Genomic DNA, 57671 nt, shown 5'->3' with positions numbered 1-57671 from the left:
GCTATCAGCGAGCCGGTCAGTACGGCGGCCTTGATCTCGTCCGTCAGTACCGCGTCGCCCTCGAAGGCCAGTTCGCCGATGAGCAGCGAGACGGTGAAGCCGATGCCGGCGAGCGAGGCGACGGCGAAGACGTCCGGCCAGGCGAGGTCCTCGCTGAGCGAGGCCCGGGTGAAGCGGGCGGTCAGCCAGGTGCCGCCGAAGATGCCGATCGTCTTGCCGACGACGAGACCGAGGACCACGCCCAGCGTCTCCGGCTTGGTGAAGACGTCCCCCAGGAGGCCGCCGGAGACCGAGACGCCCGCGCTGAACAGGGCGAACAGCGGCACGGCGAGGCCCGCGGACAGGGGGCGCACGAGGTGCTCGATGTGCTCGCCGGGGGAGTGCGCCTCACCCTTGTGGGTGGTGCAGCGCAGCATCAGGCCCATGGCGACGCCCGCGATGGTGGCGTGCACGCCGCTGTTGTACATCAGCGCCCAGATCACCAGCGCCAGCGGGACGTAGATGTACCAGCCGCGCACGCCCTTGCGCAGCAGCAGCCAGAAGACGCCGAGGCCGACGACGGCGCCGCCGAACGCGGCGAAGTTGATCGAGTCGGTGAAGAAGATCGCGATGATCATGATCGCGAACAGGTCGTCCACGACGGCGAGCGTCAGCAGGAAGGCACGCAGGGCGCTCGGCAGCGACGTACCGATGACCGCGAGCACGGCGAGCGCGAAGGCGATGTCCGTGGCGGTGGGCACCGCCCAGCCCGCCAGGGAGCCACCGCCGAGGCCGGCGGTGAGGCTGTAGACCAGCGCCGGTACGGCCATGCCGCACAGCGCGGCGACCACCGGCAGGACGGCCGCCTTGGGGTCGCGCAAATCGCCGGCGACCAGCTCACGCTTGAGCTCGATACCGGCGACGAAGAAGAAGATCGCGAGCAGCCCGTCGGCGGCCCAGTGCGCGACGGAGAGGTCGAGGCCGAGGGTGGCGGGGCCTATGTGAAAGTGCGAGACGGTCTCGTAGCTGTCCCGCAGCATGGGTATGTTTGCCCAGATCAGCGCGATGACCGCGGCGATGAGGAGCAGGACGCCGCCGACTGTCTCGGTGCGCAGCGCATCCGCTACGAAGGTCCGCTCGGGCAGGGACAGGCGGGCGAAAGCCTTGCGGGCGGGGCGGGGCGCGGTCACGGGAAGACCTCCGGTCGGTGGGCAGCACAAATGACATGCCGACCAGACTTCCCGGCGCACCTCTGAGCATTGTCGCGTTGTTGACGCGGTCCTTAGCTTACCTAAGATGAGGCGGGAAGGTCGGGGATCTTCACGTTACGTGCAAAAGGGGCACCCGGCGCGCCTGTCGCGTCCTGTGCCGGGTACCCCTTTTGGGCCGGGCTCAGTCCTCGCTGGGCGCCGCCGGGAGCTTCGCCTGGATGAGCTGCATCACCGTGCTGTCGGTCAGCGTGGTGACGTCACCCAGCTCACGGTTCTCGGCGACATCGCGCAGCAGTCGGCGCATGATCTTGCCGGAGCGGGTCTTCGGCAGCTCCGCCACCGGCAGGATCCGCTTGGGCTTGGCGATCGGGCCGAGCGTGGCGCCGACGTGGTTGCGCAGGTCGGCGACCAGGTTCTCGGTCTCGGCGGCCGTACCGCGCAGGATCACGAAGGCGACGATCGCCTGCCCGGTCGTCTCGTCCGCCGCGCCCACCACGGCCGCCTCGGCGACGGAGGGGTGGGAGACGAGGGCGGACTCGACCTCGGTGGTGGAGATGTTGTGACCGGAGACGAGCATGACGTCGTCGACGCGGCCGAGCAGCCAGATGTCGCCGTCGTCGTCCTTCTTGGCGCCGTCGCCGGCGAAGTACTTGCCCTCGAAGCGCGACCAGTACGTGTCGATGAACCGCTGGTCGTCGCCCCAGATCGTGCGCAGCATCGACGGCCACGGCTCGGTGAGGACCAGGTAGCCACCGCCGCCGTTCGGCACCTCGTTCGCCTCGTCGTCGACGACCGTCGCGGAGATGCCGGGCAGCGGCGTCTGCGCCGAGCCGGGCTTGGTCTCGGTGACGCCGGGCAGCGGCGAGATCATCATCGCGCCGGTCTCGGTCTGCCACCAGGTGTCCACGATGGGGGTGCGGTCGGCGCCGATGTTCTTCCGGTACCAGATCCAGGCCTCGGGGTTGATCGGCTCACCGACCGAGCCCAGGATCCGCAGGCTGGAGAGGTCGAACTTCGCGGGGATGTCGTCGCCCCACTTCATGAACGTACGGATCGCGGTGGGCGCGGTGTAGAGGATCGTGATCTTGTACTTCTGCACGATCTCCCAGAAGCGGCCCTGGTGCGGGGTGTCCGGGGTGCCCTCGTACATCACCTGGGTGGCACCGTTGGCGAGCGGCCCGTAGACGATGTACGAGTGCCCGGTGACCCAGCCGACGTCGGCCGTGCACCAGTACACGTCCGTCTCCGGCTTGAGGTCGAAGACGGCGTGGTGGGTGTACGAGGCCTGGGTGAGGTAGCCGCCGGAGGTGTGCAGGATGCCCTTCGGCTTACCCGTCGTACCGGAGGTGTAGAGGATGAACAGCGGGTGCTCCGCCTCGAACGCCTCCGGCGTGTGCTCGGCGGACTGCCGGTCGACGAGGTCGTGCCACCACACGTCCCGGCCCTCGGTCCACGCGACGTCCTGGCCGGTGCGGCGGACCACGAGCACATGCTCGACGTTGCCCGCCTTCTCCACCGCCTCGTCCACGGCCGGCTTCAGCGCGGACGGCTTGCCGCGCCGGTAGCCGCCGTCGGAGGTGATGACGATGCGTGCGTCGGCGTCCTGGATACGGGTCGCCAGCGCGTCCGCCGAGAAGCCGCCGAAGACGACCGAGTGCGCGGCGCCGATGCGGGCGCAGGCCAGCATCGCGACCGCGGTCTCCGGGATCATCGGCATGTAGACGGCGACCCGGTCGCCCTTCTGCACTCCCAGCTCCAGGAGGGCGTTGGCGGCCTTGGAGACCTCGTCCTTGAGCTCGGCGTAGGTGATGGCGCGGCTGTCGCCGGGCTCGCCCTCGAAGTGGATGGCCACGCGGTCGCCGTGCCCGGCCTCGACATGCCGGTCCACGCAGTTGTACGCGACATTGAGCTCGCCGTCCTTGAACCACTTGGCGAACGGCGGGTTCGACCAGTCCAGCGTCTCGGTCGGCTCCTTGGCCCAGGTCAGCCGGCGGGCCTGCGCGGCCCAGAAGCCGAGCCTGTCAGCCTTGGCCTGTTCATACGCCTCCGCCGTGACATTGGCATTGGCGGCCAGGTCGGCGGGGGGCGCGAACCTGCGCTCTTCTTTGAGCAGGTTGGCCAGGCTCTCGTTGCTCACGACATCTCCCTCTCGAAGGGTGTCCGTTGTGTCCCAGGCCACAGCTCATCAGACCGTGTGGCCCGATGACAAGGGTCGACGGGATATTGGTTTAGACCTGTCGGGGCGTGGTCACGGCATGCTCCTGGCTTGGCCAGGACGGCTCCGGATGTGTGGCCCTGTCCTGGCCAGGGCCACACTGGACCGCTTCCGACGCCTGGTCATTCCTTCCCACGGACGGCGTCGGAGGCCGGTTCAGTCTTGTTACGCCCCTCACATCGCCGGGCGGCTTTTCGGGGGGTGAGGGGTGGGCGCCCGGGCCAGGGGGAGTGGGTGTCCCCAGTGCCGCGTCACGGGCGGGCGTATCGGACGCCGCTCACGCGGACAGGTCCACCGCACGGACGGTGTCGAACACCTGCTCCCCGTCCGTCTCGGTGAGCAGATACGACTGTGCCTCCCCGACGTGGAAGTACATCCCATGCAGCTCCAACGCGCCCTCGCGCAGCGCCCGGGACACCGACTCGTGGGCGCGCAGGTGCTCCAGTTGCTGCACGACGTTGGTCAGGCACAGCTGTTCGACCACGTCGGCGGGCGGCCGCCCGGCCAGCCGGGGCCAGGGCCGGTCGTTGTCGGCCATGCGCTCCAGGCTGGGCAGCGCGTGCCGCAGCCACCGTCTGAGCGGCGTCCCCGCGCTGCCCGGCTCGGAGTTGAGCAGCGCCTGCATAGCTCCGCACCCGGAGTGGCCGCACACCGTGATGGACCGCACCTCCAGCACGTCCACCGCGTACTCGATGGCCGCCGCCACCGAGTCGTCGCCGCTCTCCTCACCGGGCCGTGGCACGAGGTTGCCGACGTTGCGCACCACGAACAGGTCGCCCGGACCACTGGAGGTGATCATCGAGGTGACCAGGCGCGAGTCGGCGCACGTGAGGAACAGCTGGACGGGGCGCTGTCCCTCGCGGGCCAGGCGTGCGAGTTCACCTCGGACCAGGGGGGCGGTGTTGCGCTGGAAGGCGCTGATGCCTCGGGCCAGTTGGTGGCTGGCGGGGGTGTTGGTGGCCGTGTTGGTGGGGGTGTTTTTGGCGGTGGAGGGCTCCGCGGGGGTGTGGGGGATGTTGGGGGTGTTGGGGTTGGGGGAGTGGTTGGGGTGGTGGGGGTCGCGGGGGGTATCGGAGCCGCTGAGGCGGTGGGAGTCGCGGGGGCTGTCGAAGCCGTGGGAGCCAGCGTTGGTGCCGTCGGCGTTGTATGAGTGGTCGGAGTGGGGGAAGCCGTTGGCGCTGATGGCGTTGCCCGAGTGGCTGGGGCTGTGGGGGTTGCCGGGGTTACCTGGATTACCGGGGGTTCCGGAGCCGTGGCTGCTGTTGGGGCTGCCAGAGCCGTCGGGGATGCCGGAGCCGTCGAAGATGCCGGAGCCGTCGGGGATGCCGGAGTCGGTGGAGCCGTAGGAGCCGACAGACCCGTACAAGCCCTGCGAGCTTGCCGAACTCTCCGAGCGCGGGGAGCGCGTCGAGCTTGCCGAGCCTTCAGCGTCCGGCGTGCCCTTCGCGCCCGTCGAACCGTTCGTGCCCAGCGTGCCTTTCGAGCCTGCCGAACCTTCCGTGCCCGTCGTGCCCTGCGAGCTTGCCGAACCTTCCGTGCCCGTCGTGCCCTGCGAGCCCGCCGACCCCACACCGGTCGCCGCGCCCTCAGATCCCACCACCCCCTTCACACCCGCCGAATCCGTCGAGCCCTCCGACCCACCGGAACCGTCCAAGCCTCCGTGCCACTCCGCACCCCCAGTCGTCACAAGCAGCGGCTGCTGCACCTCGCACTGGTGGTTGCGCCACGGCGTCCACGGGCTGCAGCGGCAACCGGCGGACGTGTCCTGTTCGTCGGCCCCGGTCTCCCCCTGACGGTCGGGGAAGTGCGTCGGCTCGGCGATGCGGACCCCGGCGCGGCGGCCGGTCAGCTCGACGGTGCCGCCCGTCGCGGTGTGTGTGTTCTGCCAGTCCTGCAGGGTCTCGTACGCCGCGTGGTCCATGAACGAGCCGTCCAACTCGACGATCACGTCGGCCCCTTGGGGTACGAGGTGCAGGGCACGGCTGAGCCGTGGCACCGCGAGGAACGTCAACTGTCCTCTTACCTGTACGTGATGGACTCCTTGCGTCACTTCATGGGTGATGCGGGTGCGGGTGAGACGGTGCAGGGCTACGCCGACGGCCACGGCGATCCCCAGCGCCACGCCCTCCAGGACGCCGAGGAGCACCACGCCGAGGGTGGTGACCACGTACACCAGCACCTCGCGGTGGCGGGTCACCGTGCGGATGTGGTTCAGGGACACCATCTGGATGCCGACGGCCATCACCAGGGCGGCGAGCGAGGCGAGCGGGATGAGCTCCAGGATCGGGACCATCAGCAGCGTGGCGATCACTACGAAAACGCCGTGCAGCATCGTGGAGTTCCGGCTCACGGCACCAGCTGCCACATTCGCGGAACTGCGCACGGCCACCCCCGCGACCGGCAGCCCGCCGAGTCCGCCGGAGACGATGTTGGCGGCGCCCTGACCGAGCAGTTCGCGGTCCAGGTCGGAGCGGGGGACGCGGGCGGTGCGGCCGGGCCGGGAGGCGGCCAGTTTGTCGACGGCGACCGCGCCGAGCAGCGACTGCACGCTGCACACCAGCGTGGTGCTGAGCACGGCGGCGACGAGGCCGAGCACCGGGCCCTCGGGCAGTCCTGCCAGGGCGTGGCTGCTCCAGTTGGGCAGCTCGACCTTGGGCAGGGTGAGTCCGGCCAGCGAGGCGGCCGCGGTCGCCCCGGCGACGGCGACGAGCGCGGCCGGCGCCTTGCGCAGCAGACGGCCCGCCCGGCCGGGCAGCCGTGGCCAGGCCAATAGCAGAGCGAGCGTGAGCATGCTCGTCGCGACGGCGGCCGGATGCAGGGCGGCGAGCTGGGCGGGCAGCGCGCGCAGATTGTCCAGGACCACGCTCTGCGGGGTGCCGCCGAGCACGATGTGCAGCTGTGCGACGGCGATGGTGACGCCGATGCCGGCCAGCATGCCGTGCACGATCGCGGGGCTGACGGCGAGCGCGGAGCGGGCCACGCGCAGACAGCCCAGCCCGAGCTGGGCGAGTCCGGCGAGGACGGTGATGGCGCATGTCGTACGCCATCCGTAGCGGTGGATGAGGTCGGCGGTGACGACCGTGAGGCCGGCCGCGGGGCCGCTCACCTGGAGCGGGGAGCCGCCGAGCCGCCCGGCGATCAGGCCGCCCACCGCCGCGGCGACGAGCCCGGCCTGGAGCGGCGCGCCGGTGGCGAGGGCGATGCCCAGGGACAGCGGCAGCGCGATCAGGAAGACAGAGATGGAGGCCGACACGTCGGCGCCGGCGATACGGAACCGGCGGCGCCGGGCCGGCGGCGGGCTGTGGGGTGGGTGGACCCGCTTCGGCCGATGCGGGTCGGGGGCTGTGGTGGGGATGCAGGCTGACATGTTTTCCCGTCTCCTCCGGGGCAGCGCGGTCGCGGAACAGGTGGTCCCCCGCTCGGGGCGGGGTCGGGTCGCGGCCGTGGGTCACGGCGTAACAGTGGCGGGATCAGCAACATTCAGTAAACGAATCGTAATGCAGAGTAAAGGTAGGGCATGGATTTTCCCGGCAAATGGGTTAAACAATCACCTCGCTGAGTGAAGTGGACATTTCATCGGCTTGTCGTACTAATCCCTTCTCTGTTCCGTGCGACGTTGGCGGCGCTGCCGACTGGTCGACTGGAGAAGGAAGGTGGGCGCAATGGCCGCCACCCGGAGGATCGCCGCGGGCGCCATGGGCGCTGCGGTCTGTGCCGTATCACTCGCCGGCTGTGGGGCCGGCTCCGGCAGTTCGGAGGGAGGGGTCTCCGGCCCGCAGGGTGCGCCGGCGCCGCCCAAGAGCGTGGTCCGGCTGATCGGGGACGGCTCCACCGCGTTCACCGGTGCGCAGCCCCACCTGGCCCGCCCGGAGCGGCTGAAGCCCGGTCAGAGGCCGCCGCAGTTCGTGGTGTTCTCCTGGGACGGTGCGGGCGAGGACAGTCAGCGGCTGTTCTCCCATTTCCGCGAGGTGGCCAAGGCCAACAACGCCACCATGACGTACTTCCTCAGCGGCGTGTACCTGCTGCCGGAGGACAAGCGCGGCCTGTACAAGCCGCCGCAGCACTCACCGGGCCGCTCCGACATCGGCTTCAACGACCGGCAGGGCATCGCCGACACCGTGAAGCAGTTGCGGCTGGCGTGGCTGGAGGGCAACGAGATCGGCACCCATTTCAACGGTCACTTCTGCGGCAGCGACGGTGGTGTCGGCGAGTGGTCGGTGGAGGAGTGGAAGGACGAGATCGCCCAGGCCAAGCAGTTCGTGAAGTCCTGGAAGACCAACAGCGGCCTGACGAACGCCGCCCCGCTGCCCTTCGACTACGACCGGGAACTCATCGGCGGCCGCACTCCCTGCCTGGAGGGCCAGGCCAACTTCCGCAAGGCCGCCCGCGAACTGGGCTTCCGCTATGACACCAGCGGCGTCAACAACCAGGTATGGCCCGGCAAGAAGGAGGGCCTGTGGGATCTGTCCATGCAGTTGGTGCCGTTCCCCGGGCACAAGTACGAGCAGCTGACCATGGACTACAACTTCATGGTCAACCAGTCGGGCACCACCACCCAGGGCGACCCCAGCATGTACGAGTTCTGGGGCAACCAGATGCGCGACGGCCTGCTCCAGGGCTTCCAGCGGGCGTACGACGGCAACCGCGCGCCCCTGATCATCGGCAACCACTTCGAGTCCTGGAACGGCGGCACCTACATGCGCGCCGTCGAGGATGTCATCGAGCAGGTGTGCACCAAGCCCGAGGTGCGCTGTGTGTCCTTCCGCCAGCTCGTCGACTGGCTGGACGCCCAAAACCCGAAGACCCTCGCGAAGCTGCGCACGCTGAAGGTCGGCGAGGCCCCGAAGCAGGGCTGGGAGTCCTTCCTGTCGGCCCGCCCCGCCCCGGCCCCGAAGGGTGCGCCCGGGGTGCCGGCGGACCGACGGTAGGCGTCAGGCGAGTTCGACCACGCCCTCGCCGAGCACGAAGTCGGGGTCGACCTGGGCGGCCAGGTCGGCCCCGTGCCGTTCGTTGGCCCAGGACTGGGCGTTCTTCAGGTGGAAGTGCACCATCTGGCGGGTGTAGCGCTCCCAGTCGCGTCGTTCGTACGTCGCGTCGGCGGTCGTGTGCAGCGTGTCCAGGGCGCGGCGGTTGGCGTCCTCCAGCTGGTCGAACCGGGGCGGCCGGCCCTTCTCCATGGCACGCACCCAGTCGGAGTGCCCGACCGTCACGAGCAGGTCGTCCCCGACTTCGGCGCGGAGGAAGTCGAGGTCGTCCTGGCCCTGCACCTTGTTGCCGACGACCTTCAGCTCGACGCCGAAGTCGCGGGCGTACTCCTTGTACTGGCGATAGACGGAGACCCCCTTCCGGGTCGGCTCGGCGACGAGGAACGTGATGTCGAAGCGGGTGAACATGCCCGAGGCGAAGGAGTCCGAGCCCGCTGTCATGTCCACCACGACGTACTCGTCGGGCCCGTCCATCAGGTGGTTCAGGCACAGCTCCACCGCTCCGGTCTTGGAGTGGTAGCAGGCGACCCCGAGGTCGGCATCGGTGAAGGGGCCGGTGACCATCAAACGGACGGCCCCGCCGTCGAGTTCCACCGGTCGGGCGCAGGCGTCGTAGACCGGGTTGTCCTCGCGCACCCGCAGCAGCCGCGAGCCCTCGCCGGGCGGCGTCGTCTTGATCATCGACTCGGCGGAGCCGATGCGCGGGTTCGTGCCGCGCAGGTAGTCCTTGATCAGCGCGAGCCGGTCGCCCATCGCGGGCAGCCCGGCGGCCACCGCCTCGTCGAGGCCGAGCGCGGCCCCGAGGTGCTGGTTGATGTCGGCGTCGATCGCGATGACCGGGGCGCCGACGGCCGCCAGGTGGCGGATGAACAGAGAGGACAGGGTGGTCTTTCCGCTGCCGCCCTTGCCAACGAAAGCAATTTTCATGTTCATCAAGCGTAGTGGTGCGTCGGGCGTGGGTCTCGGCGGGGCGTGAAGAAGACCACTCCTTCGTGGGGTTTCCGCTGGGGGTGCGTAGTGTCGTACTCATGAGTACGACAGGCGCGACCGCCGATCCGCTCGCCGCCCTGGGCTCGCTGCCCGGTGTGGCCGAGTCCGTGGAGTCCGTGCGCAAGGCTGTGGACCGGGTCTATGGGCACCGGGTCATGCGCCGGCGCAGTAACGAGATCACGTCCGAGGCGGCGCTGCGCGGGGCCCGCGGTTCCGCCGCGCTGTCCGGTGCGGACTGGGCCCTCGAAGAGGTGCGCCGGCGCACCGACTTCAGCGGCGACGACGAGGCCCGGGTGATGGGCGCGGCACTCCGGCTGTCCGCCGAGGCGGGTCAGCTGCTGTCCATCTGGCGGCAGTCCCCGCTGCGGGTGCTGGCCCGGATGCACCTGGTGGCGGCCGCGGACAAGGCCGACCAGGTCGGGCGGCCCCGCCAGCAGGGCGAGCCGGTCGACGAGCCGCTGATCGGACAGCCGCTGCCCGGCGCGGCTGAGGTGGCCGGGCGGCTGGAGGGGCTGTCCGAGTTGATCATCGCGGGGAGTGCGGCGCCCGCGCTGGTGACGGCCGCCGTCGTGCACGGCGAGCTGCTCGCGCTGCGTCCCTTCGTCTCGCACAACGGTTTGATCGCACGCACGGCCGAGCGAATCGTTCTGGTCGGCAGCGGCCTCGACCCGAAGTCGGTCTGCCCGGCCGAGGTGGGACACGCGGAACTGGGTCGCGCGGCCTATCTGGCGGCGTTCGAGGGGTACCTCTCCGGCACGGCCGAGGGCATGGCCGCGTGGATCGCGCACTGCGGCCGGGCTGTCGAGCTGGGTGCACGCGAGTCGACGGCGGTGTGCGAGGCGCTCCAGCGCGGGGCGGCGTAGAAGGTCCCGAAAAAGGGTTGCGGCGGTACGAGTTCTCGTACCGCCGCTGGCATGTCCACCCGGTTACCAAGCGTCCTCGATATGTCGCCCATCAGGTCGGGATCTTTGCCCGTGACCTGGTGCGGCTGGCCCGTAATCGACGGGTCGACGTCGCGTGGGTGCCCGGTGTTCATGCGCGGTCCGTGGGGCCAAATGCGTTCAAAAGGTGATCCTTTCGGATGTCCTTGGTCTCGCGGGCCGTTGTCTTCTTTGTACTCCAGGTGAGGGGCAAGCGGAAGTGGTCGCCTCGCTTCTTTACTTTCAAGTTCAAAGGTGTATTAAACGGGCTTCTGGCATTACGGCGTTGCTCGGGCGTGGTGAAGTGGCAGGTCACGCGGTGGCCGTCCGGCGGCGGCTGGCGTACCAGACGAGGCCGGCGGTGGCCGCCGCGGCACCTATGGCGGCCGCCGCGACCAGAGCTGGACGCGGCGGTACGGAGAAGGCGGGCAGTCGCTGCTTGAGTCTGACCGGGCGGTGGAAATCGAGAATCGGCCACCCGCGCGCGAGTGCCTCACGGCGCAGTGCGCGGTCGGGATTCACCGCGTGCGGATTTCCAACCGACTCCAGCATCGGAAGGTCCGTCACCGAGTCGCTGTAGGCGTAGCAGCGTGAAAGGTCGTAGCCCTCGGACTGGGCCAGCTCCCGGATCGCCTCCGCCTTCGTGGGGCCATAGGCGTAGTACTCCACCTCGCCCGTGTAGCAGCCGTCGTCGCCCACGACCATCCGGGTGGCGACCACGCGGTCGGCGCCGAGCAGCTCGCCGATCGGCTCGACCACCTCGGCGCCCGACGTGGACACGATCACCACATCGCGTCCAGCGGTGTGGTGCTCCTCGATCAGGGAGGCGGCCTCGTCATAGATGATGGGGTCGATGATGTCGTGCAGTGTCTCGGCGACGATCTCCTTGACCTGCTGGACGTTCCAGCCCCGCACGAGCCTGGACAGGTACGCGCGCGTGCGTTCCATCTGATCGTGGTCCATGCCGCCCAGGAGGAAGACGAACTGGGCATATGCGGTACGCAAGGCGGCCCGGCGGTTGATCAGGCCGCCCTGATAGAACGACTTGCTGAAGGTGAGCGTGCTCGACTTCGCAATGACCGTCTTGTCCAGGTCAAAGAAGGCCGCTGTGCGGGGCAACGAGTGGTTTTCCACGACCCTGAGCATAGGGGCAGCCCATTCGGCGTAAGGTGGGGCGCGTGGGTTTGCCTGAGAGGGCTCTCGGGTACACCATGGAAGTCACGGATCGTTCGCGACCGTGCTAACCCGGTCCGACTCCTCCCCCCCCGAGTCGGCCGTGGGGACGACCCCCGCTCTCCCCCCCGGCGGGGGTCGTCGCATGTCCGGGTGGGTTTCTCCCTTCTCCGCGCGGCCACGGCGCCGCATCGAGGCGGCTGCGGCCGCCTCTTTCGCATGCCCGCGATCCGTCACTGTGCGTAGTCGTCGGACTGCTCTGCGGAAGTCGCACAGGAGATGGTGCAGGGGTCACCGGTATGGGTGAAGGCGATATTCACAACCACCGAGTTGTCCACAGTTATCGACCAAGATCCACACGATTTTCGGGATCGCTGCACCGTGATTCCTGCGCGGCCCGCTCGCGGCGAGTTCCTGGCCGGTTCCGATTGTCGGGCGCGCATGGCCGGAATCCGTCGGCCGCTCATATGGAGGCCGGTTGCCGGTTCTTCACATGGATGCGAATCGCGGGGCCGCAGGGGCTGCGTGAGCGCAGCGGACAAGCAGCGAAGGGGGAAGCAAACCGTGGCCGGAACCGTCACACACGATCCGCGGTCCGCCGCCGGAGGGCGGCAGAGCCGACCGCTGATCGTCACCGAGGACGCCGAACTGCTCGACGACCTGCTGCGCCTGTGCGCGGCGGCCGGAGCCACACCGGAGGTCCACCCCACCGTGCCGGACCGCAGCGGAGGCTGGGAGGCCGCGCCGCTGGTCCTGGTCGGGGACGACGCCGCGCGACGCGTCCGCGGGGCCGCGCGCAGACGAGGGGTGGTGCTGGTCGGCCGCGACCAGGACGACCCCGGCGTGTGGAAACGCGCCGTCCTGATCGGCGCCGACCACGTCCTGATGCTGCCCGACGGCGAGCAGTGGCTGGTCGACCGGATCGCCGACGTCGCCGAGGGCGTCGGCCGGCCCGCGCTCACCGTCGGTGTGATCGGCGGCCGGGGCGGCGCCGGAGCGTCCACGCTGGCCTGCGCGCTCGCCGTCACCTCCGCGCGGGAGGGCCTGCGGACCCTGCTCGTGGACACCGATCCGCTGGGCGGCGGACTCGACGTTCTCCTCGGCGGCGAAACCGCCGAGGGTCTGCGCTGGCCCGCCTTCGCCGCCTCGCGCGGCCGGGTCGGCAGCGGAGCGCTGGAGGAGTCCCTGCCTCAGCTGCACTCCCTGCGGGTGCTCAGCTGGGACCGCGGCGACTGCGTCGCCATCCCGCCGCAGGCCGTACGGGCGGTGCTGGCCGCGGCCCGGCGCCGGGGCGGCACGGTCGTGGTCGACCTGCCGCGCCGGATCGACGACGGGACCGCCGAGGCCCTCGCCCAGCTCGACATCGGGCTCCTCGTGGTCCCCGCCGAGCTGCGCGCGGTCGCGGCGGCCGGGCGGGTGGCGTCCGCGGCCGGCATGGTCCTGCGCGATCTGCGCGTGGCGGTACGCGGGCCGTACGCGCCCGGCCTCGACGACCGCGAGGTGGCCCGGCTGCTCGGCCTGCCGCTGGCCGGCGAGGTGCCCGTCGAGTCCGGCCTGCTGCGCCTGGCCGAGGGCAAGGCACCGCCCGGCGCGGGCGGGCGCGGTCCACTGGCCCGGTTCTGCAAGGCGTTCTGGGAGCGGGCACTGGTCGAGGCGGGTGCGGCATGAGCACCTTCGCGGAGCCCCTGCTGGACGGCGTGCGGCAGTGGCTGGCCGAGAGCGGCGCCGAGCCCACGCCCGCGCGCGTGGCACAGGCACTGCGGGAGCAGGGCCGGGTGCTGGGTGACGCCGAAGTCCTGGGCGCGGCCCAGCAGCTGCGGTCCGAGCTGGTCGGCAGCGGCCCATTGGAGCCGCTGCTCGCCGACCCGTCGGTGACCGACGTGCTGGTCTCGGCGCCGGACCGGGTGTGGGTGGACCGCGGCGGCGGACTGGAGCCGGCGCCCGTGTCCTTCGCGGACACGGCGGCCGTACGACGTCTTGCGCAGCGCCTGGCCGCGGTGGCCGGGCGGCGCCTGGACGACGCCCGGCCGTGGGTCGACGCCCGGCTGCCGGACGGCACGCGACTGCACGCGGTGCTGCCGCCGGTCGCCGTGGGCTGCACGTGCCTGTCGCTTCGAGTGGTCCGCCCGCGCGCGTTCACCCTCGGAGAACTCGTGGCGGCGGGCACGGTGCCGCCGGGCGGGGACCGGGTGCTGCGGGCGCTGCTTCGGGCGCGGTTGTCCTTCCTGATCAGCGGGGGCACGGGCACCGGCAAGACGACCTTGCTGAGCGCGTTGCTCGGGCTGGTCGGGCCGGACGAGCGGATCGTGCTCGCCGAGGACTCGGCGGAGCTGCGCCCCGACCATCCGCACGTCGTGCGCCTGGAGACCCGGCCCGCCAACCAGGAGGGCGCCGGGCTCGTGACGCTGGAGGACCTGGTCCGGCAGGCGTTGCGGATGCGGCCCGACCGGCTGGTGGTCGGTGAGGTGCGCGGGGCCGAAGTAGTGCATTTGCTGGCCGCGTTGAACACCGGCCACGAGGGCGGCTGCGGGACCGTCCACGCCAACGCCGCCGCGGACGTCCCCGCTCGCCTGGAGGCCCTCGGCACGGCGGCCGGGCTCGACCGGGCCGCCCTGCACAGCCAGTTGGCGGCGGCGCTGTCGGTCGTCCTGCACCTCGTGCGGGACCGGAACGGGCGGCGGCGGATCGCGGAGGTGCATGTGCTGGAGCGGGATGCCTCGGGGCTGGTGCGGACGGTGCCGGCCCTGCGGTGGGACACGGAGGCGTTTGCGCGGGAGCGGGGGTGGGGGCGGTTGAGGGGGCTGCTCTGTGGTGGCGGCGGGACCGGGACGGGGCTCACGGAGGACGGGCGAGAACTGCTGCACGACAGGACCGAGGGGGAGTGGTGAGCGGCATGGGTGAGACGGTGATGAGCGCGGCCCTGGTGTGTGCCGGGGCGGCCGCGTGGCTGATGGGCGGGTGGCACTCGGGTGCGCGGCGGGCGCACCTGTTGCTGGCCGGAGGCGGCGTGGTGGGCAGTGGGCCTCCCCCGTGGCGGCGGTGGGCCGGTTGGTTGCGGTCGATCCGTGGGCGGCTGCGGGTTGAGTGGTGGGCGCCGGTCGCCGGGCTGGTGCTCGGGGTGCTGGGGTCGTCGGTGCTGCCGGTCGTCGCGGGGGCGGCCGGGGTTCCGGTGCTGCGGCGGGTGCGGCTGGCCGGGGAGGCACGGCGGGCGCGGGAGCGGCGCGGCGACGCGGTGATCGCGCTGTGCTCGGCGCTGGCCGGAGAGGTGCGAGCCGGACGGCAGCCGGGCGAGGCCCTGCTGCGGGCCGCGCGTGACTCCGCAGGGCTCGGTGCGGCGCAGGAGCAGGCACCGGTGCTGGCGGCGGCGCGGTTCGGCGGGGATGTGCCGGGGGCTCTCGCGGTGGCGGCACGGCAGCCGGGGGCCGACGGGCTGCTGGGGCTCGCCGCGTGCTGGCGCGTCGCGGTCGACCGGGGCGCGGGTCTCGCGGCCGGGCTCGACCGGCTGGAGGCCGCCCTGCGGGCTGAACGGGACCAGCGTGCGGAGTTCCGGGCCCAGTTGGCCGGTTCTCGCGCCACGGCCGTGATGCTCGCTGCGCTGCCGGCCCTCGGCATCCTCCTCGGCGCCGCGCTCGGCGCCGACCCGCTGCGCGTGCTGCTGCACACCGGCGCGGGGCTGGGCTGCCTGCTGGTGGGCGGGGTGCTGGAGGGCCTGGGGCTGTGGTGGGCACTGCGGATCGTGAGGGGAGCCGAGGCGGCATGAGCGCGCAGGTTGTCCACAGGCTGGGGGCGGCCTTGGGGGCCGTGCTCGCCCTGGCGTGGGTCGTGCGCTGGGCGATTGGCGTACGGCGGGAACGCCGGATGCGGAGGCGGCTGGCCGAGCTGCTGGGCCGGGAAGCCGATGACCGGCGGCCGAGCGTCGGGGTCGCGGGTGTCGTACGGCGGTGGTGGCCGACGGTCGCCGTGGTCGGCGCCCAGTGGGTGCTGGTCGGCGGGGGCGTGGGTATCGCCGTGGGGCTGGTCGCGGCGGTCGGGGTGTGGCGGTGGCGTCAGCGGCAGACGGCGGCGGTGGCCGAGGGTGAGGCCTTCGACCCGTGCGAGGCGGCCCGGCAACTCCCGCTCGCCGCCGATCTGGTGGCCGCCTGCATCGCGGCCGGCGCCGGTCCGGTGATCGCCGCGCAGGCCGTGGGCGAGGCGCTCGATGGCCCCGTCGGACAGGCGCTGGCGCGCGGGGCGGCGGAAGTACGGCTCGGCGGTCAACCGGCGGAGGCCTGGCGCGGGTTGGCCGCGACACCGGGCGCCGACGCCCTGGCACGGCTGCTGGAACGGGCCGACGTGTCCGGGCTCCCCGCGGCCGTACCGGTCGCGCGCATCGCCGCGGACGCCCGCGCCGACTGGGCCCGCAGCGCGACGGCACGGGCCCGGCGAGCGGCGGTGATGGTCACCGCGCCGGTGGGGCTGTGCTTCCTGCCCGCCTTCATCGCGGTCGGGGTGCTGCCCGTGGTGATCGGTCTGGCGGGTGGGGTGTTGGGAGGGGGTGGCGGATGACGGGTGGGTGAGGACGCGCCGCGCGCAGGAGAGCAACTGGCGTATGGCGAACGGTCTTTGAAGAACGGCTTCTGATCGACAAACAGCGTTGATCAAGGAACAGCTCCTGATCAACGGGACGGAACCTCACGGGGGTTGAGATGTGCAAGGCGGTACGGGCACGCGCGCGTGCTCTGGTGTGGCGGATGCGCGGTATGCGGAAGGAGGCCGGGATGGTCACCTCCGAGTACGCGGTGGGGATCGTCGCGGCGGCGGCCTTCGCGGTGCTGCTCTACAAGGTCGTGACGAGCGGGCAGGTCAGCGCGGAGCTGCAGAGCATCGTCAAGGAGGCCCTCAATGCGCGGATGTAAGTGGCGAGGGCGGGGCTCGGATGAGGGGTTCGTGACGGCGGAGACGGCGTTGGTGCTGCCCGTGCTGGTGATGTTCGCGATGGGGCTGGTCTGGGGGCTGCTCGTGGCGGCCGCGCAGATCCAGTGCGTGGACGCGGCCCGGACGGGCGCCCGCGCGGCGGCCCGGCAGGACCCGCACGACGCGGTCGCCGAGCTGACCCGCGAGGTGGCCCCACGCGGGGCGAAGGTCACCATCAGCCGGGAGGGCGACCGGGTCCGGGTTGTGGTCGTGGCCAAGGCGCCGGGGTTGGGGCGGCTGTCGTACGAGCTGCGGGAGGAGGCCGTCGCGGTCGCTGAGGAGTCAGTGGGGGTGGGCGGATGAGGGGCGGTGACCGGGACCGGGACCGGGGGTCCGCCACCGTCTGGAGCGTCGGTGTGATCGCCGTCCTGTGTGCCGTGTTCGGCGTCCTGCTCGTCCTGGGGCAGGCCGCCGTGACCCGGCACCGCGCAGCCGGCGCCGCGGACCTCGCGGCCCTCGCGGCGGCGGATCACTGGGCCGAGGGGTCCGAGGCGGCCTGCGCCCGGGCGGAACGGGTGGCACGGGCCCAGGACACGCGGCTGGTGCGGTGCGCGATGGTGGGCGAGACCTCGGACGTCACAGCGGCGTCGAGATCCGGGCCGTTCACGGTGGAGGTCAGGGCACGGGCGGGCCCTGCGGAGGCGGTGGCGCCGGTTCCTGCCGCGGGCCCTTCGGTTCCGTTGACGCCGGTTCCTCCCGCGGCCCCTCCGGCCCCGTCGGCTTCTCCTCCGGCGCCTCCCGCAACAGCACCGTGAGGAGCCGCACAGCCCCCCGTTTGTGCAGCGGATCGTTGCCGTTGCCGCACTTGGGGGACTGGATGCAGGACGGGCAGCCGCTGTCGCACTCGCAGGAGGCGATGGCCTCGCGGGTGGCGGTGAGCCAGGCCCGGGCGGTGTGGAAGGCGCGTTCCGCGAAGCCCGCGCCGCCGGGGTGGCCGTCGTAGACGAAGACCGTCGGGAGCAGGGTGTCGGGGTGCAGCGGGATCGACACGCCGCCGATGTCCCAGCGGTCGCAGGTCGCGAAGAGGGGCAGCATGCCGATCGACGCGTGCTCGGCGGCGTGCAGGGCGCCGCCGAGGATCTCCGGGCTGATGCGGGCCTCGTCCAGTTGGTCCTCGGTCACCGTCCACCACACCGCGCGCGTGCGGAGCGTTCGAGGAGGGAGGTCGAGTTTGGTCTCACCCATCACCTCGCCGGTGATGAGGCGGCGGCGCAGGAAGGAGACGACCTGGTTGGTGACCTCGACGGAGCCGTAGCAGAGGCGGCCCCGGCCCCAGGGCACTTCGACGTCCGTGTCCAGGACGGAGATCGTCGTCGTGTCGCGGGCGACCGTGGAGTACGGCGGGCTCGCCTCCTCGACCAGGGCGACCGCGTCGTCCAGGTCGAGGGAGCGCACGAGGTAGGTGCGGCCCTGGTGGAGGTGGACCGCGCCCTCGTGGACGCTCGTGTGCGCGGCGCCCGCGTCGACCGTGCCCAGCAGACGGCCGGTGCCCGCCTCGACGATCTGGACCGGCCTGCCGCCCGCGCCCCGGATGTCGGCCAGGTCGGCGGCCCGCTCCCGGCGCGTCCAGTGCCAGGCCTTCGTACGGCGGCGCAGCAGCTTCGCGGCCTCCAGCTGTGGCAGCAGTTCCGCGCAGGCCGGGCCGAACAGCTCCAGGTCGTCCTCGACCAGCGGAAGCTCCTCGGCCGCCGCGCACAGGTGGGGCGCGAGGACGTACGGATTGTCGGGGTCGAGGACCGTCGATTCCACCGGTTGGTCGAACAGGGCCTCGGGATGGTGCACCAGGAAGGTGTCCAGCGGGTCGTCGCGGGCCACCAGGACGGCCAGTGCGCCCTGCCCGGAGCGGCCGGCCCGGCCCGCCTGCTGCCACAGGGACGCGCGCGTGCCCGGGTATCCGGAGATCACGACCGCGTCCAGGCCGGAGACGTCGACGCCCAGCTCCAGGGCGGTGGTGGCGGCCAGGGCGAGGAGCTCGCCGGAGTGGAGGGCGCGTTCCAGGGCGCGGCGCTCCTCGGGGAGGTAGCCGCCCCGGTAGGCCGCGACACGCCGGGACAGGGAGCGGTCGATCTCCGCAAGCCGCTCCTGCGCGATCACGGAGATCAGCTCGGCGCCGCGCCGGGAGCGCACGAAGGCGACCGTACGCACGCCCTGGAGGGTGAGGTCGGTGAGCAGGTCGGCGGTCTCGGCGGTGGCGGTACGGCGGACGGGGGCGCCCCGCTCGCCGTGCAGCTCGGTGAGCGGGGGCTCCCAGAGGGCGAAGACCAGCTCCCCGCGCGGGGAGGCGTCGTCGGCGACCTCCACGACCGGGAGGCCGGTGAGGCGGCGGGCGGCCACGGCCGGCTCGGCAGCGGTCGCGGAGGCCAGCAGGAAGACCGGGGAGGAGCCGTAGCGGGCGCACAGGCGGCGCAGGCGGCGCAGCACCTGGGCGACGTGCGAGCCGAAGACGCCGCGGTAGGTGTGGCACTCGTCGATGACGACGTACTTCAGCGCCTTCAGGAAGGAGGCCCAGCGGGGGTGGGACGGCAATATGCCCCGGTGCAGCATGTCGGGGTTGGTCAGGACGTACGTGGCGTACTGGCGGATCCACTCGCGTTCCTCGAACGGAGTGTCGCCGTCGTACACGGCCGGCCGTACCGCCTGGCCCAGAGGACGTGAAAGGTCTTTCACGGCTCGGCACTGGTCCGCCGCGAGGGCTTTGGTGGGGGCCAGGTAGAGGGCGGTGGCGCCGCGGCCGTTCGGGGCTTCGGCGCCGTCCAGGAGCGTGGAGAAGACCGGGACCAGGTACGCCAGGGACTTGCCGGACGCCGTACCGGTGGCGACGACCACCGACTGGCCGTCCAGGGCGTGTTCGGCGGCCCGCGCCTGATGGGTCCAGGGGTGTTCGATGCCCGCGGCCCGCACCGCGGCGATCACCTCGGATCGGATCCGGTGCGGCCAGACTGCATGCCGACCCGCGCGCGGGGGCAAGTGCTCCGTATGAGTGATGCGCGAAGCCCTGTTCGGTCCCGAGGCGAGCCGGTCCAGCACCGTGCCCGGCGCGGGGCGGGATGCGGTGTCCGTCGGGGATCGATCGGATCGGTGATTCTTGGCCATCGGCACCGAGTCTGTCACTGGCGTGACGGACAATGGGTCCAAGGCGTCGTGCACGCCTGCCGGTAAGTGATTGAATGCCATCGCGGCTGGCGAACCGTCCAGGGGGATCTGCCGAGATGTCCCAAGGACGACCGCTCGATAGCAAGGTGCTGGAGGATCCGTGGACCTGTCCCTGTCGACCGAGACCATCGGCGATCGCACGATCGTCAGGGTCGGTGGCGAAATCGACGTATATACCGCGCCCAAGCTGCGCGAGCAGCTGGTCGAGCTGGTGAACGACGGCAGTTTCCACCTCGTCGTCGACATGGAGGGCGTGGACTTCCTCGACTCCACCGGGCTCGGCGTGCTGGTCGGCGGCCTGAAGCGGGTGCGTGCCCATGAGGGCTCGCTGCGCCTGGTGTGCAACCAGGAGCGCATTCTGAAGATCTTCCGCATCACCGGCCTCACCAAGGTGTTCCCCATTCACACCTCGGTCGAGGAAGCGGTGGCGGCCACCGACTGATGACCGGCCCGGGCCGTGGGCCCGGACGGAAGATTCGAAGAGGGGGCCCGGACTTTCGGAAGACGCGGAGGTCCGGCCCCCGAGCACGCCCGTAGCTCCGAGGGGGATGCATGGCCACCGTCGAACTCCGCTTCAGCGCGCTGCCCGAGCACGTCAGGACCGCCCGACTGGTGGCGGCCGCGGTGGCACGCAGGGCCGGGGTGGACGAGGCCGTCCTCGACGAGGTCCGGCTCGCCGTCGGCGAGGCCTGCTCCCGTGCCGTGGGACTGCATCAGATCGGTGGGATCACGGCGCCGGTGAAGGTGGCGCTGATCGAGGAGGAGAAACAGTTCTCCATCGAGGTCGGCGACGAGGCGCCGCACGCCCCGACCGGGGTCCGGACGGCCGGTGAGGCCGCCGAGGACCCCGACGCGGAGGCCGAGGAGGACGAGATGGGCCTCGCGGTCATCAGCGGTCTGGTCGACGACGTCGAGGTCACCGCCGGGGAGCACGGCGGGCTGATCCGTATGACCTGGCCGACCACGCCGCCGCCGACCGCGGTGCTCCCCTGATCGCTTTCCTGATCGTCGTCACTCCACTGGAGTAATCGCTGCGAGGGCCCTGCTGAGCAGGGCCCTCGCTGTTTTGCGCCTGCTGCGGGCCGGAATTCGTGAAGGAATTCACGATCAGCGCTGGATCAATTGGCCGGTCAGCGGCCCCGGTAATTCGATCATGTGTCCACACCTCTGGGGCATTACCGCTTTCGGGTTCGGTGGCTTCCTGCGATCATTTGCGGTGAAGCAGATGATGCATGGGACGACGAATTCCGTTTGCCGCGCTCTGTTTTGATCAGGACCGGCTCCCTACAATCCGTCCACATCTTGAGCTCAGCCCAAGCGTCAAGGAGGACGAATGGCGGGGCTTTCTACCCCTCATCGGTTGGACCATCTGGACCACTCCACAACCTTCGCAGCCGCAGTGCTGACCGACGACAACCGCGTCATGGTGATGGTCATTGCGGCCGTCGCTCTGGCTGCGCTCGTGGTCGCCGGCGTGCTGCTGCGCCAGGTGCTCGCGGCGGGCGAGGGCACCGACAGCATGAAGAAGATCGCGGCGGCCGTCCAGGAAGGCGCGAACGCCTATCTGGCCCGGCAGTTGCGCACGCTCGGCGTATTCGCCGTCGTCGTGTTCTTCCTGCTCATGCTGCTGCCCGCGGACGACTGGAATCAGCGCGCCGGGCGCTCGGTGTTCTTCTTGATCGGCGCGGCGTTCTCGGCGGCCACCGGCTATATCGGCATGTGGCTCGCGGTCCGCAGCAATGTGCGGGTTGCCGCGGCCGCCCGGGAAGCGACTCCTGCCGAGGGTGAGCCGGAAAAGGATCTCACTCTCGTCTCGCACAAAGCCATGAAGATCGCTTTCCGCACGGGCGGCGTCGTCGGCATGTTCACGGTGGGGCTCGGTCTGCTGGGTGCCTCCTGTGTGGTGCTGGTCTACACGGCCGACGCGCCGAAGGTGCTGGAGGGCTTCGGCCTCGGGGCGGCACTCATCGCGATGTTCATGAGGGTGGGCGGCGGCATCTTCACCAAGGCCGCCGACGTCGGCGCCGACCTGGTCGGCAAGGTCGAGCAGGGCATCCCGGAGGACGATCCGCGCAATGCCGCGACCATCGCCGACAACGTGGGCGACAACGTCGGCGACTGCGCGGGCATGGCGGCCGACCTGTTCGAGTCCTACGCCGTGACCCTGGTCGCCGCGCTGATCCTGGGCACCGCGGCCTTCGGCAACTTCGGGCTGGCTTTCCCGCTGCTGGTCCCCGCGATCGGCGTGATCACCGCGATGATCGGCATCTTCGCCGTGGCCCCGCGGCGCGCCGACCGCAGCGGGATGAGCGCGATCAACCGCGGCTTCTTCATCTCCGCGGTGATCTCGCTGGTCCTGGTGGCGATCGCCGCCTTCACCTACCTGCCGTCGTCGTACGCCGAGCTCGACGGCGTCACCGATGCCACGATCCAGGGCAAGGACGGCGACCCGCGGATCCTCGCGCTCGTCGCGGTCGCCATCGGCATCCTCCTCGCCGCCGTGATCCAGCAGCTCACCGGCTACTTCACCGAGACCAACCGGCGCCCGGTGAAGGACATCGGCAAGACCTCGCTCACCGGCCCGGCCACCGTCGTCCTCGCCGGTATCTCCGTCGGTCTCGAATCGGCCGTCTACACCGCTCTGTTGATCGGCCTCGGCGTCTACGGGGCCTTTCTGCTCGGCGGTACGTCGATCATGCTGGCGCTGTTCGCGGTCGCGCTGGCCGGCACCGGTCTGCTCACCACGGTCGGTGTGATCGTCGCCATGGACACCTTCGGGCCGGTCTCCGACAACGCGCAGGGCATCGCCGAGATGTCCGGCGACGTCCAGGGCGCGGGCGCGCAGGTGCTCACCAACCTGGACGCCGTCGGCAACACCACCAAGGCCATCACCAAGGGCATCGCCATCGCCACGGCCGTGCTCGCGGCGTCGGCGCTCTTCGGGTCGTACCGTGACGCGATCACCACCGGCGCACGCGACGTGGGCGAGCGGCTCACCGGCGAGGGCGCGCCGCTGACGTTGGCGATGGACATCTCGCAGCCCAACAACCTCGTCGGCCTCATCGCGGGCGCGGCGGTCGTCTTCCTCTTCTCCGGACTGGCGATCAACGCGGTCTCCCGGTCTGCGGGTTCGGTGGTGTTCGAGGTGCGGCGGCAGTTCCGCGAGCGGCCCGGGATCATGGACTACACCGAGAAACCGGAGTACGGAAAAGTCGTCGACATCTGTACGAGGGACGCGCTCCGGGAGCTGGCCACACCGGGTCTGCTCGCGGTCATGGCGCCGATCTTCATCGGATTCACGCTCGGCGTCGGCGCGCTCGGCGCGTATCTGGCGGGCGCGATCGGGGCCGGCACCCTGATGGCGGTGTTCCTCGCCAACTCCGGCGGCGCCTGGGACAACGCCAAGAAGCTCGTCGAGGACGGTCACCACGGCGGCAAGGGCAGCGAGGCGCACGCCGCGACGGTGATCGGCGACACGGTCGGCGACCCCTTCAAGGACACCGCAGGACCAGCGATCAACCCGCTGCTGAAGGTGATGAACCTGGTCTCGCTGCTCATCGCGCCCGCCGTGATCAAGTTCAGCTACGGCGACGACGCGAATCTCGGTATACGGATCCTGATCGCCGTACTCGCCCTGGTCGTGATCGTCGGGGCGGTGTACGTCTCCAAGCGGCGCGGCATCGCCGTGGGCGACGACGAAGCCGAGCCGAGTTCCAAGTCGGCCGATACGGCGGTGGTTTCGTAGCTCGTCGCACCCGGCTCGGCCCAAGGGGCGGGCGGGGGGCGCGCATTGGCGCGCCGCCCGCCCGCTCCGTTGTGTTCACGCTTGTGCCGTGAGGCTTCTCTCCCCTGGTGCAAATGGCTGCAATGCGGTGAATACCGGACGTTAGTCATACGTTTGTCGTCCGCTTGGCGTGTATGTTCCGGGGCCGAGAGCCATGGAAGGGACCAATCCGGTGAACAAGAAGCTCGCGGTCGCACTGTCCGGCGGTGCGGTACTGGTACTGGCGCTGTCGGGATGCAGCGGCGACGACAGCAACGAGAAGCTGGATGCCTGGGCCAAGCAGGTCTGCGACGCCGTACAACCGCAGGCCAAGAAGATCGCGGCGGCCAATTCCGCGATCCAGAAGGAGACCTCGGACAGCAGCACGCCGGAAGAGGTCCAGACGACCGATGCGCAGGCCTTCCAGGACATGTCCGACGCCTACAAGGCGATCGGCGCCGCCGTGGACAAGGCCGGCGCGCCCGACGTCGAGAACGGCGAGAAGAAGCAGCAGGATGCGGTCAAGGAGCTCAACGGCATCGCCTCCTCCTACGCCTCCCTGAAGAAGCAGGTCGACGACCTCGACACCAAGGACCAGGCGAAGTTCGCGGACGGCCTCAAGGACATCGCCACCGAGCTGGACAAGCTCAGCCAGAGCGGCAGCGACGCGCTGACCGCCCTGGAGGAGGGCGAGGTCGGCCAGGCGATGGCCCGGCAGGAGACCTGCAAGAGCGCGACGTCCACGCCGTCGGCCACCCAGGGCTGACGTTCGCGACGACCGGGCCGCGCGGTCACAATGGGGACGTGAGCAACGCCAGCCTCTCCGCCCTGCCCGCCACCGACCGTCCCGATGTCGCCGCGCGGCTGCGGGACGCCCTCCTGGGGGCCGCCTTCACCGCCGACGGACTGCTCGAACTGCTCGGCGCCCCCGCGTACGCGGCGCTGGCCCGCAGCGAGACCGTTCCGGCGCTCCGGGCGACGCGCGGCGACACGCCGCTGGAGATGCTCGTACGGCTGTTCCTGTTGCAGCAGCCCGTGCCGCACGCGCGCGTAGAGGGCGTTCTGCCCGTCGCCGGGTGCCTGGAGAGCGGGTGGCTGACGCGTGTCGGCGGCGACGAGGTCGCGGCCACCGTTGACGTACGGCCGTACGGCGGACTCGACGGCGAGGACTGGTTCATCGTGTCCGACCTCGGCTGCGCGGTCGGCGGCGCCGGGGGCATCGGGCGCCGGGACGAGGCCGTCGTCCTGGGCGTCGGCGGCGCGTCGACGACCCTCGCCGGCATCACGGTCCGTACGCCCGTCTCCTCGGCCCTCGACCTGGGCACCGGGTCCGGCATCCAGGCACTGCACGCCGCACAGCACGCCACGCGCGTGACGGCGACCGATGTCAACTCGCGCGCGTTGCACATCGCCGCGCTCACCCTCGCGCTGTCCGGCGCGCCGGACGCGGACCTGCGCGAGGGCTCGCTCTTCGAGCCGCTCTCGGACGACGAGAAGTTCGATCTGATCGTGTCGAACCCGCCCTTCGTGATCTCTCCCGGCGCCCGGCTGACGTACCGCGACGGCGGCATGGGCGGGGACGATTTGTGCCGCACGCTCGTTCAAAGGGCGGGGGAGCGGCTGAACGAGGGCGGGTTCGCGCAGTTCCTCGCCAACTGGGAGCACGTGGAGGGGGAGGACTGGCAGGAGCGGCTGCAGTCGTGGGTGCCGCACGGGTGCGACGCGTGGATCGTGCAGCGCGAGGTGCAGGACGTCACGCAGTACGCCGAGCTGTGGCTGCGCGACGCGGGCGACCACCGGGGTGACGTGGCCGAGTACCAGGCGCGGTACGACGCCTGGCTGGACGAGTTCGAGGCGCGCAAGGTGCGGGCGGTCGGGTTCGGGTGGATCACCCTGCGCAAGCGGGGGGCCGCGGTGCCCTCGATCACCGTGGAGGAGTGGCCGCATCCGGTCGAACAACCGCTCGGTGACACGGTCCGGGCGCACTTCGAACGGCTGGACTATCTGCGGTCGCGGGACGACGCGGCCCTGCTGGAGGAGCGCTTCCGGCTGGCCGCCGAGGTGGTGCAGGAGCAGGTCGGGCTGCCCGGGGCGGAGGATCCGGAGCATGTCGTACTGCGGCAGAACCGGGGCATGCGACGGGCCACCAAGGTGGACACGGTGGGCGCGGGGTTCGCAGGGGTGTGCGACGGGTCGCTGACGGCGGGGCGGATCCTGGACGCCATCGCCCAACTGGTGGGTGAGGATCCGGTGTTGCTGCGGGATCGGACGCCGGCGCAGATTCGGTTGCTGGTGGAGCAGGGGTTCTTGGAGCCGGTGGGGTGAGGTGAGGTGAGCGGGGCGTGTGGGGGTGAGAGTGCGCGGGGGGTGAGGTGCTTGCGCGGGGGGCGTGCGCCGGGGTCGGGAGGCTTGTGTGGGGGCGTGCGCTGGGTTCGGGAAGCTTGTTCGGAGGTCCGGCGCCGGGGTGCTGCCCGCGCAGGTGGCCCGCGTCGACCTTGCCGCACTCACCGCCGGGGACCGGATCGGCATCCTCCACAGGGATGTGAAACCGGCCAACATCCTTCTGGCGCCCGGCGCTTCCGGCGAACCGCACGCGCGCGTGCTGCGCGAGTACGCCACCCTGGCGGCCCTGCTCGGCGAGGAGCGGACGCTGCCGGTGCGGGCGGGGAGCCGGCGTCGGCGCTGAAGCGGTTGCTGGTGAAAGACCTCCTGTGCAGGTCTGCGCCGGGAGTGGTGGCGCGCGGGCTGGAGCGGGTGGCGCGGGGAGCCGGGCGAGCCGGGTGGTGGGGCCGTGGGCTTCGGTCCGTCCGCGGGGGCGCCTGGGGGGGTCGGGGTCGGGGTGCCGCTTACGCCAGGGGGCGCTGCGTACGCCTGGGGCTCCTCAAACGCCCGCAGACCCCGGTGGGTGCCTTCTGGCGGCGGCGGTGCGGGAGCCCCGGTGGGCCTGGCGGCGGGGGATCGGCCGCACCTGGGAACGGTGGCCCGGGCGGCGTGGTCATGCCCGGTGGTGCGGCTACGCCCCTGTGTGGGTTGCGCCCCTGTGCGGCTGCGCCCACGTGCGGCTGCGCTCCGTGTAGCTGCGCCCCGGGGTGGGGCTGCCCCGGGGCGCGGAGCCCGACGTGCGGCGTCTGGTCGCCGCCCGCGCCGCAGGGACCGTACGGCTCCGGTCCGGAAAGTCGCCCTCCTCTCATCGGCGACGTCGTGTACAGGGTGAGCCGGACTGACGACGAGACGGCGATGGGGAGCCCGGCGCCGGGTGGGGCCGAGGGGGCCGAATCATGGTCCAAGGGCGGCTCAGGCGGGCCGCTGAAGAAATTTTCGAAAATCCCGGCGCGACGGATCCGGCCCTTGGCTGAAAGTAGACGCACCGCCCCGTCGCCCTCGCGTTCACGTCAAGTTCGCCTCGATGCAGCCCGCGCGTGTCAACCTCCCGTGGAGTGGACACTCGCCGACGGAAAAAGGGACACGGGGAGTCATGGAGAGCGGACCGGCGATCTTCGTGGGAGTGGTGTTCGCCCTGTTCGGAGGCGGCCTGCTGGTGTGGACGGCGACCCGGGTGCGCCGCCGCGAACCCGTCGCCCTCGGTGTGAGCCCCGTCGCATCGGCGACCCTCGCGAGCATCGTCGCAGTGATCGCGCTGACCCTCGGAGCGTGGTGCTTCACCCAGGTCTGACAACCGAGGACGCGTTCCACCTGGGGTAATCGGTGGGACACGCTCCGGATAGACCCGATCGGATCGGTGGACATGCCGGGCGGCAGGAATGGCGGTAGTCGGGTTACCGTTCGAGTGGCCGTTGCGGGCTTTTCCCGTTTGACACGGGGGCGGGATGTACCGTCACACTCCGCAGCGTCACCAGCGAGTGAGCCATGAAAGGTGCCCTGACCCCGGGAGCAAGGCCTGGGGAGGCCCCAGCGTCGACCGGAGAGAAGAGCGAAGTTGTCCCCGACCAGCGAGACCGCACAGGGCGGCCGCCGACTCGTCATCGTCGAGTCGCCTGCCAAGGCGAAGACGATCAAGGGCTACCTCGGCCCCGGCTACGTCGTCGAAGCGAGCGTCGGGCACATCCGCGACCTTCCCAACGGCGCCGCGGAGGTGCCCGAGAAGTACACCGGCGAGGTCCGCCGACTCGGTGTGGACGTCGAACACGACTTCCAGCCGATCTATGTGGTCAACGCCGACAAGAAGGCCCAGGTCAAGAAGCTCAAGGACCTGCTGAAGGACTCCGACGAGCTCTACCTCGCCACTGACGAGGACCGGGAGGGCGAGGCCATCGCCTGGCACCTCCAGGAGGTCCTCAAGCCCAAGGTCCCGGTCAAGCGGATGGTCTTCCACGAGATCACCAAGGCCGCGATCCAGGCCGCCGTGGCCAACCCGCGCCAGCTCAACCAGAAGCTCGTCGACGCCCAGGAGACCCGCCGCATCCTCGACCGCCTCTACGGCTACGAGGTCTCGCCGGTGCTGTGGAAGAAGGTCATGCCGCGGCTGTCGGCGGGCCGCGTCCAGTCCGTCGCCACCCGACTCGTGGTCGAGCGGGAACGCGAGCGCATCGCGTTTCGTTCTGCTGAGTACTGGGACCTGACGGGCACCTTCGCGACCGGCCGCGCGGGGGATCCGTCGGACCCGTCGTCGCTGGTCGCCCGCCTGCAGACCGTCGACGGCAGGCGGGTCGCGCAGGGCCGCGACTTCGACTCCCTGGGACAACTCAAGAGCGCGAACACCCTCCACCTCGACGAGGCGAACGCCCGCGCCCTCGCCGCCGCCCTGGAGGACACCCGGTTCTCCGTCCGGTCGGTCGAGTCCAAGCCGTACCGCCGCTCGCCGTACGCCCCGTTCCGTACGACGACGCTGCAGCAGGAGGCCAGCCGCAAGCTCGGCTTCGGCGCGAAGGCGACCATGCAGATCGCGCAGAAGCTGTACGAGAACGGCTACATCACGTACATGCGTACGGACTCCACGACCCTGAGCGACACGGCGGTCGCCGCCGCCCGAGCCCAGGTCACGCAGCTGTACGGCGCCGACTACCTGCCGGCGCAGCCGCGGACGTACGCCGGGAAGGTCAAGAACGCGCAGGAGGCGCACGAGGCGATCCGCCCCTCGGGTGATCGTTTCCGCACGCCCGCCGAGACGGGTCTGACCGGCGACCAGTTCAGGCTCTACGAGCTGATCTGGAAGCGGACGGTCGCCTCCCAGATGAAGGACGCGACCGGCAACAGCGTGACCGTGAAGATCGGCGGCACCGCGGCCGACGGGCGGGATGTCGAGTTCAGCGCGTCCGGCAAGACGATCACGTTCCACGGCTTCCTGAAGGCGTACGTCGAGGGCGCCGACGACCCGAACGCCGAGCTGGACGACCGCGAGCGCCGGCTGCCGCAGGTCAGCGAGGGCGACCCGCTGACCGCCGAGGAGATCACCGTCGACGGGCACGCCACCAAGCCGCCCGCCCGCTACACCGAGGCATCGCTGGTCAAGGAGCTCGAAGAACGCGAGATCGGCCGCCCGTCGACGTACGCGTCGATCATCGGCACGATCCTCGACCGCGGCTATGTCTTCAAGAAGGGCACGGCACTCGTCCCGTCCTTCCTGAGCTTCGCCGTGGTCAACCTCCTGGAGAAGCACTTCGGGCGGCTCGTCGACTACGACTTCACTGCCAAGATGGAGGACGACCTCGACCGCATCGCGCGCGGTGAGGCGCAGGCCGTGCCGTGGCTGAAGCGGTTCTACTTCGGTGAGGGCACAGGCGAGGGCGGTGCGGCGGACGCCGGCAACGGCGACGGGGACCACCTCGGCGGCCTCAAGGAGCTGGTGACCGACCTGGGCGCGATCGACGCGCGGGAGGTGTCGTCGTTCCCGGTGGGCAACGACATCGTGCTCCGCGTCGGCCGCTACGGCCCGTACATCGAGCGCGGCGAGAAGGACACCGAGCAGCACCAGCGGGCCGACATCCCCTCCGATCTGGCACCGGACGAGCTGACCGTCGAGCTCGCCGAGGAGCTGCTCGCCAAGCCGAGCGGCGACTTCGAACTGGGCACGGACCCGACGACCGGCCACACGATCGTCGCCAAGGACGGCCGCTACGGCCCGTATGTCACCGAGGTGCTGCCCGAGGGCACGCCGAAGACCGGCAAGAACGCCGTGAAGCCGCGTACGGCTTCACTGTTCAAGTCGATGGCGCTGGACACGGTGACGCTGGAGGACGCCCTCAAGCTGATGTCGCTGCCGCGTGTCGTCGGTACGGACGCGGACGGTGTCGAGATCACCGCGCAGAACGGGCGCTACGGGCCGTACCTGAAGAAGGGGACGGACTCGCGGTCCCTGCAGTCCGAGGACCAGATCTTCACGATCACGCTGGAGGAGGCACAGGCGATCTACGCCCAGCCCAAGCAGCGTGGCCGCGCGGCCGCCAAGCCGCCGCTGAAGGAGCTGGGTGAGGACCCGGTCAGCGGCAAGCCGGTGGTCGTCAAGGACGGTCGCTTCGGCCCGTACGTCACCGACGGGGAGACCAACGCGACCCTGCGCTCCGGTGACAGCGTCGAGACGATCACTCCGGAGCGCGGCTTCGAACTGCTCGCCGAGAAGCGTGCGAAGGGGCCGGCCAAGAAGACGGCGAAGAAGGCCGCCGCCAAGAAGGCCCCGGCGAAGAAGGCTCCTGCGAAGAAGGCGACGACCGCGACGAAGACGGCCGCCAAGAAGACCACGGCGGCGAAGAAGACGACGACCGCCAAGAAGACGGCTGCGAAGAAGACGGCCGCGAAGAAGGCGACGGCTTCCAAGACGACGTCGGAGGACTGAGGCCGGAGGGCCGGCGCACCGGGCCGGGCCGGACGGAGCCGTCTCGGTCGGCAAACCGTTTCACGGTCGGCAAACCGTCTCGGTCGGCAACGGCCTTTCCTCCACCGCACGTTCGCGAAACCAACGCCCCGGCATCACATCGGTGCCGGGGCGCGCGGGCGTTCGGGCAGCCGCACTGGAGTGTCGGTGCGGCCCGATAGGCTGAAAGCATGACCCGAGCCGAGCAGCCAACGGCCCATCACCCGGCCCCCGACGACGCCCTGGTCGCGGACTCCCGCGAGCGCGCCGTGCGCGCACTGCTGCGCCGACCGCAGCTGAAGCGGCTGTGGAGCGCGCAGCTCGTCAGCGGCATCGGTGACGTGCTCGCGCTCCTGGTGCTGGTCGTCCTCGTCCTCCAGGCGGCGATCGCCGAGGGGTCGTTCGGCGGTGGGTACCGGGGCGTGGCGTTCGCGGTGGCGACCGTCTTCGGGGTGCGCATCCTCGCGACACTTCTCTTCGGTGCCGTCCTCCTCGGCCCGCTCTCCTCGCTCACCTCGCAGGACGGCCCGCTCGACCGCCGCTGGACCATGGTCGGTGCGGACGGACTGCGGGCCGCGCTGCTGATCGTCGCGCCGCTGTGGATCGACTGGACGCCGGACGACGCGCTCGCCGTGCTGCTGGTGACCGTGTTCGTCACCGGTGTCGCCGAGCGGTTCTGGACGGTGTGCCGCGAGAGCGCCGCGCCCGCGCTGCTGCCCGCGCCACCGCCGGAGGGCGCGACGGTACGGCCGTTGCCGGACCACATGGACGCGCTGCGCCGCCTTTCGCTGCGTACGAGCTTTGTGGCCGTCCCCCTCGCGGGTGCCGCGCTGGTCGTCGCGGGATTGTTCAACAATCTTCTGGGTGCCGGGGTCGACTGGTTCGACCAGCACCAGGCGGCCCTCGCCTCGTATGTCGCGGCGGGCCTGTTCGCCGCGTCCCTGTCCGTGCTGACCTTCCTGGAGGTGCCCGGCACGCGCACCCCGCGCGCGCGGTCGCCGCTGGAGGGGCTGCGCCGTCCCCGGACGGCCGATGGCGGCGACAAGGGCCGTACGGGCGCGATGCCGCTGCTGGTGCTCGCCTGCGCGGCCGTCGCCGCCGCGGTGGCCGCCGTCGTCGCGGTGTCCGTGCTGCACGCCAAGGACCTGGGCGGCGGCCCGGTGACGTACGGGCTGCTGGTGTGCCTGCTCACCGGCGGTGTCGTCGTCGGTATCCGTACGGCACCGAAGGTGCTGGTGTCGCTGTCGCGGCGCCGGCTGCTGGCGCTGGCCATCGCCTTCACCGGCGTCGCGCTGCTGGCCGCCGGGCTCGTCCCGGACGTCGCCACCGTGCTGCTGATCGTCGCGCTGGCCGGTGTCGGCGCGGGTGTGGCCGCCAACACCGGGCACACGCTGCTCGACCAGGAGGCCGAGGACTTCCGGCGGGCCCGCACGACCGAGCACCTGCACGCGGTGGTGCGGGTGTTCGTGGCGCTCGGCGCGCTGATCGCGCCTCTGGTGGCGGCGCTGATCGGGCCGCACCGGCTGGAGAGCGGCAAGTTCGTGTTCGCGCACGGCGGGGCGGCGTTCACGCTGATGCTGGTCGGGGCGCTGCTGCTGCCGGTGGCCGCGCTGGTGCTGGCCAAGCTCGACGACCGCTCCGGGGTGCCGCTGCGCCAGGACGTGCGCCATGCGCTGCTCGGCGGCGACGACCCCGAGCCGACGCCCGCCGCGTCCGGGTTCTTCATCGCCCTGGAGGGCGGCGACGGCGCCGGGAAGTCCACCCAGGCCGAGGCGCTCGCCGAGTGGATCAGGGCCAAGGGCCACGAGGTCGTGCTGACCCGCGAGCCGGGGGCGACGCCGGTGGGCAAGCGGCTGCGGTCGATCCTGCTGGACGTGTCCAGCGCCGGGCTCTCGCACCGCGCGGAGGCGCTGCTGTACGCGGCGGACCGCGCCGAGCACGTGGACACCGTGGTGCGGCCCGCGCTGGAGCGGGGCGCGGTCGTGATCTCCGACCGGTACATCGACTCGTCGGTGGCGTACCAGGGGGCGGGCCGCGACCTGTCCCCGACCGAGATCGCCCGCATCAACCGCTGGGCGACCCACGGTCTCGTCCCGCACCTCACCGTCCTGCTGGACGTCTCGCCGGAGACCGCGCGGGAGCGGTTCACGGAGGCGCCGGACCGGTTGGAGTCGGAGCCGGCCGAGTTCCACGCGCGCGTGCGGTCCGGTTTTCTGACGCTCGCCGCGGCCGACGCCGGACGGTACCTGGTGGTGGACGCCGGGCAGGAGTCCGAGGCCGTCACGACCGTGATCCGGCACCGGCTCGACCAGCTGCTGCCGCTGTCCGAGGCCGAGGTGAAGGCCCAGGAGGAGGCGCGCCGCAAGGCGGAGGAGGAAGCCCGCCGCAAGGCCGAGGAAGAGGCCGCCCGCAAGGCCGAGGAGGAGCGCCTGGAGCGGGAGCGCCAGGAGCAGCTCGCCCGGCTGCGCGCCGAGGAGGAGGAGCGCAAGCGGCGCGAACTGGAGGAGGCGCAGCGGCGCGAGGCCGAACGCCAGGCGGAGGAGGCCCGGCAGCGCGCCGAGGAGGCACGCCGCCGCGCCGAGGAGGAGCGGGCCCGGCTCCTCGCCGAGGAACAGGCGCGAGCCGAGGAGGAAGCCCGCCGCAAGGCCGAGGAGGAGCGGCGTCGCAAGCAGGCCGAGGAGGAGGCCCGGATTCGGGCCGAGGCCGAGGCGCAGCGCCTGGAGAAGCAGCGCAAGGCCGAGGAGGCGCTGCTGCGGGCCGAGGAGGCACGCCGGGCGGCCGAGCAGGCCGCGGCGGCCGCAGCGGCGGGGCCCCGGCAGCCGACGGCTCCGGCGACGCCGACGGTGCCGCCGGACGCGGCGACTGTGCCCACGCCGGTGGTGACGCCGACGAACGCGTCGGGCGGGCCCGTGGAGGACACGGCCGTGCTGCGGCCGGTGCGGCCCGGGGCTGAGGGGCCGGATACGGGTGGGTCGGACGCCGAGGTGACTGCTGAGTTGCCGCAGCCGGGGGTCGCTCCGGGGGCAGGGGACGAGACGGCTGTGCTGCCGCCGGTGGAGCGCCGAGGTGGGGCGGGGGAGCCCTCGGGGGCCGCCGACGAGACCGCCGTACTGCCGCCGGTCGTGCCCGGTGCCGCAGACGAGACCGCGGTGCTGCCTCCCGTGCGGGGTGAGGGCCCTGCGGATCGCGTGCCGCCGGGGTTCTTCCGGGACGAGCGGTCGGGAGCGGGTCCGGACGGGACCGAGGACCGTACGCGGGAGCTGCCGCAGGTCGACGCCGACGGCAGGCCGCAGCGGCGGCAGCGGCCTGACTGGGCCGAGGAGACCCCGCTGGACGATCTGCCGTCGCTGGCGGACGAGCTGCTCGGGCCGCACGAGGACGACTACGACGACGAGCAGGACCAGCGGGGCAAGGGCCGCGGGCGCTGACGTACGCGCGGCGGGGGCGGCGCGGGCGCTGACGTACGCGGGGCGGGGCGAGGCGCGGGCGCTGACGTACGCCTGCGGGCCGGAGCCGGGCGCCCGTTGTCAGTGGTCGCCCGCACAATGGAGGGCGTATCGCGGAGTGTGACGGAAGGGCGGCGTGACCCATGAGCGTGTGGGACGACCTCGTCGGGCAGGAGAGGGTGAGCGAGCAGCTCACCGCCGCCGCCCGGGACGCCGACGCGCTGGTCACCGCGGCCGCGGCCGACGCCCCGCTGCCCGAGGCGTCCAAGATGACGCACGCGTGGCTGTTCACGGGGCCGCCCGGGGCGGGGCGCACGCAGACCGCGCGGGCGTTCGCGGCGGCGCTGCAGTGCGTGAGCCCGGACCGCGCGCTGGGCGGCGCACCGGGGTGCGGGTTCTGCGACGGGTGCCATACGGCCCTGGTCGGTACGCACGCCGACGTCACCACGGTCGTCGCGGTCGGCGCGCAGATCCTCGTGGACGACATGCGGGACACGGTCCGCAAGTCGTTCACCTCGCCGGCGAACGGCCGCTGGCAGATCATCCTGGTCGAGGACGCCGAGCGGCTGAACGAGAAGTCCGCCAACGCCGTCCTCAAGGCGGTCGAGGAGCCCGCCCCGCGTACGGTCTGGCTGCTGTGCGCCCCCTCCATCGAGGACGTCCTGCCCACCATCCGCTCCCGCTGCCGCCACCTGAACCTGCGCACGCCCTCGGTGGAGGCCGTCGCCGACATGCTCGTACGACGCGAGGGCGTCGAACCCGACGTGGCCGCCGCCGCTGCCCGCGCCACGCAGGGGCATGTCGACCACGCCCGCCGCCTGGCCACCGACCCGGCGGCGCGGGCACGCCGGGCGGCCGTGCTGAAGCTGCCGCTGCGCGTCGACGACATCGGCGGCTGCCTCAAGGCCGCGCAGGAGCTGGTCGACGCGGCCGCGGAGGACGCCAAGCAACTCGCCGAGGAGATGGACGCCAAGGAGACCGAGGAGCTGAAGGCGGCGCTGGGTGCGGCTCAGGGGGGCCGGATGCCGCGGGGCACGGCGGGCGTGATGAAGGAGCTGGAGGACAGGCAGAAGCGCCGGCGCACCCGGACGCAGCGCGACAGTCTGGACCTCGCGCTCACCGACCTCACGGCCTTCTACCGCGATGTCCTCACCCTCCAGCTGGGCTCCAGGATCGCGCTGGCCAACACGGACGCCGAGGACGCGCTGGAGCGGCTCGCCCGCGGCAGCGCACCCGAATCCACCCTGCGCCGCATCGAGGCGATCGCCGCGTGCCGGGACGCGCTCGACCGGAATGTGGCGCCGTTGCTTGCCGTGGAGGCGATGACGATGGCACTCAGAGCGGGCTGAGCAGGGGGCCGCGGCCTTCCGGCTGATAACAGGCGGCGGCTGTCACCCCCGTCCCCGGAGACTGACGGTGCCCGTCACCCCGTCCCCCGGAGACTGGCGGTGCCCGTCACCCCGTCCCCCGGAGACTGGCGGTGCCCGTCACCCCCGGCACAGCCTGTTGACGGCATCCCTCGTCCGTGGGACAGCCACCACTCGTCCGAGGCACAAGCCGTACGCACAGCACTCAATCCATCGCACAGCGTTACGCTCGCTGGATGTACACAAGGCGCACCCACCGCAGGTCCAGGACCATGTTCAGTGCCAGGTCCCGCACCGGAGCCACGTTTCTCGCCCTCGTGGCGCTGGTCGTCTCCGCCTGCTCCTCCGGGAGTTCGACGAGTTCCGCCAGCTCGCCGGCGGCCCAGGCGGCGGCGCTCGCGGCGCTGCCCCAGGCGACGCCGTCCGCCCTGGCGTCGTACTACGGGCAGAAGCTCAGCTGGCGCTCCTGCGGTGTCCCCGGCTTCGAGTGCGCCACGCTGCGAGCACCGCTCGACTACGCCAGGACGGACGCCGGCGACGTACGGCTCGCGGTGGCACGCAAGAAGGCCACGGGACCGGGCAAGCGGCTCGGCTCGCTGCTGGTGAACCCGGGCGGGCCGGGCGGTTCGGCGGTCGGCTACCTGCAGTCGTACGCCGGGATCGGCTACCCGGCGCAGGTGCGCGCCCGGTACGACATGGTCGCGGTCGACCCGCGCGGAGTCGCCCGCAGCGAGCCCGTCGAGTGTCTCGACGGGCGGAAGATGGACGCGTACACGCAGACGGACGTCACTCCCGACGACCAGCGGGAGGTCGACGGGCTGGTGGACGCGTACAAGGGCTTCGCCGAGGGGTGCGGGGCCGACGCGCCCGAGCTGCTGCGGCATGTCTCGACGGTCGACGCAGCCCGGGACATGGACATCCTGCGGGCGGCGCTGGGGGACCGGAAGCTGACGTACGTGGGGGCGTCGTACGGGACGTTCCTCGGTGCGACGTACGCCGGGCTCTTCCCGAAGCGGGTGGGGCGGCTGGTCCTGGACGGCGCGATGGACCCGACGGTGTCGGCCCGCCGGCTGAACCTGGAGCAGACGGCCGGGTTCGAGACGGCGTTCAAGGCGTTCGCGAAGGACTGCGTACGGCAGGCGGGCTGCCCGCTCGGCGGCCGTGGGGCGGGGCCGGAGCAGGTCGGCCGTGCCCTCAAGGCGTTCTTCGACAAGGTCGACGCGAAGCCGTTGCCCACGGGCGACGCGGACGGCCGCAGGCTCACCGAGTCCCTGGCCACCACCGGTGTGATCGCGGCGATGTACGACGAGGCGGCCTGGCAGCAGCTGCGCGAGGCGCTGACCGCGGCGATGAAGAAGAACGACGGCGCCGGGCTGCTCGTTCTGTCCGACAGCTACTACGAGCGGGAAGCCGACGGCCGTTACTCGAACCTGATGTACGCCAACGCCGCCGTGAACTGCCTGGACCTCCCGCCTGCCTTCGGCACCCCCGACGACGTACGCAAGTCGCTGCCCGCCTTCGAGAAGGCGTCCCCCGTCTTCGGCGAAGCCCTCGCCTGGGCCGCGCTGAACTGCGCGTACTGGCCGGTCGCGCCCACGGGCGAGCCACACCGCATCGAGGCGAGGGGCGCGGCGCCGATCGTCGTGGTCGGCACCACCCGCGACCCGGCGACCCCGTACCGCTGGGCCCAGTCCCTGTCCCGCCAGCTCTCCTCCGGCCGCCTCCTGACCTACGACGGCGACGGCCACACCGCGTACGGCCGCGGCAGCGAGTGCATCGACCGTACGATCAACACGTACCTCGTCCGCGGCACCCCACCCACGGACGGAAAGCGCTGCTCCTAGCGTCGCGCCCGGCCTCGGAGCCCCGCGCTCCGGGGCCGGTACGGAGCACCCCCGGAAACTGTGTAGACTTACCGACGTTGCTGATCGCACCATAGTGCGGACAGCGCGCCGCCTTAGCTCAGATGGCCAGAGCAACGCACTCGTAATGCGTAGGTCTCGGGTTCGAATCCCGAAGGCGGCTCTCTCCAAGCCCAGCTCAGACGGTGTCTGAGCTGGGCTTTCTCGTTCAGCGGATGCGGCGGCGACGTTGCGCGCGTGCCGCGCGGCGGTCCGCGGTCTCAGTCTTGGGCTCAGTTGTGGGTTTCGGGCGAGGCATGAACGTGTCTCCCATGCGGCGCATCGCGTCCGTCGACCGGGTTTGCCGGCCCGTTCCGTCGAGGAACGGGGCCCGGAGCACCCCTGTCGGAATGACTGGCGTCGCCAGCATGAGTGCGCGGGCCAGGGTGAGGAAGGCTTCGTGGGTGTGGTCGCGGATCTCCCAGCGGATCCGCAGGCGGCGGAACCAGTGCAGGGGGACGAACGCGCGCTGCCGCCCCACTCAGCGCCTGGTGCCGTGCTCGGTGCCGCGGCGGGCGATGAGCGGCTTCACGCCGAGATCCCGGACTGGACGGCCTTGTCGTTGTCGTAGCCGCATTCGTCGGCACCACGTCCGGTCGGCGGCGGGGTCGGCCGTGCTTGCCCCGGACCGGCGGTACGGCTTGGAGCAGCGGGATCAGCTAGTTACGGGATCAGCTAGTTATAAGGGCTGACCGGCACAGCGAATGGGACCACCGCCCCCTTGGCTTCGTGCAGCCGGATCGGCGGGAGTCCAGAGGCGGTGACGAGCGCTCGAAGAGGTCGGTCACCTTGCCGGGATGGAGCCAGGGGCCGTCTTCCTGGGTGAAGACCAAGCCGGTGTCCACTCAGGCGGATTCCCACCCCTCGCGGTGTCGCTTCCGGACGTCGACGGTGTCGTCGTCGAGCGCGACCACGCGGAGGCCGTTGTCCGTCATCGAGGTTGGTCTCCGACCAGGGTTGCCGCATGCCACGCCGCTCGCCCTGCCGCAGGCCGCGGAAGGTGATGAGGTGCCACATCGCCTACAGCCGGTCCTCCGCGACGAAGTCAAGGCAGACGAAGTCGAGGAAGGTGCCAGTCTGCTCGGGCGTCCAGACCATCACGGGCGAGGGCTTCGCGCCTGTCTGCTCCCACTTGCCTGTCTGCTTCCACTTGCATGGACAGCGTGCTGCGGCACGATCAGCGCCTGGTCGAGGTCTGACCCGACGGCCCCCGGCCCAACAAAGCAGTGACACGCCGGGACCGGTCCCGGGCGACGTCCCCTACCGTCCCGGCCATGAACATCCTGCGCAGGCCGAAGTTCTGGGTGCGACTCGTGTCGGTTGCCGCGCTCCTGGGGGCCGGATGGCTGCTCCTGGTCCCCCGCACGGCCGCGTACTTCGTGGACGACGAAGGCCACCCGTACGACATGAGCGTCCTGTACTCCTGGGACACGAGCGACCAGGCCATGATCCTGCCGGGTGGCTTCTTCGAAGATGACGACAGCGGCGGGCAGGACGGCCTTGTGTCAATGGTCAGGCTTGACTGCGGAACCGCGTTCACGGCTGGTGAGAACGAGGACTGGCGGCCCGGCGACGGGGAAGAGGCGTGCTCCGAAGTGGAGACACCGAGGCGGTTCTTCGGCGTCTGCCTCATCCTGCTCGGCTCCGCCGGACTGTGGGCCGCCCCCAGGCTGGCTCACCTGCGGTCCCGCATGCCCTGGATGCCCTGGGCCACACGGGGCAGTGAGGGCGACGAGGGACGCCGTCTCTCCGGGGGCCCCGGACGTCCGTAGGGGGAGGAAAGTCGTGGTACGGGAGTGCTGGTTCTGCGGGAATGCCACATCAGCGTCGTGGCACGACCGCGTCCTGGGGCTGCACCGGGACACCGACACCACCATGACCCCATGGATCGTCGTCCTGCGCACCACGTGGCGCCAAGAAACCGTGCATGTGCCACGCTGTGCCCGCTGCCACACCGGACATCAGATCGAGCAGGCCGCGGCGATGCTCTCCATAGCCGCGCTGATCGCCTACGCCGCCAGCGGCCAGCTGGACCGGCTCCTCGGCATTCTGCCGACTTCGGCCGGAGGGCGGACGGTCGCAGCAATCTGGGCGGCAGTGGCCTGCCTGCCGGCACTCACCTGGATCGCCGTCAGGCATGGTTGGCTGCCGTGGCGGCGTCTGGCACCCCACCGCCTGAGCTACGCCCGCCACCACCCGGAGTTCCTGCGGCTCCTGGACGAGGGCTGGAAACCCAGGCCGGGTCCTTTTCCCCACTGGGGAAACCCGCCGAACCCCCACCCTCCGCCGCCGAGCAGGTTCCGGCGACTGATCGGAGGCGTCATCGACCTGGTCGGAACAGCCTGCGTCATCGCCGTCCCCATCTCCTATTTCCAGGGCTACGAAGAACTGGCCGGAGGTTTCATCGCGGCGACGGCAGGGCTGTTCTTCCTGTCCTCGAAGATCAAACCCGAGAACTGAACGCCGCTCTGGGTCAGCCGAGGAGGCGGATTGGGGTGCCGTTCAGGTACGCCTGGATGTTTTCGATCGCCTGGTTGTAGTAGCGCTCGTAGTTCGCGTGTGAGACGTAGCCGAGGTGCGGGGTGGCCAGGAGGTGGGGGGCCGTGCGTAGGGGGTGGTCGGTGGGGAGGGGTTCTGTGTCGTAGACGTCCACCGCCGCGCCGGCGATGCGGCCCTCGTGGAGGGCTGTGAGGAGGGCCTCCTGGTCGATGATCGCTGCGCGGGAGGTGTTGATCAGGTAGGCCGTGGGCTTGAGGAGGGCCAGTTCGGCCGGGCCCAGGAGGGAGCGGGTGCGGTCGCTCAGGGCCAGGTGGACCGAGACGACGTCGCTCGTGGTGAGGAGGTCCTCCTTCGTGGGGGAGAGGTGGACCCCGAGTTCGTCCGTGCGCTCCTTGGTGAGGTTCTGGCTCCAGGCCGTGACCTCCATGCCGAAGGCCAGGCCGATGCGGGCGACGCGGCTGCCGATCTTGCCGAGGCCGAGCAGGCCCAGGCGGCGGCCGTGCAGGTCCGCGCCGACGGTGGACTGCCACGGGCCGCCGGTGCGCAGCGCGGTGTTCTCCTGGACGATGCCGCGGGCCAGGCCCAGGACCAGGGCCCAGGTGAGTTCGACCGGGGGAGTGGGGGAGCTCTCGGTGCCGCAGACGGTGACGCCGTTCGCCTGTGCGGCGGCGTAGTCGATCACTGAGTTGCGCATGCCGGACGCGATGAGGAGCTTGAGGCGGGGGAGCCGGTCGAGGAGCGAGGCGGGGAAGGGGACACGTTCGCGCAGGGTGACCACGAAATCGAAGTCGGCGAGGGCCGCGACCAGTTCGTCCTCGGTGGGGAAGTGGTCGGGGAACGGGATGACCTCCACGCGGTCGCCGAGCGGGGTCCAGTCGGCGATCGCGGTCGCGACGCCTTGGTAGTCGTCCAGTACGGCGCAGCGGTATCGCATGTCTCGTCCTCCCCGGGTGTCGGTGTCTCCCCCAAGGGTGGCGGGTCCGCCTCGCTGTGCGGACGCGGGCCCCCGTCGTTCACCTCTGACGACCGGGGCCCACTGGCGTCCCGGATCCGGCCGCGGCGGCGACACTCCCCCGAGCTGCGCGACGTACGCGCGCACCGTCGGGCCAGATCCGATGATGTGATCACATCAGGTCGCACCAACGGATCGCTAACATGTGGCCAATGGTTTTCCGTCGGCGTTGGCTGGCTGGTTGGCTCGTTGGATCGCTGGTTTTGTGGCTCGTTGGCTCGATTCGAGGTTGGCGTGAAGTCGCCGGGCGATCGCGGGAAGCGCCGTGACGGTGGTGGATTCGGTGCCGGAGCGGTGGCGGGTTCCGGTGCCGGAACCGTGGCGGGTCCTGGTGGTAGTCGTCCACGTGCGGGTGGCGGGAGGTCCGTCTTGTGCGACGGAGCCTGCCCGGCATCGGGTGTGGGCATGTAGGAAGGCTGTGGGCGGTGTGATGCGGTGCGGGCCCCGGTTCGGACTGCGGTTTGGTTTGTTGGGACCGCCTGTTCTGTACGAGCCGTGTGAGGGTGAGAGGTACGAGCACGCCGACGACTCCCGTGCCTCGTACGACGTCGGGGGCGCGGGCGCCGGACGGCCGGGGCTTGCCGTGCGGGCCGTCGGTAGCCCCAAGGCGCGTGTTCTGCTGGCCGCGTTGCTGCTCGAAGCCGGGCGGGTCGTGCCCGTCGCGTCGCTCAAGGACGCCTTGTGGGGTGGCGCACCGCCGCCCTCCGCGCACGCCTCCCTGCACAACCACGTCGCTCGACTGCGCCGGATGCTCGACGATCCGGGACGGCTGCGTGCCGTGCCGCCGGGGTATCTGCTGCGGGTCGAACAGCGCGAGCTGGACGTCCATGTCTTCGAGAGCCATGTCGCCGCGGCGCGCGCCGCGCACGCCGGGCGTGAGTGGGAGCGGACGGTGCGCGAGTGCACGCGGGCGCTCGCGTTGTGGCGGGGCGCGCCCTTGAGTGGGCTGCCGGCCGAGGTGGGCGGGTACGCGTTTGTGCAACGGCTGGTCGAGGCGCGGCTGCTGGTACTGGAGTGGCGGTACGACGCCGAGCTCGCGCTGGCAGAACCCGGGGCGGCCGGGCGTGATCGACTTGCCGGACTTGTACCGGAGTTGGCCGCACTCGCCGCCGAGTATCCGCTCCGCGAGGCGTACCACCGCCAGCTCATGCTCGCCCTGCACCGCACGGGCCGCCACGCCGAGGCCCTCGCCGTCCATCGTGATCTGCGCACCCGGCTCGTGGAGGAGTTGGGGGTCGAGCCGGGGGCGGGCGTGCGCGAGGCTCATGTGGAGGTGTTGCGGGGAGGTGTGCCGGAGGGCGACGGAGAGGGGCAGGAGGAGCTGTCGGGCGAGGCGGTGTCCACCGGGAGTGTGGTGCGGACGGCCGTGAACGCCGGGCCCGGGGTATGCGCGCAAGCGCCGGCACCCCTGCCATCCCAACTCCCCCCACCTCCCGCCCACTTCACCGGCCGCTCCGCCGTGCGCGACGCCCTCCTCGCGTCTCTCACTCAGCCCGCCGCCCTCGCCGTCGTCAGCGGTATGGCCGGCGTCGGCAAGAGCGCACTCGTGCTGCATGCCGCGCATGCTCTGGCGGAACGTTTCTCCGATGGTCAGCTTTACGTCAATCTGCACGGCGCCACCCCCGGCATGAACCCCCTCACCCCGGGCCAGGCACTCACCGCACTCCTCCGCGACCTCGGGGTCGACCCCCGCCGCGTCCCCGAACACCCCGATGCCGCCGCCGCGTTGCTGCGCTCCCTGCTCGCGCCGACGTGCACGCTCATGGTGCTGGACGACGCCGCGAGCGCCGCGCAGGTACGGCCGCTGCTGCCGGCCGGCGCCGGGTGCGCGGTGATCGTCACCAGCCGTTCGCCGCTGACCGCCCTCGACGGCGCCCGCCGCTTTCCGCTCACGCCGCTGAGCAGTGCGGAGAGCGCGGCGCTGCTGCGCGCGGTGTCCGGGCGGGACGGGCTCGACGCCGATCATCCGCTCGTCGAACTCACCGGCCGGCTCCCGCTCGCCCTGCGGGTCGTCGCGGCCCGGCTCGCCGCGCGCCGGGCGCTCACGCCGGACGTACTCGCCGGTCAACTGGCCGCCACCGAGGGGCGGCTGCATCATCTGGAGTACGACGACCTGAGCGTACGGCGTTCCCTCGCCGTCGCCCATGACGCGCTCGCTGCCTCCGACCGCGAGGCCGACCGGGATGCCGCCCTCGCGCTGCGCCGCGTCGGCGCGCTCGACCTGCCCACGTACGGCGCATCCCTGATCGCCCGCCTCACCGGCACCGACGAGCGCCGCGCCGAGGCCGCGCTGGACCGGCTGGTCGACGTGGCCCTCCTGGAGGAGACGGCGTACGCCCGCTACGCACCCCACGACCTGGTCCGCGACTTCGCCCGCGAACTGGCCGCGGGCCGGCACAGCGCCGACGACGCCGGTGAACGCGACCGCGCGTTCGAGTCGGCCCCGGTGGAGGGGGAGCCTGACGGGTTGACCGAGGCGGGTCGTGCCCGCGGTGCCGTCCCGGTGGAGGGGGAGCCTGACGGGTTGACCGGCGCGGGTCGTGCCCGCAGCGTGGCCCCGGTGGAGGGGGAGCGTGACGGGTTGACCGGCGCGGGTCGTGCCCGCACCGCCGCCCCGGTGGAAGGGCGCCGCGACGAGATCACCGACACGACCCGCGCCCGCACCGCCGCCCCGGCGACAGGGCGCCGCGACGAGATCACCGACACGACCCGCGCCCGCACCGCCGCCCCGGCGACAGGGCGCCGCGACGAGATCACCGACACGACCCGCGCCCGCACCCCCGCCCCGGCGGAAGGCCACCGCGACGACACCACCGACACCACCCGCCCCCGCACCCCCGCCCCCGCGCCCCACCCACCCCGCACGGTCCACGTCGGAACCCATGCTGCTCGCCCCCGCACCCCGGCCTACCCGCATGCCGTCGACGACCTCGTCGACACCGCCCTGCGCTGGTACGCCGCCACAGCCGAACGCACCCTCACCGCCATCGTCGAACCCGGCCTCGACCAGGACGACCGCCGGCGCCCCACCGTCGCACAGCCGCCGGAGCATGCCGCGTACGTGACCACCGTTGCCGCCTTCGACGGGAGCGAGGCGGCGTTCGCCTGGGGTGACGGCGAGTTGGGCAACGTCGTCGCGCTGGTCGAGGCGTATGCCGACGGCGCCTGCGAGCGCCGTGCCGCCTACCTGTCCACCCTCCTGCGGCTCCTCTTCCCCTACCTCCACCGCAGCGGCCGTGTCCCCGAGATGGAGCTGCTCGGGCGGGCCGCGCTCGGATTGGCGCGGCGGCTCGGGGACGCGGCGGCCGAGGCGTACGCGCTGGGCGACCTCGCCGGGATGCACTTCCTCACCGGGCGGCAGAGCGAGGCGCTCGCGCTCAACGACCAGGCGCTGGCGATCTGGCGGCGGCTCGGGGTCGTCTCCTGGATCCGGCGCTGCCTCAACAACCGCGGGCTGCTGCTCGAAGGGCTGGGACGGTACGCCGAGTCCGAGGACGCGCTGCGGCAGAGCCTCGGGTACTCGCGCCAACTGAACGATCCGTACGGCGAGGCCGTGACGTACAGCCATCTCGGCAATCTGTACGAGCACACCGACCCGCGCGCCGCCATCGAGCAGCACCGCCGCTCGCTCGCCCTCGGCGCCGGGATCCGCGCCGTCATCGTGCAGCACTCCGCGCACTGCAACATCGGCTACGCCCACCTCGCCCTCGGCGAACCGGCCGCCGCCGTCGAGCACTTCGAGGAGAGCTTGCGCGTCCTCGGCGGCCACGCCGACTGGCACGGCGAGTCCCAGACCCGGCTCGGCCTGGTCCGCGCGCTGCGGCAGCTGGGCCGCACCGAACGGGCCGAGCGCGAGTGCGCGGAGCTGCTGCGCCGTGCCGACGCCCGCTCCGACCGGTACACCGGCGGCCTCGGCCGTCACCAGTACGGTCTGCTGCTGCGTGACCAGGGGCGCGAGGACGACGCGCACCAGGCGTGGCGCACCGCCCTCGCCGATCTGGACGGGACGGACGAGCACGCGGTCGTCACCGAACTCCGGTCCCTTCTCCCCAGTGCCTCCTGATCACTTCGCTCCCCAGTGCCTCCTGAATCACTTCGCGTCCGCATAGCACTCCACCACCGCCGTCGTGAACGGGAACCTCACCGGCGTCTCCCCGAACGTCAGCCGGGCCGCCACGGCCCCCGCCTCCCGGATCGCCGCCACCACCGCCTCCGCCTCCTCCGCCGGGCAGTGCACGATCACCTCGTCGTGCTGGAAGAAGACCAGCTCGGCCGCCATGTCCGCGCAGGCGCGGCGCAGCGCGGCGAGCAGCAGCAGGGTCCAGTCGGCCGCACTGCCCTGCACGACGAAGTTGCGGGCGAAGCGGCCGCGGGCGCGGGCGTTGGTGGAGGCGTAGCCGGGGACCCATTCCTGACCGCCGACGACGGGTTCGAGGGACTCCTCCTGCGGGAGTCCCGCCTCCTCCGCCGCGTCCTCGCCCGCCCCGGCGGCCGGCGGGCAGGTCCGGCCCAGCCACGTCCGCACCAGCCGCCCCTCCTCGCCCGCGCGGGCCGCCTCGTCGACGTACGCCACCGCCTTGGGGAAGCGGCGTCTGAGCGCGGCGAGGTTCTTCAGGCCGTCGCCGGAGGTCTGGCCGTAGATCGCGCCGAGCACGGCGAGTTTGGCCTGGGCGCGGTCGCCGGAGAAGGCGCGGTCGGAGACGGACTGGTACAGGTCGCTCTCGCGGCCGGCCACCTCCATCAGGCCGGGGTCGCGGGAGATCGCGGCGAGCACACGCGGCTCCATCTGGTCGGCGTCGGCGACGACCAGCCGCCAGCCGGGGTCCGCCACCACGGCACGCCGGATCACCTTGGGGATCTGCAGGGCGCCCCCGCCGTTGGTCACCCAGCGGCCGGTGACCGTGCCGCCCGCCAGGAACTCCGGCCGGAACCGCCCGTCCCGCACCCAGTCCTGCAGCCAGGACCAGCCGTGCGCGACCCAGATGCGGTACAGCTTCTTGTACTCCACCAGCGGCTTCACCGCCGGATGGTCCAGGGACTCGATCTCCCAGCGCCGCGTGGAGCCGACCTTGATCCCGGCCTGCGCGAAGGCCTTGATCACGTCGGCCGGCAGATCGGGCCGCACCCGGCGCCCGAACGCGGCGGACACCTCGTCCGCCAGCTCGGCCAGGCGGCGCGGCTCGCCACCGCCCGCGTACCGCTCGCCGAGCAGTTCGTGCAGCACCTCGCGGTGCACCTGCGCGCTCCAGGGCACGCCCGCGCGGTTCATCTCGGCCGCCACCAGCATCCCCGCCGACTCGGCGGCCGTCAGCAGCCGCATCCGGTCGGGGTGCGCGGTGCGGTCGTGCCGCCGCTGCTGTTCGGCGTAGACCGCGAGGAGGTCGTCCAGGGGCAGGCGAACGCCCTGGGGCTCGAACAGCGGGGGCTGCGCGCCCGGTTCGGCGGCGCGCGGGGGCGGGTCGGGCGGTACGGGGCCGCCGCGCAGGCGGGCGAGCGCGGCGGCGGCCGAGCGGGGTTCGCCGTACCGCCCCTCGTGGCCGAGGAGGAGGGTCTCGGCGTCCTCGATGTCGTAGCACCGCTCCACTCGCACCCCCGTGGCGAGCAGCCGCGGATAGACCTCGGCGGTCGACCGCCACACCCACCGCGTGACGTACGGCCGACTGCGCACCGCCTCCGCCAGGTCCCCCTCCCGCCGCACCGGCCCGGCGGGCAGCCCGTCCGGACCGAGGGGGGCGACCTCCACGCCACCGTCCTCGGCCGGAGCGAGCGCCCATCGATCGGCCATGCATGCGAGTGTCGCAGCAGGGTCTGACAACGCCCTCAGCTCTGCGCTTCGCCCTGCTCGTCGAGGGTCGCCTTGATCTTGGCGAGTGCCTCGGCGAGGTACTCCTCCGTCGCGGGCTTGGTGAGGCCGAGGCCGGACAGGACGCCCTCGCCGTTCTCGAACTCCAGCAGGGCCAGGAGGATGTGTTCGGTGCCGATGTAGTTGTGGCCGAGGCGGAGGGCCTCGCGGAAGGTGAGCTCCAGGACCTTCTTGGAATCCGACCCGTAGGGGACGAGCTCGGGCGCCTCCTCGGCGGCCGGCGGCAGCACCGCCTCGGCCGCCTCGCGGACCGCATCAAGGGTGACTCCCCGAGCCGTGATCGCCTTGGCGGCCAGGCCTTCGGGTTCCGCGAGCAGCCCCAGGATCAGGTGCTCGGGCAGCCCCTCGGCGTGACGCGCGTGCTTCGCCGCGCTGTGCGATGCCATGACCACCGCGCGCGCCCGGGGCGTGTAGCGGCTGAAGCCCTGGCTGGGATCGAGGTCCATGGACTCCTTCGGCACGAAGCGCTTCTGCGCGGCCTGCCGGGTGACGCCCATGCTCTTGCCGATGTCCGTCCAGGACGCGCCGGAACGCCGGGCCTGGTCCACGAAGTGGCCGATCAGATGGTCGGCCACGTCGCCCAGGTGCTCCCCGGCGAGTACGGCGTCCTGGAGCTGGTCGAGGGGCTCGTCGTGGACCTTCTTGATGGCCGCGATGAGGTCGTCGAGACGGATGGATGACGTGATGTCGGGGTTCGTCGCCATGTGTCAACCGTAGGTTGACAGTCGCGCAGCGTCAACCCCGAGTTGACACCTGGCTCCGGCTGCCGGCATGGGCTCCCGGAACGCATGACACGATCCCCACGTGGACACCAGCACCGTCGACCGCGCCTTCCGCGCCGCCCTCTACGCCCCCACCGACGACCGCGCCGCCCTCGACACCGGCGCGTCCCTGCTCGCGGCCGACCCGGCGGCGGACGCGGAACTCACCCGGCGGGGGCTGGAGTTCGTCGCCGGGGCCTGGCGGCGCGGCTGGCAGCCCGCCGACGTCGTACGGATCGTCCGCCGCGAACTGGACGACGTACACGAACGCCTCGTATCGGCGCTGATCCTCGAACAGGCACCGCACGACCGCCCGCACGACCGCCCGCGCGGCCCGCGCTGGGCGGCGCAGCTGGCCCAGCTCGCCGAGGAGCCCTCCGGCACGGCGCCCCGCACCGACCGCTTCACGCACGCCACCGCCGTCCTGGAGCTGTACCGCGTGCTGCTCCGCCTGCCCACCCTCGAAACCCTCGACGAGACGCAGCCGCCGCCGCAGTCGCAGTCGCAGTCGTCATCACGGACCAAGTCGCACGCACACGCGAAACAAACGAAGTCCGAGTCCCGCATGCTGACCCGTATCCGCGCGCTGCTCGCGAAGGCAGAGGCGACCGGGTTCCCGGACGAGGCGGAGGCGCTCAGCGCCAAGGCGCAGGAGTTGATGGCGCGGCACAGCATCGACGAGGCGCTGCTCGCGGGCCCGGCGCAGGGCGGTGGCGGGCCGACGGCCTGGCGGATCGGCGTCGACCAGCCGTACGAGCAGGCCAAGGCGGTGCTGCTGGACGCGGTCGCCGCCGCCAACCACTGCCGCGCCGTGTGGAACGAACCCCTCGGCTTCTCCACCGTCGTCGGCTTCGAACCCGACCTGGAGGTGGTCGAACTCCTCTACACCTCGCTCCTCGTCCAGGCCACGACCGCGATGACGAAGGCGGAGGCCGCTCAGCGCGCGGGCGGGCGCAAGCGTACGAAGACCTTCCGGCAGTCCTTCCTCGCCGCGTACGCCCACCGCATCGGCACGCGTCTCGCCACCGCTGCCGAACAGGCGGCCACTGAGGCCCTGGCGGCGGGCGACCTGCTCCCGGTGCTGGCCTCCCGCGAAGTCGCGGTCACCGAGCGCATGGAGAGCATGTTCCCGGAGACGACCACGACACGGCTGCGCGGAGTGACCGACGCGGCGGGCTGGACGGAGGGGTCACGCGCGGCGGACCGGGCGGAGGTGAGGTCGCGGCCGCGGCTTGACTGACTGGCCGCGGCACCGGCAGCTGCCTGCCCGTCCCCGGCTCGGCTGGCCCCGTCCCCGGCTCGGCTGACTGGCTCCGCCCGGCGTCGGCTGGCTGGGTCCGCCCGGCGTCGGCTGCCTGGTCCCGCCCGGGCTTGGCTGGCTGGCTTCGCGCTTGTCTTGGCTGGCTGGTCCCGTTCCGGCTTTGGCCGGCTGCGCGCTCGCCTGCCTGCTCCGTCCCGCCTCGGCTGGCCCCGTCCTCGGCTCGGCTGGCTGATCCGCCCTCGTTTTGGCTGGCTGCGCGCTCGCGTCCACTGCCTGCTCCGGTCCCCGGCTCGGCTGGCCTTGTCCCCGCCTTGGCTGGCTCCGTCACCGACTCGGCTGGCTGGCTCCGCCCGGCGTCGGCTGGCTGGCTCCGCCCCGGCTTCGACTGTCTGGTCCCGCCCGGGCTTGGCTGGCTGGCTTCGCGCTTGTCTTGGCTGGCTGGTCCCGTTCCGGCTTTGGCCGGCTGCGCGCTCGCCTGCCTGCCCCGTCCCGCCTCGGCTGGCTGGTCCGCCCTCGCTTTGGCTGGCTGCGCGCTCGCCTCCACTGCCTGCTCCGGTTCCCCGCCTGGGCTGGTTCCGTCCTCGGCTCGGCTAGCTGGTCTGCCCTCGTTATGGTTGGCTGGCTGCGCGCTCGCCTCCACTACCTGCTCCGGTTCCCCGCCTCCACTGCCCGCTCCCGTCCCCGCCTCGGCTGGCTGCCTCCGCACGGCCTTGGCTGGCTGGCTGCGCGCTCGCCTCCGCTGGCTGGTCCGCCCGGCCTTGATTGGCTGGGTCCGACCCGCCTCGGCTGACCGGCCCTGCCCCCGCCTAGGACGACTGGTCCCGCCCGCCTCGCCTGCCCCTCAGTCGCCCGCCTGCTGAAACGCCCCCACCGACGCGTCCGGGGCGCCGCCCGCGGCGAGTGCGACAGGACCGTACGACCACTCGAAGCTCTGCGTCGCCGACCCGCCCGGCAGGCCGATCTTCACCGTCGTGGCGTCGAGGCCGCCGTCGCCGCCCGCCTCACCCCGTACGTACGTGATCGTGAACGTCGCCGCCGTGTCCTTGGCCAGCGTCAGCTTCTGCGCCGTCGCCGCCTTGTCCGTCGGTACGGTCGCGGAGGTGCCGTCGGCGTGCAGGTCGACGGCGGGGAAGCCGTCCAGGGTGCACTCGGCGCCCTGATTGGTGACCGTCACCGGGATGTTGCCGGTGTCCCCGGCGACGGGCGCGGCGTTGGCGGGGCCGACCTCCACGCCGACCTCGTCGAGCGCGCACGCGGAAGTGTCCTGGCCACCGCTGTCGCCTTCACCGCCCCCACAGGCGGTCAGCAGCAGAGCGGCGGCGAGGGCGGCGGAGCCGACGGTGAGGGAAGTGGCGCGCATGAGTGGATCCCCTGGGTTCGTGACGATGCCCCTGGATCATCACGTACGCCCGCACGACACGGTCATCCGACCCTCCCCCAACCGCCTCACGTCACGAGCCGAGCCCCGCCGTCGGCAACCCCGACGGCATCTGCCCGCCCTCGGCCTTGGTGTACGTCTCCTCGCCGAGACCGCCGTCCCACGTCACCTTCAGAGTCGTGGAGCTGACGGAGTCGACCGTGCCGGTGCCGCGCTTGTCCTTGCCCTGCGTGCAGGTGAGCCGGATCGTCTGCCGGTCCGACGCCTCGCCCACGCGCCCACTGCACACGGTCCCGCCGGTGGCGAACAGCCCGGCTTGCTCGCCGGTGACCACCAGCGCCACCGCCTGACCCTCGCTGGTGGCCAGCCAGCTGCCCTCCAGCTCCCCGGCAGCCGCGGACGGCGAGCCGCCACCCCCACCGGTACCGACCGACGACGTACCAGGGCTGGGGCTGGGGCTGGAGCTCGCCGAAGCCCCGCCCGACTCGGACTCCGACCCGGAGTCCGAGCCTCCGCCCCCGCTGCAGCCAGTCAGCACGACCGCCCCCACCACACCCGCGGCCACGGCCACGATCCGCCACCGCCCGCGCACCACACCGCGGGCATAGGCCGCCGAAGTCGTCGCCGAAGTCGTCGCGGATGTCACTGCATGCCCCCAGGGATGAGCCGGTTGCTGGTAGCCGGTGGGCCGTACGAGCCGCGTCGCCGCACAGCCGCATTTGCGGTACAGCCACACAGCCCTACGACCGCAGCAAGCTACCAGCCCGTAACCGCACCTACCAGGACGACTTCCGCACCCCCGGCAGATACCCCGCATGCGCCTGCTCCCGCAGACCCACCCGGGACAGCCCGAACGCCCGGAAGTACCCGCGCGGCCGCCCGTCCACCTGGTCCCGGTTGCGTACGCGCGTGGCGCTCGCGTCACGTGGCTGCTTGCGCAGCTCCCGCTGTGCGGCGAGCCGTTCCGCGTCCGTCGACGACGGCCGTCGGACGATCTCCTTCAGTTCGGCCCGCCGGGCGGCGTACCGCGCGACGATCTCCTGCCGCTTCTCGTTCTTCGCGATCTTGCTCTTCTTGGCCATCAGACCTTCACCCCCCGGGCGCGGATGCGGGCCACCGCCGCCTCGACGCCGATCACATCGACCGTCTTGATCCCCTTGGTGCTCAGCCGCAGCCGTACGTACCGGCCCTCGCTGGGCAGCCAGTAGCGCTTGGTCTGGATGTTGGGGTCGAAGCGGCGCGAGGTGCGCCGGTGGGAGTGGGAGATGCGGTTGCCGAAGCCTGGCTGGGCGCCGGTCAGCATGCAGTGGGCGGACATGGGTGACGTACCTCTCCATGGTCTCTGTCGTAAATGGAATTCATTTTCAGTAACATAGCAGCATGGCACGCAACGAACTCCGCCCGGTCATCAAGCTCCGGTCCACCGCCGGCACGGGCTACACGTACGTCACCCGCAAGAACCGCCGCAACGACCCGGACCGTATGACCCTGCGCAAGTACGACCCGGTCGTCGGCCGCCACGTCGACTTCCGAGAGGAGCGCTGAGCCACCGCCATGCGCAAGGGAATCCACCCGGACTACGGTCCCGTCGTCTTCCGTGACCGTGCCGCCAACTACGCCTTCCTCACCCGCTCCACCATGACCAGCGACAAGACGATCGAGTGGGAGGACGGCAACACCTACCCGGTCATCGACGTCGAGATCTCCAACGTGAGCCACCCCTTCTACACCGGCACCGCCCGCGTCCTGGACACCGCCGGACGCGTCGAGCGCTTCGAACGCCGGTACGGGAAGCAGGGCTAGCCCATGCCCGAGCTCTCCGTCGTGATCGTCGGCGGCCTGCACGCCGACGCCCGCAAGGCCGCCGTCGAGCAGCTGCTCGCGGACGTGCCCGGCAGTGTCGTACTCCACCACGACCTGGCGACCGCGGCGGCCGGCACGGTCGTACGGACCGTCCGCGACGCCGACGGCCTCCGGGACGCCGGTGAGGCGCCCCTCGTCAACGACTGCGCGTGCTGCGCCCTGCGCGAGGACCTCGTCCCGGAGCTGGAGCGGCTCGCGGACGCCGGTGACACGCCGCTCGCGGTCGTCGAGCTGTGGGACTCCGTCGAGCCGAAGGCCATGGCCGAGGTGGTCACGTCCGGCGGGCTCACGGTCACCGGCGTGATCACCGCCGTCGACCCGGCGCTGCTGCTGCCGTACCTCGGCAACGGCGACGACCTCGCCGAGGGCGGCCTGGCCGCGGCCGCCACCGACCAGCGGACCGTCGCCGACACCTTCGCGCGGCAGCTGGAGTACGCCCCCGTCCTCGCCGTCCTGGACTCCCCGGAGGCCGACGACGAGGACCGCGAGCTGCTGGCCCAGCTGCACCCGACGGCCCGTCAGGTCCCGATCGGCCACGGTGACCTGACGGGCGCCCAGCGCACAAAAGGCATGAGCGGCGCGCACTCACCCCTCGCGCACGCCGCCCTCGCCGGTTTCGACGTGGAGGCCGCGGCCGCCGCCCAGCACCCCGCCTGCGCCCTGCTCCCGACCGAGGCCGACGCGCACGGAGTCTCCACCCTCGTCTGGCACCGGTGCCGCCCCTTCCACCCGGAGCGGCTCTACCAGGCGCTGGAGGACCTGACGTGCGCCGCCGCGCGCAGCCGGGGCCGGTTCTGGCTCGCCGACAAGCCCGACACGCTGCTGCACTGGGACGCCGCCGGCGGCGCGCTGTGCGTGGAGAGCGCGGGTCCGTGGCTCGCCTCGCTGCCCGACGCGGCATGGGACATGGTGCCGCCGGTGCGCCGTGCCGCCGCCGCGCTGGACTGGCACCCGGAGCACGGCGACTGCTGCCAGCACCTGGTCTTCACGTCCCCCGGCCTGGACCGCGAGGGGCTCACCCACCTGCTGGAGTCCTGCCTGCTCACCGACGCCGAGTACGCCGCCGGGCGCGACGCCTGGAAGCAGTTGCCGCCCGCCTTCGACACTCTTCTGGAGGTCTGACCCGCCATGCCCCGCAAGGCCGACCGCAAGCCTGCCAAGAACCGCCCCAACCCGCTGGATCAGGCCGGGATCTCGTACATCGACTACAAGGACACCGACCTGCTGCGGAAGTTCATCTCCGACCGGGGCAAGATCCGCAGCCGCCGGGTCACCCGCGTCTCGGCCCAGCAGCAGCGGCTGCTGGCGCGTGCGATCAAGAACGCCCGGGAGATGGCCTTGCTGCCGTACTCCAGCCGCTGACGTCCGTCCGCCGCCGGGGCCCGCGGCGGCGGATGGATCATTGGTGGGAGATCCCCTACGGTTGACGCGTAGGGGATCTCCCATTTGTCGTTGTTTCGCACTGAACCGTGGAACAGGAAGGGCGCGGCACGCGTCTGTTCCTAGTGAACGGGGGCCGGTGGTCGCATGTCATGCGATCCCTGGGGCAGACGCGGGAACGGCTTCGGTAAAGCGGTCGTCAAAGCTGTAACCGCAGGAACACCCCCCGTGCACGTGCATCTGCCCGCGCATCTGCACATGAACAGGGTTATGATCCGCCTCAGTTGACCACTGCACCTATGGCCATACCAGCCAGTGCACCACCGGGGAGCGACCTGTGGACCACGACGTGTACGACGGTGATGCGTACGACGGTCACGTGCACCACGGCGCCGGCGCGTCCGGCGTGTACAACGGCATGGCCGCCACGAAGCTGCGCGGGGTGGCCTGGCAGAAGAGCCGGCACAGCAACTCGCAGGGATCCTGTGTGGAGTTCGCGCGACTGCCGGGCGGGAGAGTGGCGGTGCGCAACTCGAACTTCCCGGACGGGCCGGCGCTCGTCTACACGCGCGCGGAGATCGAGGCGATGCTCCTCGGCGTGAAGGACGGCGAGTTCGACCACCTGATCGCGGGCTGACACAGCGCTGAGCGGGGTGCGGGAGCGGGGTACCGGGAAGCGGCCGGTGATCGGCCGCTGACCCGCCGTAACGCGCGTAGAACCTCGGCACAGGAAGGTGCCGAGGTGCCTCACGCTTCCGGCTGCAGCCGGAACATCGCCCAGACGACCTTGCCGCTCAGCGTGCCGGCCAGCGGATGCCAGCCCCAGCTGTCGCAGAAGGAGTCGACGAGGAACAGTCCGCGACCGGACTCCGCCGAGAAGTCGTCGGCCTCGCGCGCGACCGGACTGTCGTTGCTGGGGTCGCGCACCGCGCACACCATCCGCTCGGTCCAGCGCATCAGGTGCAGTCGCACCTGCGGCGGCTCGTGCTCACCGGCCCGGTCCGCCGGGCGCGGGGCGACGGCGGGCAGGGCATGCCGCAGAGCGTTGGTGACCAGCTCGGAGACGACCAGGCAGACGTCGTCGAAGCGATGGCCCACGTCCCACTGATCGAGCGTTCTGCGGGTGAAGTGCCGTGCCTCGCGCACCGCTTCGTAGCGGGCGGGCAGGGCGCAGGAGGCGGCGTTGGACACGGCCGTGGGATCCAACGGCGGAAGGCCCTGCCGTAAAGGCTCGAGCATGGTCGATCCATTCGTCCCCATGCGAGGCACTCCCCCGGGAATTCGCGGTCGTGGCGATGCAGCGGTGGCGCGGGACCATGGTTTCGGATGCGCACAGCAGATGCAAGGGCAGATGCACGTGCACGCGACCGAATTGGACCTTCCCGTACCGCTTGTTGGCCATTTTTTCCGCCATCTTCACGCCGTCCGCTTGCCTTCTCCTTGCGTTCGGCTCCCCGAACGCATCCGGAATCTTTGGCTTCTTTCCGTCTGTGTAATCGGACGAGTACAGCTCGGAGTGTTTTAGTGGCAGACTGCGGGCCCTGAAGACGGTTGGGGAGGCTGGAACGTGAGCGCGGGAGAGCCCGGATCGGTGGTGCGGCGCATGCTGCTCGGCTCGCAACTCAGGCGACTGCGAGAGGCGCGCGGCATCACGCGCGAGGCGGCGGGGTATCACATCCGCGCCTCCGAGTCGAAGATCAGCCGGATGGAGCTGGGCCGGGTGAGCTTCAAGACGAGGGACGTCGAAGACCTGCTGACGCTGTACGGAATCGTGGACGAGACAGAGCGGACGTCACTGGTCTCCCTCGCCCGGGAGGCCAATGTCGCGGGCTGGTGGCACAGTTACTCGGACGTCCTGCCGAGCTGGTTCCCCACCTATGTGGGCCTGGAGGGCGCGGCGTCCCTGATCCGCGCGTACGAGGTGCAGTTCGTGCACGGGCTGCTGCAGACCGAGGCGTACGCGCGTGCCGTCGTCCGGCGCGGCATGAAGGGCGCGAGCGAGGCCGACGTGGAGAAGCGCGTCGCGCTGCGCCTGGAGCGGCAGAAGCACCTCGTCGCCGAGAACGCCCCCGACTTCCACATCGTCCTCGACGAGGCCGCCCTGCGCCGCCCGTACGGCGACCGCGAGGTGATGCGCGGCCAGCTCCAGCACCTGATCGACTTCTCCGAGCGGCCCAACGTACGGCTGCAGATCATGCCGTTCAGCTTCGGCGGCCACTCCGGCGAGTCCGGCGCCTTCACCATCCTCGGCTTCCCGGAGTCCGACCTGTCGGACGTGGTGTACCTGGAGCAGCTCACCAGCGCGCTGTACCTGGACAAGGTGGAGGACGTCGCCCAGTACGAGAAGGCGCTGAAGGAGCTCCAGCGGGACAGCCCCGGGCCGGCCGAGAGCCGGGACCTGCTCAGGGGGCTGCTCCAGCTGTCCTGAAAGATTCCCGGCTCTCCTGAGAGTGCCCGGCTCTCCTGAGAGGTTCCCGGAGAGTTACTCCAACTCTGTTGCATCACAAGTACGATGACGCGTGATCAGGCACTGCTTCACCGGCAGGGATTGAGGGATCACATGTCGTCCTACTTCACCGACCTGGCTCAGCAGTACATCGACGGCGAATGGCGTCCGGGCACCGGTTCCTGGGACATCATCGACTTCAACCCGTACGACGGTGAGAAGCTGGCCGCGATCACCATAGCCACGGTCGACGAGATAGATCGGGCCTACCGTGCCGCCGCCCGCGCCCAGCGGCAGTGGGCCGAGGCCGGGCCGCACGCCCGCCGCGCCGTGCTGGAGAAGGTGCTGCGGCTGGTCGAGGAGCGCGAGCAGGAGCTCACCGAGGCGATCATCGCCGAGCTGGGCGGTACGCGCGTGAAGGCCGGTTTCGAGCTGCACCTCGCCAAGGAGTTCCTGCGCGAGGCCGCGAGCCTCGCGATGCGCACCGAGCACCGCCTGATCCCCTCCCCGGACCCCGGCAAGGAGAACCGCCTCTATCGCGTCCCGGTCGGCGTCGTCGGGGTCATCAGCCCCTTCAACTTCCCGTTCCTGCTGTCCCTGAAGTCGGTCGCCCCGGCCCTCGCCCTGGGCAACGCCGTCGTCCTCAAGCCCCACCAGGACACCCCGGTCGTCGGCGGCACGGTCATCGCCAAGCTGTTCGAGGACGCGGGACTGCCCGCCGGTCTGCTCAACGTCGTCGTCACCGACATCGCGGAGATCAACGACGCCTTCCTGGAGCACCCGGTCCCCAAGGTCATCTCCTTCACCGGCTCCGACAAGGTGGGCCGGCACGTCGCCACGGTCTGCGCCCAGCACTTCAAGCGCGCGATCCTCGAACTCGGCGGCAACAGCGCGCTGGTGGTCCTCGACGACGCCGATCTCGACTACGCCGTCGACGCGGCCGTCTTCAGCCGGTACGTCCATCAGGGCCAGGTCTGCATGGCCGCCAACCGCGTCCTGGTGGATCGCTCGGTCGCCGACGCGTTCACGGAGAGGTTCGTCGCCAAGGTGAGCGGCCTGAAGGCCGGTGACCCGAGCGACCCGGAGACGGTCATCGGCCCGCTGATCAACTCCTCGCAGTCGGAGGCGATCACGTCGGTCGTCGAGCAGGCGGTCGCCGAGGGCGCCACCGCGCTGGTACGCGGCTCCACGCGCGGCAACCTGGTCGAGCCGTCGGTCCTCACGGACGTACCGACCGACTCGGCACTGCTCCGCCAGGAGATCTTCGGCCCGGTCGCCCTCCTCGTCCCCTTCGACGGCGAGGAGGAGGCCGTACGCCTCGTCAACGACAGCCCGTTCGGCCTGAGCGGCGCCGTGCACACCGCCGACGTCGAACGCGGCGTCCGCTTCGCCCAGCGCATCGACACCGGCATGTTTCACGTCAACGACGGCACCGTGCACGACGAGCCGCTCGTCCCGTTCGGCGGCGAGAAGCACTCCGGCCTGGGCCGCCTGAACGGCGAGACGACGCTGGAGGCGTTCACGACGTTGAAGTGGATCTCCGTGCAGCACGGTCGGAGCGCGTTTCCGTTCTGAGGTCCGCCGCCGGGGCGAACCGGCAGACATGGCGGCCTAACCTGGACCGCATGTCAGCGATCCGTCTCCTCGTGCTCGGTGCCGTGCGCCAGCACGGGCGGGCCCACGGGTACCAGGTGCGCAACGACCTGGAGTACTGGGGCGCGCACGAGTGGTCCAACGCCAAGCCCGGCTCGATCTACCACGCGCTGAAGCAGATGGCCAAGCAGGGCCTGCTGCACGCGCACGAGATCGCGCCGTCCACCGCGGGCGGCCCGCCGCGCACCGAGTACGAGATCACACCGGCGGGCGACCAGGAGTACTTCGCCCTCCTGCGCGACGCGCTGACCTCGTACGACCAGAAGGTCGACGTCAAGTCGGCGGCCATCGGCTTCATGGTCGACCTGCCGAGGGCCGAGGCGGTCGCGCTGCTCAAGGAGCGCATCCGGCGCATCCAGGAGTGGCGCGACGCCGTCACCGGCCACTACGTCCCCGAGGGGGGCCCCGAGCAACTGGGCCACATCGGCGAGATCATGAACCTCTGGCTCCACACCGCCGACGCCGAGGCCGAGTGGGCCAGAGGACTGATCGGCCGCATCGAGGGCGGCGCCTACACCTTCGCCGGCGAGGGCGAGCCGTTCGTCGGCGTGCTCGCCGAGGGCGAGCAGAACCCGTACGCCACGGGGGAGCGGCATCCGGAGGACGCCCGCTGATCAAGCACGTCACGGTGGCCCGCCGGCGCTGCCGCCGATTCCGGCTTGCACCTGACGTCGCGTGAGGGCTCAGCGTG

Annotated in this window: 45 protein-coding genes, 1 tRNA gene and 2 pseudogenes (1 of these 48 running past the window's edge); 33 read left to right on the top strand and 15 right to left on the bottom strand. The window is 71.5% G+C overall.

The genetic code is table 11. From position 1 onward, the window contains the following. The 3 genes from nhaA to HJD23_RS43835 all read right to left on the bottom strand — a co-directional run. Nucleotides 1-1169, bottom strand: partial view of a Na+/H+ antiporter NhaA gene (gene nhaA, locus HJD23_RS17830; protein ID WP_171109651.1) — the 5' portion only. Its footprint begins 253 nt before the window's first position; the window shows 1169 of its 1422 coding nt (coding positions 1-1169); its start codon is at nt 1167-1169; its stop codon lies off the left edge, out of view. A gap of 202 nt (nt 1170-1371) precedes the next feature. Next, nucleotides 1372-3327, bottom strand: a complete 1956-nt coding sequence (gene acs / locus HJD23_RS17825) for an acetate--CoA ligase (protein WP_171109652.1) — start codon at nt 3325-3327, stop codon at nt 1372-1374. Between the two features lie 355 nt (nt 3328-3682). After that, nucleotides 3683-6772: a SulP family inorganic anion transporter gene (locus tag HJD23_RS43835; protein WP_240980732.1), complete on the bottom strand. Its 3090-nt coding sequence runs from the start codon at nt 6770-6772 to the stop codon at nt 3683-3685. A gap of 295 nt (nt 6773-7067) precedes the next feature. On the opposite strand from HJD23_RS43835, the gene HJD23_RS17810 reads away from it, so the two are divergent. Next, nucleotides 7068-8333 carry a hypothetical protein gene (locus HJD23_RS17810; RefSeq protein ID WP_171109653.1) on the top strand — a complete coding sequence of 422 codons (1266 nt, stop codon included), beginning with the start codon at nt 7068-7070 and terminating at the stop codon, nt 8331-8333. A 3-nt stretch (nt 8334-8336) separates the two neighbouring features. On the opposite strand, the gene HJD23_RS17805 is transcribed toward HJD23_RS17810, so the two are convergent. Next, entirely contained in the window at nt 8337-9317 is a 981-nt protein-coding gene (locus HJD23_RS17805) for an ATP-binding protein (RefSeq protein ID WP_171109654.1), read from the bottom strand. Nucleotides 9318-9418: 101 nt separating this feature from the next. Here HJD23_RS17805 and HJD23_RS17800 point away from each other — a divergent pair, with 101 nt between their 5' ends. After that, entirely contained in the window at nt 9419-10243 is an 825-nt protein-coding gene (locus HJD23_RS17800; protein WP_171109655.1) for a Fic family protein, read from the top strand. A gap of 369 nt (nt 10244-10612) precedes the next feature. Here HJD23_RS17800 and HJD23_RS17795 read toward each other — a convergent pair whose 3' ends face one another. Further along, entirely contained in the window at nt 10613-11446 is an 834-nt protein-coding gene (locus HJD23_RS17795; RefSeq protein ID WP_171109656.1) for an HAD family hydrolase, read from the bottom strand. Nucleotides 11447-12037: 591 nt separating this feature from the next. Here HJD23_RS17795 and ssd point away from each other — a divergent pair. The 7 genes and pseudogenes from ssd to HJD23_RS17760 form a co-directional block, all read left to right on the top strand. Then, complete coding sequence (ssd, locus tag HJD23_RS17790; RefSeq protein WP_171109657.1) at nt 12038-13141, top strand: septum site-determining protein Ssd; 1104 nt, start codon at nt 12038-12040, stop codon at nt 13139-13141. Beyond that, nucleotides 13138-14361, top strand: coding sequence for a TadA family conjugal transfer-associated ATPase (locus HJD23_RS17785; RefSeq protein WP_171109658.1), 1224 nt, complete (start codon nt 13138-13140; stop codon nt 14359-14361). The genes ssd and HJD23_RS17785 overlap by 4 nt, the downstream gene beginning before the upstream one ends. A 5-nt stretch (nt 14362-14366) precedes the next feature. Further along, entirely contained in the window at nt 14367-15233 is an 867-nt protein-coding gene (locus HJD23_RS17780) for a type II secretion system F family protein (protein WP_240980731.1), read from the top strand. Further along, complete coding sequence (locus tag HJD23_RS17775; RefSeq protein ID WP_171109659.1) at nt 15230-16018, top strand: type II secretion system F family protein; 789 nt, start codon at nt 15230-15232, stop codon at nt 16016-16018. The genes HJD23_RS17780 and HJD23_RS17775 overlap by 4 nt, the downstream gene beginning before the upstream one ends. A 140-nt stretch (nt 16019-16158) precedes the next feature. After that, entirely contained in the window at nt 16159-16368 is a 210-nt protein-coding gene (locus HJD23_RS17770; protein WP_171109660.1) for a DUF4244 domain-containing protein, read from the top strand. Further along, nucleotides 16355-16729 carry a TadE family type IV pilus minor pilin gene (locus tag HJD23_RS17765; RefSeq protein ID WP_171109661.1) on the top strand — a complete coding sequence of 125 codons (375 nt, stop codon included), beginning with the start codon at nt 16355-16357 and terminating at the stop codon, nt 16727-16729. The genes HJD23_RS17770 and HJD23_RS17765 overlap by 14 nt, the downstream gene beginning before the upstream one ends. Beyond that, nucleotides 16726-17064: pseudogene (locus HJD23_RS17760) on the top strand (Rv3654c family TadE-like protein); the annotation flags it as partial. The gene HJD23_RS17765 and the pseudogene HJD23_RS17760, both read left to right, overlap by 4 nt. On the opposite strand, the gene HJD23_RS17755 reads toward HJD23_RS17760, so the two are convergent. Next, the gene (locus HJD23_RS17755) at nt 17042-19600 is read right to left on the bottom strand and encodes a DEAD/DEAH box helicase (RefSeq protein WP_171109662.1); all 2559 of its coding nucleotides are present in this window, start codon (nt 19598-19600) and stop codon (nt 17042-17044) included. The pseudogene HJD23_RS17760 and the gene HJD23_RS17755 sit on opposite strands and share 23 nt — an antisense overlap. A 79-nt stretch (nt 19601-19679) precedes the next feature. Here HJD23_RS17755 and bldG point away from each other — a divergent pair, with 79 nt between their 5' ends. The 12 genes from bldG (at nt 19680) to HJD23_RS17695 (ending at nt 36988) form a co-directional block, all read left to right on the top strand. Continuing rightward, nucleotides 19680-20021: an anti-sigma factor antagonist BldG gene (gene bldG, locus HJD23_RS17750; protein ID WP_024885807.1), complete on the top strand. Its 342-nt coding sequence runs from the start codon at nt 19680-19682 to the stop codon at nt 20019-20021. Between the two features lie 110 nt (nt 20022-20131). Continuing rightward, nucleotides 20132-20572, top strand: a complete 441-nt coding sequence (locus tag HJD23_RS17745) for an ATP-binding protein (RefSeq protein WP_171109663.1) — start codon at nt 20132-20134, stop codon at nt 20570-20572. 340 nt (nt 20573-20912) lie between these two features. Further along, nucleotides 20913-23324, top strand: a complete 2412-nt coding sequence (locus tag HJD23_RS17740; protein ID WP_171109664.1) for a sodium-translocating pyrophosphatase — start codon at nt 20913-20915, stop codon at nt 23322-23324. Nucleotides 23325-23517: 193 nt separating this feature from the next. Beyond that, nucleotides 23518-24108, top strand: coding sequence for a small secreted protein (locus HJD23_RS17735; protein WP_171109665.1), 591 nt, complete (start codon nt 23518-23520; stop codon nt 24106-24108). Nucleotides 24109-24146: 38 nt separating this feature from the next. Then, on the top strand, nt 24147-25667 hold the full coding sequence (locus HJD23_RS17730) for a class I SAM-dependent methyltransferase (protein ID WP_171109666.1): 1521 nt from the start codon (nt 24147-24149) through the stop codon (nt 25665-25667). A 139-nt stretch (nt 25668-25806) separates the two neighbouring features. Next, entirely contained in the window at nt 25807-26028 is a 222-nt protein-coding gene (locus HJD23_RS17725; RefSeq protein WP_171134040.1) for a hypothetical protein, read from the top strand. A 789-nt stretch (nt 26029-26817) separates the two neighbouring features. Then, nucleotides 26818-27015: a hypothetical protein gene (locus HJD23_RS17720; protein ID WP_171109667.1), complete on the top strand. Its 198-nt coding sequence runs from the start codon at nt 26818-26820 to the stop codon at nt 27013-27015. A gap of 264 nt (nt 27016-27279) precedes the next feature. After that, nucleotides 27280-30132, top strand: coding sequence for a type I DNA topoisomerase (topA, locus tag HJD23_RS17715; protein WP_171109668.1), 2853 nt, complete (start codon nt 27280-27282; stop codon nt 30130-30132). Between the two features lie 209 nt (nt 30133-30341). After that, a complete protein-coding gene (gene tmk / locus HJD23_RS17710) occupies nt 30342-33578 on the top strand; it encodes a dTMP kinase (RefSeq protein ID WP_171109669.1) in 3237 nt (1078 codons plus the stop codon). Between the two features lie 161 nt (nt 33579-33739). Then, nucleotides 33740-34945 (top strand): DNA polymerase III subunit delta', encoded by a 1206-nt coding sequence (locus HJD23_RS17705; protein ID WP_171109670.1) that lies wholly within the window; start codon nt 33740-33742, stop codon nt 34943-34945. A 254-nt stretch (nt 34946-35199) separates the two neighbouring features. Further along, on the top strand, nt 35200-36807 hold the full coding sequence (locus tag HJD23_RS17700) for an alpha/beta hydrolase (protein WP_171109671.1): 1608 nt from the start codon (nt 35200-35202) through the stop codon (nt 36805-36807). 107 nt (nt 36808-36914) lie between these two features. Further along, a tRNA-Thr gene (locus HJD23_RS17695) sits at nt 36915-36988 on the top strand. Nucleotides 36989-37584: 596 nt separating this feature from the next. On the opposite strand, the pseudogene HJD23_RS43830 reads toward HJD23_RS17695, so the two are convergent. Then, nucleotides 37585-38010, bottom strand: a pseudogene (locus tag HJD23_RS43830) (site-specific integrase); the annotation flags it as partial. A gap of 128 nt (nt 38011-38138) precedes the next feature. On the opposite strand from HJD23_RS43830, the gene HJD23_RS17690 reads away from it, so the two are divergent. After that, a complete protein-coding gene (locus HJD23_RS17690; RefSeq protein ID WP_171109672.1) occupies nt 38139-38636 on the top strand; it encodes a hypothetical protein in 498 nt (165 codons plus the stop codon). A 103-nt stretch (nt 38637-38739) separates the two neighbouring features. Then, nucleotides 38740-39324: a hypothetical protein gene (locus HJD23_RS17685; RefSeq protein ID WP_232108271.1), complete on the top strand. Its 585-nt coding sequence runs from the start codon at nt 38740-38742 to the stop codon at nt 39322-39324. Between the two features lie 13 nt (nt 39325-39337). Here the strand turns inward: HJD23_RS17685 and HJD23_RS17680 are convergent, their stop codons facing one another. After that, on the bottom strand, nt 39338-40297 hold the full coding sequence (locus tag HJD23_RS17680; RefSeq protein WP_171109674.1) for a D-2-hydroxyacid dehydrogenase family protein: 960 nt from the start codon (nt 40295-40297) through the stop codon (nt 39338-39340). 508 nt (nt 40298-40805) lie between these two features. Between HJD23_RS17680 and HJD23_RS17675 the strand changes: the two genes are divergently transcribed. Continuing rightward, nucleotides 40806-44438 (top strand): BTAD domain-containing putative transcriptional regulator, encoded by a 3633-nt coding sequence (locus HJD23_RS17675; RefSeq protein ID WP_171111587.1) that lies wholly within the window; start codon nt 40806-40808, stop codon nt 44436-44438. A gap of 27 nt (nt 44439-44465) precedes the next feature. Here the strand turns inward: HJD23_RS17675 and HJD23_RS17670 are convergent, their stop codons facing one another. Together HJD23_RS17670 and HJD23_RS17665 are read right to left on the bottom strand one after the other, a co-directional pair. Beyond that, nucleotides 44466-46160: a bifunctional 3'-5' exonuclease/DNA polymerase gene (locus HJD23_RS17670; protein WP_171109675.1), complete on the bottom strand. Its 1695-nt coding sequence runs from the start codon at nt 46158-46160 to the stop codon at nt 44466-44468. 35 nt (nt 46161-46195) lie between these two features. Beyond that, complete coding sequence (locus tag HJD23_RS17665; protein WP_171109676.1) at nt 46196-46942, bottom strand: Clp protease N-terminal domain-containing protein; 747 nt, start codon at nt 46940-46942, stop codon at nt 46196-46198. A 100-nt stretch (nt 46943-47042) separates the two neighbouring features. Here HJD23_RS17665 and HJD23_RS17660 point away from each other — a divergent pair, with 100 nt between their 5' ends. Then, nucleotides 47043-48239 (top strand): DUF2786 domain-containing protein, encoded by a 1197-nt coding sequence (locus tag HJD23_RS17660; RefSeq protein WP_171109677.1) that lies wholly within the window; start codon nt 47043-47045, stop codon nt 48237-48239. 862 nt (nt 48240-49101) lie between these two features. On the opposite strand, the gene HJD23_RS17655 is transcribed toward HJD23_RS17660, so the two are convergent. The 4 genes from HJD23_RS17655 to rpmB all read right to left on the bottom strand — a co-directional run bounded on the left by HJD23_RS17655 (nt 49102) and on the right by rpmB (nt 50956). Further along, nucleotides 49102-49620, bottom strand: a complete 519-nt coding sequence (locus tag HJD23_RS17655) for a DUF4232 domain-containing protein (protein ID WP_171109678.1) — start codon at nt 49618-49620, stop codon at nt 49102-49104. Between the two features lie 91 nt (nt 49621-49711). Beyond that, nucleotides 49712-50284 carry a hypothetical protein gene (locus tag HJD23_RS17650; RefSeq protein ID WP_332112411.1) on the bottom strand — a complete coding sequence of 191 codons (573 nt, stop codon included), beginning with the start codon at nt 50282-50284 and terminating at the stop codon, nt 49712-49714. 130 nt (nt 50285-50414) lie between these two features. Then, nucleotides 50415-50720 carry a 30S ribosomal protein S14 gene (gene rpsN / locus HJD23_RS17645; protein ID WP_171109679.1) on the bottom strand — a complete coding sequence of 102 codons (306 nt, stop codon included), beginning with the start codon at nt 50718-50720 and terminating at the stop codon, nt 50415-50417. Further along, entirely contained in the window at nt 50720-50956 is a 237-nt protein-coding gene (rpmB, locus tag HJD23_RS17640; RefSeq protein WP_141315687.1) for a 50S ribosomal protein L28, read from the bottom strand. The genes rpsN and rpmB overlap by 1 nt, the downstream gene beginning before the upstream one ends. Before the next feature lie 62 nt (nt 50957-51018). Between rpmB and rpmG the strand changes: the two genes are divergently transcribed. The 5 genes from rpmG (at nt 51019) to HJD23_RS17615 (ending at nt 53518) form a co-directional block, all read left to right on the top strand. After that, entirely contained in the window at nt 51019-51183 is a 165-nt protein-coding gene (rpmG, locus tag HJD23_RS17635) for a 50S ribosomal protein L33 (protein WP_003999141.1), read from the top strand. Between the two features lie 9 nt (nt 51184-51192). Further along, nucleotides 51193-51441: a type B 50S ribosomal protein L31 gene (locus HJD23_RS17630; RefSeq protein ID WP_171109680.1), complete on the top strand. Its 249-nt coding sequence runs from the start codon at nt 51193-51195 to the stop codon at nt 51439-51441. A 3-nt stretch (nt 51442-51444) separates the two neighbouring features. Continuing rightward, nucleotides 51445-52623, top strand: a complete 1179-nt coding sequence (locus HJD23_RS17625; RefSeq protein ID WP_171134039.1) for a GTP-binding protein — start codon at nt 51445-51447, stop codon at nt 52621-52623. A gap of 6 nt (nt 52624-52629) precedes the next feature. Beyond that, nucleotides 52630-52863: a 30S ribosomal protein S18 gene (rpsR, locus tag HJD23_RS17620; RefSeq protein ID WP_171109681.1), complete on the top strand. Its 234-nt coding sequence runs from the start codon at nt 52630-52632 to the stop codon at nt 52861-52863. A gap of 355 nt (nt 52864-53218) precedes the next feature. Continuing rightward, nucleotides 53219-53518, top strand: a complete 300-nt coding sequence (locus HJD23_RS17615; protein ID WP_171109682.1) for a DUF397 domain-containing protein — start codon at nt 53219-53221, stop codon at nt 53516-53518. 110 nt (nt 53519-53628) lie between these two features. Here HJD23_RS17615 and HJD23_RS17610 read toward each other — a convergent pair whose 3' ends face one another. Next, complete coding sequence (locus HJD23_RS17610; protein WP_232108272.1) at nt 53629-54120, bottom strand: ATP-binding protein; 492 nt, start codon at nt 54118-54120, stop codon at nt 53629-53631. Nucleotides 54121-54484: 364 nt separating this feature from the next. On the opposite strand from HJD23_RS17610, the gene HJD23_RS17605 reads away from it, so the two are divergent. From HJD23_RS17605 to HJD23_RS17595, 3 genes are all read left to right on the top strand, one after another. Continuing rightward, a complete protein-coding gene (locus HJD23_RS17605; RefSeq protein ID WP_171111591.1) occupies nt 54485-55309 on the top strand; it encodes a helix-turn-helix transcriptional regulator in 825 nt (274 codons plus the stop codon). A 132-nt stretch (nt 55310-55441) separates the two neighbouring features. Further along, a complete protein-coding gene (locus HJD23_RS17600; RefSeq protein WP_171109684.1) occupies nt 55442-56902 on the top strand; it encodes an aldehyde dehydrogenase family protein in 1461 nt (486 codons plus the stop codon). 50 nt (nt 56903-56952) lie between these two features. Beyond that, nucleotides 56953-57594: a PadR family transcriptional regulator gene (locus HJD23_RS17595; protein ID WP_171109685.1), complete on the top strand. Its 642-nt coding sequence runs from the start codon at nt 56953-56955 to the stop codon at nt 57592-57594. The last annotated feature ends 77 nt before the right edge of the window (nt 57595-57671 follow it).

Source organism: Streptomyces sp. Z423-1 (assembly GCF_013009255.1).
GTDB lineage: Bacteria > Actinomycetota > Actinomycetes > Streptomycetales > Streptomycetaceae > Streptomyces > Streptomyces gossypiisoli.
Note: the sequence above shows the minus strand (reverse complement) of the source record. Positions and strands in the feature narration are given on the sequence as shown.

What these genes read in the sequence shown, in the direction of transcription:
- HJD23_RS17600 (WP_171109684.1), top strand. Translation starts at nt 55,442, where the DNA reads ATGTCGTCCTACTTCACCGACCTGGCTCAGCAGTACATCGACGGCGAA.
- HJD23_RS17755 (WP_171109662.1), bottom strand. Translation starts at nt 19,600, where the DNA reads ATGGCATTCAATCACTTACCGGCAGGCGTGCACGACGCCTTGGACCCA.
- HJD23_RS17735 (WP_171109665.1), top strand. Translation starts at nt 23,518, where the DNA reads ATGGAAGGGACCAATCCGGTGAACAAGAAGCTCGCGGTCGCACTGTCC.
- rpmB (WP_141315687.1), bottom strand. Translation starts at nt 50,956, where the DNA reads ATGTCCGCCCACTGCATGCTGACCGGCGCCCAGCCAGGCTTCGGCAAC.
- HJD23_RS17700 (WP_171109671.1), top strand. Translation starts at nt 35,200, where the DNA reads ATGTACACAAGGCGCACCCACCGCAGGTCCAGGACCATGTTCAGTGCC.
- HJD23_RS17770 (WP_171109660.1), top strand. Translation starts at nt 16,159, where the DNA reads ATGTGCAAGGCGGTACGGGCACGCGCGCGTGCTCTGGTGTGGCGGATG.
- HJD23_RS17705 (WP_171109670.1), top strand. Translation starts at nt 33,740, where the DNA reads ATGAGCGTGTGGGACGACCTCGTCGGGCAGGAGAGGGTGAGCGAGCAG.
- HJD23_RS17630 (WP_171109680.1), top strand. Translation starts at nt 51,193, where the DNA reads ATGCGCAAGGGAATCCACCCGGACTACGGTCCCGTCGTCTTCCGTGAC.
- HJD23_RS17780 (WP_240980731.1), top strand. Translation starts at nt 14,367, where the DNA reads ATGGGTGAGACGGTGATGAGCGCGGCCCTGGTGTGTGCCGGGGCGGCC.
- HJD23_RS17785 (WP_171109658.1), top strand. Translation starts at nt 13,138, where the DNA reads ATGAGCACCTTCGCGGAGCCCCTGCTGGACGGCGTGCGGCAGTGGCTG.
- rpmG (WP_003999141.1), top strand. Translation starts at nt 51,019, where the DNA reads ATGGCACGCAACGAACTCCGCCCGGTCATCAAGCTCCGGTCCACCGCC.
- HJD23_RS17625 (WP_171134039.1), top strand. Translation starts at nt 51,445, where the DNA reads ATGCCCGAGCTCTCCGTCGTGATCGTCGGCGGCCTGCACGCCGACGCC.
- HJD23_RS17795 (WP_171109656.1), bottom strand. Translation starts at nt 11,446, where the DNA reads ATGCTCAGGGTCGTGGAAAACCACTCGTTGCCCCGCACAGCGGCCTTC.
- HJD23_RS17775 (WP_171109659.1), top strand. Translation starts at nt 15,230, where the DNA reads ATGAGCGCGCAGGTTGTCCACAGGCTGGGGGCGGCCTTGGGGGCCGTG.
- HJD23_RS17765 (WP_171109661.1), top strand. Translation starts at nt 16,355, where the DNA reads ATGCGCGGATGTAAGTGGCGAGGGCGGGGCTCGGATGAGGGGTTCGTG.
- HJD23_RS17680 (WP_171109674.1), bottom strand. Translation starts at nt 40,297, where the DNA reads ATGCGATACCGCTGCGCCGTACTGGACGACTACCAAGGCGTCGCGACC.
- HJD23_RS17800 (WP_171109655.1), top strand. Translation starts at nt 9,419, where the DNA reads ATGAGTACGACAGGCGCGACCGCCGATCCGCTCGCCGCCCTGGGCTCG.
- HJD23_RS17810 (WP_171109653.1), top strand. Translation starts at nt 7,068, where the DNA reads ATGGCCGCCACCCGGAGGATCGCCGCGGGCGCCATGGGCGCTGCGGTC.
- HJD23_RS17610 (WP_232108272.1), bottom strand. Translation starts at nt 54,120, where the DNA reads ATGCTCGAGCCTTTACGGCAGGGCCTTCCGCCGTTGGATCCCACGGCC.
- rpsR (WP_171109681.1), top strand. Translation starts at nt 52,630, where the DNA reads ATGCCCCGCAAGGCCGACCGCAAGCCTGCCAAGAACCGCCCCAACCCG.
- HJD23_RS17745 (WP_171109663.1), top strand. Translation starts at nt 20,132, where the DNA reads ATGGCCACCGTCGAACTCCGCTTCAGCGCGCTGCCCGAGCACGTCAGG.
- HJD23_RS17665 (WP_171109676.1), bottom strand. Translation starts at nt 46,942, where the DNA reads ATGGCGACGAACCCCGACATCACGTCATCCATCCGTCTCGACGACCTC.
- HJD23_RS17605 (WP_171111591.1), top strand. Translation starts at nt 54,485, where the DNA reads ATGCTGCTCGGCTCGCAACTCAGGCGACTGCGAGAGGCGCGCGGCATC.
- rpsN (WP_171109679.1), bottom strand. Translation starts at nt 50,720, where the DNA reads ATGGCCAAGAAGAGCAAGATCGCGAAGAACGAGAAGCGGCAGGAGATC.
- tmk (WP_171109669.1), top strand. Translation starts at nt 30,342, where the DNA reads ATGACCCGAGCCGAGCAGCCAACGGCCCATCACCCGGCCCCCGACGAC.
- HJD23_RS17720 (WP_171109667.1), top strand. Translation starts at nt 26,818, where the DNA reads ATGGAGAGCGGACCGGCGATCTTCGTGGGAGTGGTGTTCGCCCTGTTC.
- HJD23_RS17675 (WP_171111587.1), top strand. Translation starts at nt 40,806, where the DNA reads ATGCGGTGCGGGCCCCGGTTCGGACTGCGGTTTGGTTTGTTGGGACCG.
- HJD23_RS17685 (WP_232108271.1), top strand. Translation starts at nt 38,740, where the DNA reads ATGACCCCATGGATCGTCGTCCTGCGCACCACGTGGCGCCAAGAAACC.
- HJD23_RS17595 (WP_171109685.1), top strand. Translation starts at nt 56,953, where the DNA reads ATGTCAGCGATCCGTCTCCTCGTGCTCGGTGCCGTGCGCCAGCACGGG.
- HJD23_RS17655 (WP_171109678.1), bottom strand. Translation starts at nt 49,620, where the DNA reads ATGCGCGCCACTTCCCTCACCGTCGGCTCCGCCGCCCTCGCCGCCGCT.
- HJD23_RS43835 (WP_240980732.1), bottom strand. Translation starts at nt 6,772, where the DNA reads ATGTCAGCCTGCATCCCCACCACAGCCCCCGACCCGCATCGGCCGAAG.
- HJD23_RS17690 (WP_171109672.1), top strand. Translation starts at nt 38,139, where the DNA reads ATGAACATCCTGCGCAGGCCGAAGTTCTGGGTGCGACTCGTGTCGGTT.
- HJD23_RS17805 (WP_171109654.1), bottom strand. Translation starts at nt 9,317, where the DNA reads ATGAAAATTGCTTTCGTTGGCAAGGGCGGCAGCGGAAAGACCACCCTG.
- HJD23_RS17740 (WP_171109664.1), top strand. Translation starts at nt 20,913, where the DNA reads ATGGCGGGGCTTTCTACCCCTCATCGGTTGGACCATCTGGACCACTCC.
- HJD23_RS17670 (WP_171109675.1), bottom strand. Translation starts at nt 46,160, where the DNA reads ATGGCCGATCGATGGGCGCTCGCTCCGGCCGAGGACGGTGGCGTGGAG.